Annotated in this window: 57 protein-coding genes (1 of these 57 running past the window's edge); 21 read left to right on the plus strand and 36 right to left on the minus strand. The window is 66.0% G+C overall.

All coding sequences use genetic code 11. The annotated features are described in order from the left end of the window. Positions 1-119 precede the first annotated feature (119 nt). Both ACLMAJ_RS13955 and ACLMAJ_RS13960 read right to left on the minus strand, forming a co-directional pair. Positions 120-794: a hypothetical protein gene (locus tag ACLMAJ_RS13955; RefSeq protein ID WP_412014085.1), complete on the minus strand. Its 675-nt coding sequence runs from the start codon at positions 792-794 to the stop codon at positions 120-122. 122 nt (positions 795-916) lie between these two features. Continuing rightward, complete coding sequence (locus ACLMAJ_RS13960; RefSeq protein ID WP_412014086.1) at positions 917-1540, minus strand: carbonic anhydrase; 624 nt, start codon at positions 1538-1540, stop codon at positions 917-919. Positions 1541-1690: 150 nt separating this feature from the next. Here ACLMAJ_RS13960 and ACLMAJ_RS13965 point away from each other — a divergent pair, with 150 nt between their 5' ends. Further along, positions 1691-2584, plus strand: coding sequence for an HhH-GPD family protein (locus ACLMAJ_RS13965; RefSeq protein ID WP_412014416.1), 894 nt, complete (start codon positions 1691-1693; stop codon positions 2582-2584). Between the two features lie 20 nt (positions 2585-2604). Here ACLMAJ_RS13965 and ACLMAJ_RS13970 read toward each other — a convergent pair whose 3' ends face one another. Further along, positions 2605-3345 carry an alpha/beta fold hydrolase gene (locus ACLMAJ_RS13970; RefSeq protein WP_412014087.1) on the minus strand — a complete coding sequence of 247 codons (741 nt, stop codon included), beginning with the start codon at positions 3343-3345 and terminating at the stop codon, positions 2605-2607. A 133-nt stretch (positions 3346-3478) separates the two neighbouring features. Here ACLMAJ_RS13970 and ACLMAJ_RS13975 point away from each other — a divergent pair, with 133 nt between their 5' ends. The 4 genes from ACLMAJ_RS13975 (at position 3479) to ACLMAJ_RS13990 (ending at position 5618) form a co-directional block, all read left to right on the plus strand. Beyond that, positions 3479-3793, plus strand: coding sequence for an antibiotic biosynthesis monooxygenase family protein (locus tag ACLMAJ_RS13975; RefSeq protein ID WP_412014088.1), 315 nt, complete (start codon positions 3479-3481; stop codon positions 3791-3793). A 275-nt stretch (positions 3794-4068) separates the two neighbouring features. Beyond that, complete coding sequence (locus ACLMAJ_RS13980) at positions 4069-4263, plus strand: CbtB domain-containing protein (protein ID WP_412014089.1); 195 nt, start codon at positions 4069-4071, stop codon at positions 4261-4263. Next, positions 4254-5075 carry a CbtA family protein gene (locus ACLMAJ_RS13985; protein ID WP_412014090.1) on the plus strand — a complete coding sequence of 274 codons (822 nt, stop codon included), beginning with the start codon at positions 4254-4256 and terminating at the stop codon, positions 5073-5075. The genes ACLMAJ_RS13980 and ACLMAJ_RS13985 overlap by 10 nt, the downstream gene beginning before the upstream one ends. A gap of 36 nt (positions 5076-5111) precedes the next feature. Next, complete coding sequence (locus tag ACLMAJ_RS13990; protein WP_412014091.1) at positions 5112-5618, plus strand: hypothetical protein; 507 nt, start codon at positions 5112-5114, stop codon at positions 5616-5618. An 84-nt stretch (positions 5619-5702) separates the two neighbouring features. On the opposite strand, the gene ACLMAJ_RS13995 is transcribed toward ACLMAJ_RS13990, so the two are convergent. From ACLMAJ_RS13995 to ACLMAJ_RS14005, 3 genes are all read right to left on the minus strand, one after another. Further along, complete coding sequence (locus ACLMAJ_RS13995; protein ID WP_412014093.1) at positions 5703-6143, minus strand: OsmC family peroxiredoxin; 441 nt, start codon at positions 6141-6143, stop codon at positions 5703-5705. A gap of 76 nt (positions 6144-6219) precedes the next feature. Continuing rightward, on the minus strand, positions 6220-6540 hold the full coding sequence (locus ACLMAJ_RS14000) for a DMT family transporter (RefSeq protein ID WP_412014094.1): 321 nt from the start codon (positions 6538-6540) through the stop codon (positions 6220-6222). A 1-nt stretch (position 6541) separates the two neighbouring features. Then, complete coding sequence (locus ACLMAJ_RS14005) at positions 6542-7189, minus strand: FMN-dependent NADH-azoreductase (RefSeq protein ID WP_412014095.1); 648 nt, start codon at positions 7187-7189, stop codon at positions 6542-6544. A 109-nt stretch (positions 7190-7298) separates the two neighbouring features. Between ACLMAJ_RS14005 and ACLMAJ_RS14010 the strand changes: the two genes are divergently transcribed. Then, the gene (locus ACLMAJ_RS14010; RefSeq protein WP_412014096.1) at positions 7299-7937 is read left to right on the plus strand and encodes a TetR/AcrR family transcriptional regulator; all 639 of its coding nucleotides are present in this window, start codon (positions 7299-7301) and stop codon (positions 7935-7937) included. A gap of 88 nt (positions 7938-8025) precedes the next feature. Here the strand turns inward: ACLMAJ_RS14010 and ACLMAJ_RS14015 are convergent, their stop codons facing one another. Continuing rightward, the gene (locus ACLMAJ_RS14015) at positions 8026-8889 is read right to left on the minus strand and encodes an ABC-2 transporter permease (protein WP_412014097.1); all 864 of its coding nucleotides are present in this window, start codon (positions 8887-8889) and stop codon (positions 8026-8028) included. Then, on the minus strand, positions 8886-9788 hold the full coding sequence (locus tag ACLMAJ_RS14020) for an ABC transporter ATP-binding protein (protein ID WP_412014098.1): 903 nt from the start codon (positions 9786-9788) through the stop codon (positions 8886-8888). Before ACLMAJ_RS14020 ends, ACLMAJ_RS14015 begins: the two co-directional genes overlap by 4 nt. A gap of 147 nt (positions 9789-9935) precedes the next feature. On the opposite strand from ACLMAJ_RS14020, the gene ACLMAJ_RS14025 reads away from it, so the two are divergent. The 4 genes from ACLMAJ_RS14025 (at position 9936) to ACLMAJ_RS14040 (ending at position 13189) form a co-directional block, all read left to right on the plus strand. Beyond that, a complete protein-coding gene (locus tag ACLMAJ_RS14025) occupies positions 9936-11312 on the plus strand; it encodes a histidine kinase (protein ID WP_412014099.1) in 1377 nt (458 codons plus the stop codon). Continuing rightward, positions 11312-11998 carry a response regulator gene (locus ACLMAJ_RS14030; RefSeq protein ID WP_412014100.1) on the plus strand — a complete coding sequence of 229 codons (687 nt, stop codon included), beginning with the start codon at positions 11312-11314 and terminating at the stop codon, positions 11996-11998. Before ACLMAJ_RS14025 ends, ACLMAJ_RS14030 begins: the two co-directional genes overlap by 1 nt. Positions 11999-12093: 95 nt before the next feature. After that, on the plus strand, positions 12094-12366 hold the full coding sequence (locus ACLMAJ_RS14035; RefSeq protein ID WP_412014101.1) for an SHOCT domain-containing protein: 273 nt from the start codon (positions 12094-12096) through the stop codon (positions 12364-12366). Positions 12367-12391: 25 nt separating this feature from the next. Continuing rightward, entirely contained in the window at positions 12392-13189 is a 798-nt protein-coding gene (locus ACLMAJ_RS14040) for an LLM class flavin-dependent oxidoreductase (RefSeq protein WP_412014102.1), read from the plus strand. Between the two features lie 69 nt (positions 13190-13258). On the opposite strand, the gene ACLMAJ_RS14045 is transcribed toward ACLMAJ_RS14040, so the two are convergent. The 18 genes from ACLMAJ_RS14045 to ftsH all read right to left on the minus strand — a co-directional run bounded on the left by ACLMAJ_RS14045 (position 13259) and on the right by ftsH (position 31225). Further along, positions 13259-15823: an ATP-dependent Clp protease ATP-binding subunit gene (locus ACLMAJ_RS14045; RefSeq protein ID WP_412014103.1), complete on the minus strand. Its 2565-nt coding sequence runs from the start codon at positions 15821-15823 to the stop codon at positions 13259-13261. A 450-nt stretch (positions 15824-16273) separates the two neighbouring features. Further along, the gene (locus tag ACLMAJ_RS14050; protein ID WP_412014104.1) at positions 16274-16945 is read right to left on the minus strand and encodes an anthrone oxygenase family protein; all 672 of its coding nucleotides are present in this window, start codon (positions 16943-16945) and stop codon (positions 16274-16276) included. Positions 16946-17099: 154 nt separating this feature from the next. Then, on the minus strand, positions 17100-17723 hold the full coding sequence (locus ACLMAJ_RS14055) for an FHA domain-containing protein (protein WP_412014105.1): 624 nt from the start codon (positions 17721-17723) through the stop codon (positions 17100-17102). A gap of 180 nt (positions 17724-17903) precedes the next feature. Next, positions 17904-18263 carry a histone-like nucleoid-structuring protein Lsr2 gene (locus ACLMAJ_RS14060; protein WP_412014106.1) on the minus strand — a complete coding sequence of 120 codons (360 nt, stop codon included), beginning with the start codon at positions 18261-18263 and terminating at the stop codon, positions 17904-17906. Between the two features lie 116 nt (positions 18264-18379). Then, the gene (gene lysS / locus ACLMAJ_RS14065; protein ID WP_412014417.1) at positions 18380-19846 is read right to left on the minus strand and encodes a lysine--tRNA ligase; all 1467 of its coding nucleotides are present in this window, start codon (positions 19844-19846) and stop codon (positions 18380-18382) included. Positions 19847-20143: 297 nt separating this feature from the next. Beyond that, a complete protein-coding gene (locus ACLMAJ_RS14070) occupies positions 20144-20566 on the minus strand; it encodes a rhodanese-like domain-containing protein (protein WP_412014418.1) in 423 nt (140 codons plus the stop codon). A gap of 8 nt (positions 20567-20574) precedes the next feature. Continuing rightward, positions 20575-21195, minus strand: coding sequence for a cysteine dioxygenase (locus ACLMAJ_RS14075; RefSeq protein ID WP_412014107.1), 621 nt, complete (start codon positions 21193-21195; stop codon positions 20575-20577). Positions 21196-21377: 182 nt separating this feature from the next. Further along, the gene (locus tag ACLMAJ_RS14080) at positions 21378-22178 is read right to left on the minus strand and encodes a type III pantothenate kinase (RefSeq protein ID WP_412014108.1); all 801 of its coding nucleotides are present in this window, start codon (positions 22176-22178) and stop codon (positions 21378-21380) included. A gap of 7 nt (positions 22179-22185) precedes the next feature. Beyond that, entirely contained in the window at positions 22186-22605 is a 420-nt protein-coding gene (gene panD, locus ACLMAJ_RS14085) for an aspartate 1-decarboxylase (RefSeq protein ID WP_412014109.1), read from the minus strand. Between the two features lie 14 nt (positions 22606-22619). Then, positions 22620-23558, minus strand: coding sequence for a pantoate--beta-alanine ligase (gene panC, locus ACLMAJ_RS14090; RefSeq protein ID WP_412014110.1), 939 nt, complete (start codon positions 23556-23558; stop codon positions 22620-22622). Then, positions 23559-24491, minus strand: a complete 933-nt coding sequence (locus ACLMAJ_RS14095; RefSeq protein WP_412014111.1) for a Rossmann-like and DUF2520 domain-containing protein — start codon at positions 24489-24491, stop codon at positions 23559-23561. Between the two features lie 205 nt (positions 24492-24696). Then, entirely contained in the window at positions 24697-25722 is a 1026-nt protein-coding gene (locus tag ACLMAJ_RS14100; RefSeq protein WP_412014112.1) for a DUF6779 domain-containing protein, read from the minus strand. Positions 25723-25792: 70 nt separating this feature from the next. Continuing rightward, the gene (locus tag ACLMAJ_RS14105) at positions 25793-26269 is read right to left on the minus strand and encodes a DUF3180 domain-containing protein (protein WP_412014113.1); all 477 of its coding nucleotides are present in this window, start codon (positions 26267-26269) and stop codon (positions 25793-25795) included. A gap of 5 nt (positions 26270-26274) precedes the next feature. After that, entirely contained in the window at positions 26275-26811 is a 537-nt protein-coding gene (gene folK, locus ACLMAJ_RS14110) for a 2-amino-4-hydroxy-6-hydroxymethyldihydropteridine diphosphokinase (RefSeq protein WP_412014114.1), read from the minus strand. Further along, the gene (gene folB, locus ACLMAJ_RS14115) at positions 26808-27179 is read right to left on the minus strand and encodes a dihydroneopterin aldolase (protein ID WP_412014115.1); all 372 of its coding nucleotides are present in this window, start codon (positions 27177-27179) and stop codon (positions 26808-26810) included. The genes folK and folB overlap by 4 nt, the downstream gene beginning before the upstream one ends. Further along, positions 27176-28003: a dihydropteroate synthase gene (folP, locus tag ACLMAJ_RS14120; RefSeq protein ID WP_412014419.1), complete on the minus strand. Its 828-nt coding sequence runs from the start codon at positions 28001-28003 to the stop codon at positions 27176-27178. The genes folB and folP overlap by 4 nt, the downstream gene beginning before the upstream one ends. A 62-nt stretch (positions 28004-28065) precedes the next feature. Continuing rightward, positions 28066-28689 carry a GTP cyclohydrolase I FolE gene (gene folE, locus ACLMAJ_RS14125; protein ID WP_412014420.1) on the minus strand — a complete coding sequence of 208 codons (624 nt, stop codon included), beginning with the start codon at positions 28687-28689 and terminating at the stop codon, positions 28066-28068. Between the two features lie 148 nt (positions 28690-28837). Next, positions 28838-31225 carry an ATP-dependent zinc metalloprotease FtsH gene (gene ftsH, locus ACLMAJ_RS14130; RefSeq protein WP_412014116.1) on the minus strand — a complete coding sequence of 796 codons (2388 nt, stop codon included), beginning with the start codon at positions 31223-31225 and terminating at the stop codon, positions 28838-28840. Positions 31226-31588: 363 nt separating this feature from the next. On the opposite strand from ftsH, the gene ACLMAJ_RS14135 reads away from it, so the two are divergent. After that, positions 31589-32479, plus strand: a complete 891-nt coding sequence (locus tag ACLMAJ_RS14135; RefSeq protein WP_412014117.1) for a hypothetical protein — start codon at positions 31589-31591, stop codon at positions 32477-32479. Positions 32480-32588: 109 nt separating this feature from the next. On the opposite strand, the gene ACLMAJ_RS14140 is transcribed toward ACLMAJ_RS14135, so the two are convergent. Beyond that, positions 32589-33422 (minus strand): DUF1266 domain-containing protein, encoded by an 834-nt coding sequence (locus ACLMAJ_RS14140; protein WP_412014118.1) that lies wholly within the window; start codon positions 33420-33422, stop codon positions 32589-32591. A 234-nt stretch (positions 33423-33656) separates the two neighbouring features. On the opposite strand from ACLMAJ_RS14140, the gene ACLMAJ_RS14145 reads away from it, so the two are divergent. Further along, a complete protein-coding gene (locus ACLMAJ_RS14145; protein WP_328408485.1) occupies positions 33657-33881 on the plus strand; it encodes a DUF2277 family protein in 225 nt (74 codons plus the stop codon). A 23-nt stretch (positions 33882-33904) separates the two neighbouring features. Here the strand turns inward: ACLMAJ_RS14145 and ACLMAJ_RS14150 are convergent, their stop codons facing one another. Beyond that, positions 33905-35197 carry a PucR family transcriptional regulator gene (locus ACLMAJ_RS14150; RefSeq protein WP_412014119.1) on the minus strand — a complete coding sequence of 431 codons (1293 nt, stop codon included), beginning with the start codon at positions 35195-35197 and terminating at the stop codon, positions 33905-33907. A 162-nt stretch (positions 35198-35359) separates the two neighbouring features. Here ACLMAJ_RS14150 and ACLMAJ_RS14155 point away from each other — a divergent pair, with 162 nt between their 5' ends. From ACLMAJ_RS14155 to ACLMAJ_RS14165, 3 genes are all read left to right on the plus strand, one after another. Beyond that, on the plus strand, positions 35360-36985 hold the full coding sequence (locus ACLMAJ_RS14155) for an aldehyde dehydrogenase family protein (RefSeq protein WP_412014120.1): 1626 nt from the start codon (positions 35360-35362) through the stop codon (positions 36983-36985). Further along, complete coding sequence (locus ACLMAJ_RS14160) at positions 36982-37815, plus strand: SDR family oxidoreductase (RefSeq protein ID WP_412014121.1); 834 nt, start codon at positions 36982-36984, stop codon at positions 37813-37815. Before ACLMAJ_RS14155 ends, ACLMAJ_RS14160 begins: the two co-directional genes overlap by 4 nt. A gap of 457 nt (positions 37816-38272) precedes the next feature. Next, entirely contained in the window at positions 38273-39169 is an 897-nt protein-coding gene (locus ACLMAJ_RS14165) for a LysR family transcriptional regulator (RefSeq protein ID WP_412014122.1), read from the plus strand. 27 nt (positions 39170-39196) lie between these two features. Here ACLMAJ_RS14165 and ACLMAJ_RS14170 read toward each other — a convergent pair whose 3' ends face one another. Next, a complete protein-coding gene (locus ACLMAJ_RS14170) occupies positions 39197-40726 on the minus strand; it encodes an amidase family protein (protein ID WP_479725035.1) in 1530 nt (509 codons plus the stop codon). Between the two features lie 120 nt (positions 40727-40846). Here ACLMAJ_RS14170 and ACLMAJ_RS14175 point away from each other — a divergent pair, with 120 nt between their 5' ends. The 3 genes from ACLMAJ_RS14175 to ACLMAJ_RS14185 are packed head-to-tail and all read left to right on the plus strand — an operon-like array spanning position 40847 to position 46289. Continuing rightward, positions 40847-43354, plus strand: coding sequence for a serine/threonine-protein kinase (locus ACLMAJ_RS14175; RefSeq protein WP_412014123.1), 2508 nt, complete (start codon positions 40847-40849; stop codon positions 43352-43354). Then, entirely contained in the window at positions 43351-45549 is a 2199-nt protein-coding gene (locus tag ACLMAJ_RS14180) for a protein kinase domain-containing protein (protein ID WP_412014124.1), read from the plus strand. The genes ACLMAJ_RS14175 and ACLMAJ_RS14180 overlap by 4 nt, the downstream gene beginning before the upstream one ends. Positions 45550-45569: 20 nt before the next feature. Beyond that, positions 45570-46289 (plus strand): cyclase family protein, encoded by a 720-nt coding sequence (locus ACLMAJ_RS14185; RefSeq protein WP_412014125.1) that lies wholly within the window; start codon positions 45570-45572, stop codon positions 46287-46289. Positions 46290-46303: 14 nt separating this feature from the next. Here the strand turns inward: ACLMAJ_RS14185 and hpt are convergent, their stop codons facing one another. From hpt to dacB, 4 genes are all read right to left on the minus strand, one after another. Further along, entirely contained in the window at positions 46304-46861 is a 558-nt protein-coding gene (gene hpt / locus ACLMAJ_RS14190) for a hypoxanthine phosphoribosyltransferase (RefSeq protein WP_412014126.1), read from the minus strand. A 77-nt stretch (positions 46862-46938) separates the two neighbouring features. Then, a complete protein-coding gene (tilS, locus tag ACLMAJ_RS14195) occupies positions 46939-48045 on the minus strand; it encodes a tRNA lysidine(34) synthetase TilS (protein ID WP_412014127.1) in 1107 nt (368 codons plus the stop codon). A gap of 55 nt (positions 48046-48100) precedes the next feature. Beyond that, the gene (locus tag ACLMAJ_RS14200; protein ID WP_412014128.1) at positions 48101-49213 is read right to left on the minus strand and encodes a zinc-dependent metalloprotease; all 1113 of its coding nucleotides are present in this window, start codon (positions 49211-49213) and stop codon (positions 48101-48103) included. 13 nt (positions 49214-49226) lie between these two features. Then, complete coding sequence (gene dacB, locus ACLMAJ_RS14205; RefSeq protein WP_412014422.1) at positions 49227-50666, minus strand: D-alanyl-D-alanine carboxypeptidase/D-alanyl-D-alanine endopeptidase; 1440 nt, start codon at positions 50664-50666, stop codon at positions 49227-49229. A 188-nt stretch (positions 50667-50854) separates the two neighbouring features. On the opposite strand from dacB, the gene ACLMAJ_RS14210 reads away from it, so the two are divergent. From ACLMAJ_RS14210 to ACLMAJ_RS14220, 3 genes are all read left to right on the plus strand, one after another. Then, positions 50855-51346 carry an inorganic diphosphatase gene (locus ACLMAJ_RS14210; protein ID WP_412014130.1) on the plus strand — a complete coding sequence of 164 codons (492 nt, stop codon included), beginning with the start codon at positions 50855-50857 and terminating at the stop codon, positions 51344-51346. A 171-nt stretch (positions 51347-51517) separates the two neighbouring features. Beyond that, complete coding sequence (locus tag ACLMAJ_RS14215; protein ID WP_412014132.1) at positions 51518-51916, plus strand: hypothetical protein; 399 nt, start codon at positions 51518-51520, stop codon at positions 51914-51916. Positions 51917-51975: 59 nt separating this feature from the next. Next, complete coding sequence (locus ACLMAJ_RS14220) at positions 51976-53484, plus strand: alpha/beta fold hydrolase (protein WP_412014133.1); 1509 nt, start codon at positions 51976-51978, stop codon at positions 53482-53484. Position 53485: 1 nt separating this feature from the next. Here the strand turns inward: ACLMAJ_RS14220 and ACLMAJ_RS14225 are convergent, their stop codons facing one another. The 3 genes in view from ACLMAJ_RS14225 to ACLMAJ_RS14235 are tightly spaced (at most 22 nt apart) and all read right to left on the minus strand, a layout consistent with a single transcriptional unit that may run on beyond the window. Then, complete coding sequence (locus ACLMAJ_RS14225; protein WP_412014134.1) at positions 53486-54130, minus strand: response regulator; 645 nt, start codon at positions 54128-54130, stop codon at positions 53486-53488. After that, the gene (locus ACLMAJ_RS14230) at positions 54118-55353 is read right to left on the minus strand and encodes a sensor histidine kinase (RefSeq protein ID WP_412014135.1); all 1236 of its coding nucleotides are present in this window, start codon (positions 55351-55353) and stop codon (positions 54118-54120) included. The genes ACLMAJ_RS14225 and ACLMAJ_RS14230 overlap by 13 nt, the downstream gene beginning before the upstream one ends. Before the next feature lie 22 nt (positions 55354-55375). Next, positions 55376-56726, minus strand: partial view of an MDR family MFS transporter gene (locus tag ACLMAJ_RS14235; protein ID WP_412014136.1) — the 3' portion only. It continues 374 nt past the right edge of the window; only the last 1351 of its 1725 coding nucleotides appear in the window; its start codon lies beyond the right edge, outside the window; it ends in the stop codon at positions 55376-55378.

The following is a 56726-nucleotide window of genomic DNA, read 5'->3' on the forward strand; positions in this document are numbered from 1 at the left end:
CGTCTCGCTTCCGAGCAGTCGAAGCGCATGCGCCGAAGGCGCGAGTCTCGACTGCTCGGAAGCGAGACCAAGGGGGCCGCGAACACGCGACGCCGCAGGCGTCGCCAAACAAACACAGCTCAAGCGATATTGAACGGCTCCACCGAACTGCGCACCGAACCGAGCTGCGCCACAACGGCATACGAGCCCGCTGGCACCGGCACCCGGTCGCCCGCGCAGCTGGGCTGTGAGGTCGAGCCCGACCAGGTGACGGTGAAGGCCGCCTGCTCACCGCGGTTGAGTGTGCGCACGTCCGGTTGGCCGTCCGGGTAGCAGTCGGTGCTCGACCACAGCTTGCGCTGGCCGTCGAGGGTGAGCACCGAAACCTGCTGTAGACCCGAGCCGACATCGCGGGAGCACGGCGCCGTCGAGATATTGGTGATCACGATGCCGAACACCGGGGTCTCACCGATTTTGTAGGTGGGTTGTTCCACCGTCACCCGCACCGCGAGCGACTGATCCGGGCACTGGCCCTGCGCCACCGAGCTAGCGCTCGGTGTCGCCGACGCGCTGCCGGATGCCTGCGGCGCACTCGATTGTGCGCTGGTCGACGGCTTGGACGAGGACCCGTCGGTGGAACTGGTCGCCGACGACGAGGTCGCCGCGGCCTGCGTGCTCCCAGGGGCATCGCCGCCACGCGCGAACATCACCACCAACCAGATCACCAGCGCGAGCGCCACGACCAGGATTCCGATAGCGAGAACGCGGCGACGCCAGTAGATCTCCGGAGGCAGCGGTCCATTCGGTTCCAGCACGCCTCAACGGTAAGGGCACGATCGGGCGCAGCGACTCAGGACCCCGGCGTGTCGGCGCGGAAAAGGCGAACGCGGCGATCAACTTTGGGCCCGCACGCTGGGGAAACGCCTGAGCTTTCTTTTCAGACGAGCTCGCCGATGTTGCCGACGACACGTTGCAGCTTCACCTGGCCGTCGACCAGTTTGTATGTGACACAAGCGATCGCACACTCCCCTGTCGCCACCCGCTGGGAAATGATCATCGACCGCTGCATCAGCAGCCTGCTCGTTTCCACCACATGCCTGGCCTCCATCTCGTCGACGGTGGACAGGCCCTCTCTGCGGCCGATCAGGATCGAGGGCATGATCCGCTCGACCACGCTGCGGATGAACCCGCCGGGCACCTCGCCGCCGTCGAGCGCCTCGAGCGTCGCCTTCACCGCGCCGCAGCTGTCGTGCCCGAGTACCACGATGAGCGGCACGTTCAGCACTTGCACGCCGTACTCGATCGAGCCGAGCACCGAGCTGTCGACGACGTGGCCCGCGGTGCGCACCACGAACATGTCGCCGAGGCCCTGGTCGAAGATGAGCTCGGCGGCGACGCGGGAGTCACCGCAACCGAACAGGATTGCGGACGGGTGCTGGCCACTGACGAGCTTGGCTCGGTCCACGGCACCTTGACTAGGATGCAGCAGGTTGCCGTGGACGAAACGCTCGTTGCCCTCGCGGAGGGATTTCCAGGCACTGATCGGGTTGGAATCAGGCATACCGACCATTGTGCACATTGGATTGGTTACCAGCGAGTCGGTTTCGTTACGGGTTGGCAAATATCGACTGGCCGAAACACACGAGGAACGGTGAGGGCGGTGCAGAACAGCGGCGCAGCGCACAACGGTGTAAGGCCACTGAGCAAGGGCTTGACCTCGCATCACGGCATCGACGCTGAAGTGTTGCTGGACTGGTATGAGCAGACCGCGCGTGATCTGCCGTGGCGTCGGACCGAGGTGACGGCCTGGCAGATTCTGATGAGCGAGATCATGCTGCAGCAGACGCCGGTGGTGCGGGTCGAGCCGATCTGGCGCGAATGGGTCGCCCGATGGCCGGTGCCGTCGGCGATGGCGGCTTCGTCGCAGGCCGAGGTGCTGCGCGCCTGGGGCAAGCTCGGGTATCCGCGCCGTGCTCTACGGCTACACGAATGCTCGCGAGTGCTCGCCGAGCAGTACGGCGACGAAGTGCCCGCCGATGTGGACCTGCTACTCGGGCTGCCTGGTATCGGCGCGTACACCGCGCGCGCGGTCGCCTGCTTCGCCTACGGTCAGCGAGTTCCTGTGGTGGACACCAATGTTCGCCGGGTCGTGGCTCGCGCGGTGCACGGCCGCGCGGAGGCCGGTAACCCGTCTTCGCGCGATCTGCCAGAGACCGAGGCCCTGCTGCCACGCCAGATCGACAGGGCAGCGATTTTCTCGGCCGCGCTGATGGAACTCGGCGCGACGGTATGCACCGCACGCACTCCCGGCTGCGACCGTTGTCCACTGCCGCAGTGCGCCTGGGTGGCCGCCGGCAGGCCGGTGTCCGAGGTGGTTCGGCGCACCCAGAAATACGAGGGCACCGACCGGCAGGCTCGCGGCAGACTGCTCGACGTGCTTCGCGACGCCACCGGACCGGTGGAACGTGTGCGCATGGACCTGGCGTGGACGCGCGATCCCGGACAGCGTGACCGCGCGTTGGATTCGCTGCTCGTCGACGGTCTGATCGAACAAACCGTGGATGGCCTGTTCGCCCTCGCCGGCGAGGGCGGGCACCCGGCCTGAGGGCTACTCGCCGAGGCCGACTACTTACCGAGGACCCTGCGCAGGAACTGCTCGACCTCCGCGCGATACCGCTCGGGTTGGTCGTCGTGCACAAGGTGGCCGGAATTCGGGATCTTCACGTAGGCGGCATCCGGGTGAGCGAGGGCCATCTGCCACATCTGCCCCTCCGGCGTGATGGTGAATTCGCCCTCGATCAGCAACGCGGGCACGGTGATCGCCTTCCACTGCGCCCAGAAGTCACGGGTGCCCCACTCCTCGGAGATCGCACGGAAGGTGGCGACCGAGCCGTGCAGCCGGTAGCCGTCGGCCGCCTGCTCGAACGAGTTCAGGAAGTACCGCCCCGCGACCGGGCCGAAGAAGTCGAGCACCGCGCGCTCGTCCGGAAACGGCGGCCACGCCTCGATCATCGCCGCCCAGTTCGCGGCGGTGCGCCCGGTGAAATCCGGCGCTATGTCCTCGACGACGAGCGCGCGCACCCGGCCCGGATACCGCGCGGCGAAGACCCAGCCGTGCAGTCCGCCCATCGAGTGCCCGATCACCACCATGGGTTCGGTGATCTGGGCGGTCGCCGCCGCCAAGTCGTCGATGAACGCCTCGGTGGTCAGTTCTGTCGGCGCCGGTCGGCCGTGCCCGGCGGCGTCGAAGGTATAGACATGCCCGTACCCCCGCAGCCACTCCAACTGATCGCGCCAGGTGCGGGCACTGCCCATCAATCCATGCAGCAGCAGGATCGGCACTCCCGTCCCGCCCTCGTCATGCATGTGTTGATTTTGCCGCGTCTGCGACGCTGGGTGTCCGCGGGGGGCTGGGTTTTCCGGCCAGGCCTCGGGCGCCGCTCGCGACCCCTCGGTCTCGCGTGGTGGTCGCTTCATCGGCGAACGTATTGTCGAACGCATGGCAGTCGTGAAGATCAACGCAATCGAAGTTCCCGAGGGCGCGGGCCCCGAGTTGGAGAAGCGGTTCGCCGCTCGCGCGCATGCGGTGGAGGGCTCGCCCGGGTTCCTGAGCTTCCAGTTGCTGCGGCCGGTCTCCGGTGACAACCGGTACTTCGTTGTCACCCAGTGGGATTCGGAGGAATCCTTCACGGCGTGGCGGGAAGGGCCCGCCCGCGAGGCGCACGCGGGCGAGCGGCAGAAGCCGGTCTCCACGGGTGCGTCGCTCTTGGAATTCGAGGTCGTGCTCGACGTCGCCGCGAAATCCGCCTCCTGAGCGGAGACCCGCACACCCGGCCGCCGACGCGGCCGGGTGACTCGCCGATCGTGGCATCGACAACCCGACATCGTATTGACGGCGAGTGCATTCAGGTGTCACAGTTCGAATGACAAATGCGATGGTGACGTGGTAATTCCGGTGTGAATCCGGAGCGGTCGCGCCACTGTGTTCCATGCATCGGGGGATCATTTCCAGCCCCGGTGCCGGGCAGCCAGACACCGGCGCCGTCGCACCGACCACTCGACGGGACGCGCATCCCTAGGAGGATTCGAATGGCAATCGCGCATTCACCGAGCCGGGCAACCGATTCATTGGCAACACTGCTCATCGCAGTAGGCGTCGTTCTTCTCGCACTTCTCACGCTGTACCTGGTCGGCTTCGACCAAGGTGCCATCTCGCGCAGCGGGATGTACATGCATGAGTTGATGCACGACGGACGTCACCTGCTCGGTGTTCCGTGTCACTGACTTCGCCAACTCCGTCGGCCGTCGTCCCACTGCTCGGTTCACTGAAGACCCTGTTGCTCCGCGGCTTGCTGGCCGGTCTCATCGCCGGTCTGCTTGCCGGAACAGTGGGCTACTTCGTCGGCGAACCCAAGGTGGACGCCGCCATTGCCATCGAAGAGGCCGATTCCGCCAAAGCAGAGGCGCACCAACCTGGTGAGGCGACTGCTGGGCATTCGCACGGCGACGAGGAAGAACCACTGGTGAGCCGGACCGGGCAGAAGGCGGGTCAGTTCCTCGCACTCGGCCTCGCCGGAATGGCGTTCGGCGCCATATTCGCCGCGGCCGCACACTTCGCCCGCCGGTACACCACGCTGTCGGGCCCGCGGCTCGCGATCGGTCTCGCGATCGGCGGTTGGGCGGCGATCGTTGCCGTGCCGTTCTTCAAGTACCCGGCCAATCCGCCCGCGGTGGGTGATCCGGACACGATCAACGAACGCACCTGGCTCTGGGTGGCGGCGGTACTGCTCGGCCTCGCCGCCGTCGGGCTCGGCGTGTTCGTGCACAAAGCCCTTGCGGCACAGCAGGAGACGTTCCGGCTGATCGGCGGTGTCGCGGCCTTCGTGCTGATCGTGGTGCTCGGATACATCCTGCTTCCCGGCATCAACGAGGTGAAAGCGGACTTCCCGGCCAGCCTGCTGTGGCAGTTCCGCGCAGCCTCGCTGGCCGAATCGGCCACCTTGTGGGCGAGCCTCGGGCTCGCCTTCGCGGCACTCACCGAATTCGCGACGCGCGCTAGCACTCCGGTACGAGAGCAGGTCGCTACCACGGGCTGATCCGGAGTTCGGGATATCGAAGGCAGTGTTGGTCTCATGACCGGCACTGCCTTCTCCGTTTGGCCAGCACCCCTGCGCGCCGAACTTCCCGTTCGTCCGCCACGCGCTGTTTCGGTGGCATTCACCGGCCTCGTCGTCGCGCTGCTGTGCGGCGTCGGTGAGGCCCTCACCTATGTCGCGACAAAGCTCGACGGCCCGAACGCTGATGTCGGTTCCCTCGCGGGCGGCCTCGCCGTGCGGGGCGTCATCTACCTGGCGGTTCTCGCCGTCGCCATCCGGATGACACACGGGGCCCGCTGGGCTCGCATCGTCCTGACCATCGGCATCGGCGTCGTCGGCCTTATCTCGCTGATCATCGAACCCGCGGCCGCGACGCTGTCGGCCAAGGAAATCGGCGACCTCTTCGACAACCTGTCCCTGTCCGCGGTGCTCACCGGGATCTTCCGAACGGGGCACGTCCTCGCCGTGCTGATCGCCATCCCCGCGATGTACCACCCCGCCGCTCGCCGCTACTTCCGCGCGGCGGCCAGGTCGTCGTCGTAAGACTTCGTAAAACCACTCGGTTCCTCGCACATCGGCAGTTGTGCGATCAGTGCGAGGAACCGGGAAGTCATGCGAAGACTTCGCTTACGCGAGCGCGGCGTCCAGGGTGATGTTGTCCACGCCGGCCAGCGCCTTACTGACCGGGCAGCCCGCCTTCGCTGCCGCGGCCGCGGCTGCGAAACCGTCGGCATCGAGGCCGGAGACCGCGCCGCGGACGGTCAGCTTGATGCCGCTGATGCGGAATCCGCCGTCCGGGTCCGGGCCGAGGGTGACATCGGCGGTGACATCCAGGCTCTCCGGGGTGCCGCCCGCGTTGGCGATCTGCGCCGAGAGGGCCATCGCGAAGCACGAGGAATGCGCCGCCGCGATCAGTTCCTCCGGGCTGGTCGTGCCGTCGGCATCGTCGGCGGCACGCTTCGGGAACGACACGTCGTACTTGCCGACTCCGGAGCTGGCCAGCTCGACCTGTCCCGACCCCTCCTGGAGAGTGCCGGTCCAAGCGGTGCGCGCGGTACGTGTGGGCATCACGGTCCTTTCGATGATGTTCGAAACTCGGTTTCCGCTCGAACCTATAGGGAGGGCCGGGCACACCGCTATCCCACTACTCCGGGTTGGTGACACGGGCCAGCACGATGCCGCCGAGGATCAGCGATAGCGAGAGCATTCTGCCCGCGCTGACGGGGTCCTTGTTGACGATGACGCCGAGGCCGATCGCACCGACCGCGCCGATGCCGGTGAAGATCGCGTAAGAGGTGCCGACGGGCAGGGTCTGCATGGCGCGGGAGAGCAGATATACCGCGACGGTGCCCAGGACGAAGCAGATGACGGTGGGGACGAGGCGGGTGAAGTTCTCGGTGGGTTTGATGCTCTGTGACCAGACGATCTCCACCAAACCGGCTAGGCCGAGGACGACCCAGTTCATGTCAGTACTCCTTGGCGAGGTTGCGTGCCGACTCGATGGCGGCGGCGTAGGACGCGTCGTGCTCGCCGCGCAGTTTCGCCATCAGCGGATCTTGGCGGGAGTTGGCCAGTTCGGCATTCACGAAAACGGTGTCGTGCACCGCGTAGTGGCCCGCGAAGAAATCGCGCAGGTAGCGCTCCTGGTAGTCGTATGCGGCCTTGGGCGCCCCGGGTGAGTAGGCGCCACCACGGGCTGTCATGACAATGAATCGCCTGTGTCCCAATGACATTCGAGGGAACGTCACCTGATCGAGCCAGGCCTTGAGCGAGGCGGGTATCGAGTAGTTGTACATCGGCGTTCCGATCAGGATTACGTCGGCGGCCAGCATTTCCCCGAGCAGCGGTGCCACGATCGCCCAGGCTTCGGCCTGTGCGGGGGTACGCACCAGCTCGGGAAGTCGATCCAGATCGGTGTTGCCGATGGCGAGCACCGCGTCGCACAGCTCGGTCCATGCCTCGTCGATGAACGGCACCGGATTCGCCGCGAGATCCCGATAGAGGTAGTCGCCTTCAAGATTCTCGGCGCGCCAGGACTCGGCGAAAGCGGCGCTCAGCTCTCGACTGATCGACGTGCGACGGGCGCTCGCATCGAGGTGCAGCAGTGTGCTCATTTCAGGCCTCCAACTAACTGGACAGTATGTCCGCTTCATTCCGAGGATGACGTTAGCCGATAAGTGGACGTTTCGTCCACTTGATTGGAAATCGACTACAGTCGCGGACATGGAACCCCGATCCGACCTGTTCACCGACGTTTCACTCGGTGCGACAACGCAACGCGAAGCAACCGCGTCCCCGCCAGTCGAGCGCACCGACGCGGCACGTAACCGAGCCAAGGTGCTCGCCGCGGCCGCCGAACTGTTCGCCACACGCGACCCGCGCACCGTGACGATGGACGACATCGCCAAAGCGGCCGGAGTCGGCCGCGGCACGCTCTATCGCCGTTATCCGGACAAGAATTCGATAGCGGTCGCGCTACTGGACGAGCACGAACACGCGTTGCAGGAGAAGTTGCTGCGCGGCGATCCACCGCTGGGCCCCGGCGCACCGCCGGACGAGCGTCTCGCGGCCTTCTACGGTGCAATGGTCGAATTACTCGAGGCACATGCGCATTTGGTGCTCGGCGCCGAGACAGGTGGGGCCCGATTCCGAACCGGCGCGTACGGGTTCTGGTACTTGCATGTACGGTCGCTGCTTACCGCAGCGGGCGTGAAAGATACTGACGCACTGGTCGATCCACTGCTCGCACCATTGGCCGCGGAAGTCTTTCAGCACCAACGCGCCCGCGGCCTGAGCGCCGCGCAGATTACCGCGGCATTGCAGAAACTCGCTCATTTCACCCTCGGTTCGGCAACGAGTTGATCCGCTTTCCGCTGAACCCGGCAGCACGACGAAACCGCTGACGACTGTTGTCCGCCAGCGGTTTCGAGGTATTCGCATTTCCTGATATTCAGGCCATATCGCGCCGGCGTACCAGCCACAATGTGCCCGCCGCGAAAACAGCGACGTACACCGTGAGCGCGATCAACGACTCGGTCCGCGACAGGATATCGAGCACACCCGGTGTAGCCGGGCCCTGCACCGTACGCATGGCACCGGCCATCGAACCCGCGGCCGTTCCCGGCAGATGATCGGTGATCATCCTGATCGGCTCGAATATAGCCGCGACACCGCGTAATAGATTCTCCACAACAAGCACCCAGACCAGTCCGAGTCCGACAGCGAGCGCGGGTCCGCGGGCGATTGCCCCGATCAGCGCGCCCGCCAGCGTCCACATTCCGAGAATCGCGGCGCCGGTGATGATTCCGTTCACGGCCTGCCCGAAATCGGGCAGCGCGAGCGACTGCGACTGCGACACCGCGATCATCGACGCGACCCCGATATCCGCCGCGAATGCGACGTATACCAATGCGATGACGACCAACGCCAGGCTTACCACCGCACCCGCGACCGCGGAAACCCGCGACGGCCCCTGGGTCAGGACTGTTTTCCAGGTGCCCCAGCCATATCCGCTGCCGATGGTCAGCGCGCCGAGGATGAGCATCAGCGCACCGCCGAACATCGCCATGCCCTGGGTGAAGACTCCCGGGACGGCGGCGGGCAGCATTTGCTGTAGCAGCGCATCCTTGGGCAGCCCGTTCGACATCCGCGAGGATTCACCCGAGCTGTAGGCGAGATAGTTGAACAGGTACGAGAACGTGAGATTCAACAGAATCCAGGTGCCGAGAATGATCCAGAACGCGGGCCATTTCCGCAGCCGAAGCAACTCCGCGCCGGTGCTCGCCAACAGATCTTTCATTGCCTGCCCGGTCATTTCGCCGCCTCCAGCTGGGTCATTTCGAAGAAGACCTCTTCGAGGGATTTCTCGTCGATCCGAAGCTCCAGCAGATCCGCACCGGCCGCGACCACCGCGCGGGCGATCGCCGGTGCGGCCTCGACAGCGGATTCGATCCGAATACCGCCCACCGTCAGCAGCGCGGCACGATCGCCGACCACCCGCCGCACCGCGGGTAAGGCCAGCTCGAGCGGCTCGGCGCGCAGCAGTAGCGAAGAGGCGCCGCGCAATTCGGCGACGGTGGATTCCACGATCAGCTTGCCGCCGGAGATCACCCCGACCCGGTCGCAGATCTCCTGCACCTCGCTGAGCATGTGACTCGACAGCAGCACCGTGTGCCCATCGGCGGCGAGAGTCGTGATCAGCTCTCGCATTTCGGCCATACCCTGCGGGTCGAGACCGTTGGTCGGCTCGTCGAGGATCAGCAGATCGGGGTGGCCGAGCAGCGCCGCGCCGACGCCGAGGCGCTGCTTCATGCCGAGTGAGTAGGTGCGGAACTTGTCGTCGGCTCGGCCCGCGAGTCCGACGCGGTCCAGCGCCTCCTCCACCTCGGCGCGGCCGAGTGCGCGATATTTCGCGAGCACCCGCAGGTTGTCGCGACCGGACAGGTAGGGATAGAAGCCGGGCCCCTCGATGAGCACACCGATTCGGCGGACCGCCGCGGGATCACCTGGCGGACGGCCGAGCACGGTCGCGGTGCCGCTGCTCGGGCGGATCAATCCGACCAGCATTCGCAACGTGGTCGTTTTGCCCGCCCCGTTCGGGCCGAGGAATCCGTAGATCTCGCCCGCCGCGACACTCATCTGCACTCCGTCGACGGCGGTGTTGGGGCCGTAGCGTTTGGTCAGCCCCGCGGTGACCACGATGGAATCTTTCATGCATCGAGAATCCGCCACCGACCGGTTCCGCCGCATCCGTCGCGCGGCGCTGTCCGACATACGTATCTGGGCCTACAGCCGCGACGTACACAGCAAATACGCAGCGCGGCGGACGCCGAGTCGAGCGCGGCCTAATAGGCTGCAAGGGTGACAGCGCCAGGGGAATCGAAACGTGGCCCAGTCGTTCGGGACTTGGTCCTCGCGTTCGTCGTCGGGGTGATCCAACTTGTCGGTGGCGCCAATGCCAACATGCGCCAGACCGGCGCACACTCGCTGGACGTGCTCGGCTATGCGCTGTTGCTCGTCGGACCCGTCGCGCTGATTATGCGGCGATCGCAGCCGCTGCCCGTGCTGCTCGTAACGATCACATCCTGCGCGGTGTATCTGCTGCGCGGCTACGGCTACGGCCCGATCTTCATTTCACTGGTGATCGCCTTCATCTCCGCGGCGGTCATCGGATCACGTTGGTGGACATACCCACTCGTACCGATCGGCTATCTCATGCTGGTCTGGCCACTGCCCGCGCTGATCGGGCACCCCGCCAACCCGTGGCTGGCATTCGGCATGATCGCCTGGCTCGGCGTGCTGATATCGATCGCGGAGGGCATCCGGCAGCGGCAGGCGGTGCTGCTGGCGCGCAGGCAGCGGGCCGAGGCGGCCCGACGCGACGAGGAGGCGCAACAGCAGCGCCGCGCTAGCGAGGAGCGGCTTGCTATCGCGCGCGAGCTGCACGATGTGCTGGCACACAGTCTTTCGCTGATCAACGTGCAGTCCTCGGTGGCCTTGGAACTGTTCGATAAGAAGCCGCAGCAGGCGGAGTCCGCGCTCGCCGCGATCAAGGCCGCGAGCAAGGACGCACTCGCAGAGGTGCACACACTGTTGCACGCGATCCGCACCGGCGCGACGGCCGCCGAGGTCGAGCAGACCACGGCCGAACAGCCGCGTGCGCCGATCAACGGCACCTCGCGCGAGTTGGACACAGACCGTGATTCGAAGCGGGCACACCGCGATTCGGTTCCCGCCGACCGCGGGCCGTCCGAACAACAGCCACCACCGCTTCGCTCCGTCCCCGCACCACGGACGCCAGCACCGAGCATCGAAGACCTGGACACCCTTTTGCAGCGGGCCCGCGCGGCAGGATTGGTCGTGAACACCCGCGTAATCGGCACCGCACACCGCCTGCCGAGCGTTATCGACGTGGCGGCGGCCAGGCTCATCCAGGAATCGCTCACCAACGTGGTGCGTCACGCGCCGGGTGCCGCGGCGACGGTGACGGTGCGCTACGCGGCGGACTCGGTCGACATCACCGTCGACAACACCCGCCCCACCGGCACACCATCGAGGTCGGGATCCAGCGGTGGCAACGGTGTCATCGGCATGCGTGAGCGAGCGCACGCGCTCGGCGGCGCACTCACCGCTGGTCCACGACCGAGCGGTGGGTTCAGGGTCGCCGCCCGGCTGCCGTCCAGGGTGCCGACACAGGACGCGGGCAGCCCGAGCGGTTCCACTACCCGGGAGGTGTGATGACAGCCCCTCGCGCGAGCGTGGCGAATATTCGCGTTCTGGTCGCCGACGATCAGGCCCTGGTGCGCGGCGGTTTCGTCGCGCTGCTCGAGGCCCAGGACGGCATCGAGGTGATCGGTGAGGCCGACAATGGCGAACAAGCCGTCCGGATGACCCGCGCGCTGGCACCCGATGTGGTGCTTATGGACATCAGAATGCCGATTCTGGACGGGCTCGCGGCCACCAGAATGATCGCGGAGGATCCGAAACTCACCGAGGTGAGGGTGGTCGTGCTGACTACCTTCGAACTCGACGAATACGTCTTCGAGGCCATGCGCGCCGGCGCGACGGGTTTCCTGGTCAAACACACCGAACCGGCCGACCTCGTGCGCGCCATCCGGGTGGTCGCCGCAGGTGACGCACTGCTGTCCCCCGGCGTCACCCGCCGCCTGATCGCCGAATTCTCCACACACGCCAAACAGCCACCGCCCGCGGCGTTCACCGAACTCACCGACCGTGAGCGCGAGGTGATGACCCTGGTGGCCGAGGGCCTCACCAATGCCGAAATCGCCGAGCGCCTCTTCATGAGCCCGGCCACCGCCCGTACCCACGTGAGCCGCATCCTGATGAAGCTCGGCGCACGCGACCGCACGCAACTCGTTGTGATGGCCTACGAATCCGGTTTGGTCCGACCCGGCTGGCAGTAATGCCGCCCACCGCGATCTCGTACGCGCCGAGACGTACGCCAGGCAGCGCCGCGCGGCCGATGCCCGGGTAGCGGTGTGCGGCGCAGGCTTTCGTTATGAACATTTTCACCCAACCCGAGACCGTGACCTTCCTTGCCGACCACTACGACAACGGCTGGCACCCGTGGCCGTTCTTCTGGATCTTCCCGCTGCTGTTCTGGGTCACCTTCATCGTCATCGTGTTCTTCGCCCGTCGTCGATTCATCGGCCACCAGAGCGGAATCGGCGCACTGCGCACCGCATTCGCTCGCGGCGAGATCACCGAAGACCAGTACCGCAGCAGGCTGGCCGTGCTGCGCGAATCGAAGCAACGACCCACCAAGAACTGACGGCGACCGAATCACGGAGAACCCCATGAGCATGAATTTCGGCGTTATCCTCACCCCGCGCTCGGGAACCGAGTGGGCCGCCGCCGTCCAGGGTGCCGAGCAACAGGGCTATCGGACGATCTTGATGCCGGACACCCTCGGCACCCCATCGCCGTTTCCTTCGCTCGCGGCCGCCGCTGCCGTAACCACTACCGTGCGCCTGCGTCCGAATGTGCTGGCGGCACCCTTGCGCACTGTCGCAGTCACCGTGCGGGAAGCCGCTGCCCTGCAACTGCTTTCCGATGGCAGGTTCGAGCTCGGCATCGGTTCCGGACGCCCGGACGCCCGTTCGGAAGCCGAGCGACTCGGCATGCCGTGGGGCTCGGTCGGCCAGCGGCGCGACCTGTTGGTCGCCACGGTGGCCGCGATACGCGAAAATCTCGACCCGGCACCGCTGGTTGTCGTTGCCGCCAACGGCCCGCGAATGCTCGCCTGCGCGGCGGAATTCGCCGACCGCATCCTGCTGGCAGCGCGCCCACAGGCCACCGAGGGGGAGCTGGCCGAGATGGTGCGTATTGTCCGCGACAACACCGATCGCGATATCCGCTTCACCCATCAGGTGGTAGGCATCGGCGACCAGCTCCCGTACTGGACCAGCGCCCGGCTCGGCCTCACCGCCGACGGACTGCGGGACGAAGGCGCGGCGGGCCTACTGGATTCCGACCCGGCCGCCGCCGTCGAGATACTCGAATCCCGAAGGGAGAAGTACGGAATCGACGAACTGATCATCCCTGGCGAGCTCGCGCCCGCCTTCGCTCCGCTGCTTGCCGGGTTCGCACGGTAGTCGAGACCCGAAAAAGGCCTTTCCCCACTGGATTCCAGTGGGGAAAGGCCTTTTCGTTGCGTACGGAGCTTATTCGCCCGAAGCAGCGGCCTCGGTCGAGCCTTCGCCTGCGGCGGTCAGCACGACTTCCGGCTTCTCCTCGGTTGCCGGCTCCTTGGTCAGCTTCGCCTTACCGGTGAAGGTGAACTTGGCGTCCTCGCCCGAGCCTTCGCCGTCCCAGCCCTCGACGTCGACCACGATGGTCTGGCCTGCGCCGATCTCGCCGAAGAGGATCTTCTCCGAGAGCTGATCCTCGATTTCGCGCTGGATGGTCCGACGCAGCGGCCTCGCACCGAGCACGGGATCGAAGCCACGCTTGGCCAGCAGTGCCTTGCCCTGCGGGGCCAGCTCGATCTCCATGTCCTTGTTCTTCAGCTGCTTGGCGACGCGGGCGATCATCAGGTCCACCATCATCACGATCTGCTCGGTCGTGAGCTGGTGGAAGACGATGACGTCGTCGATGCGGTTGAGGAACTCGGGGCGGAAGTGCTTCTTCAGCTCGTCGTTGACCTTGAGCTTCATCCGCTCGTAGTTCGAACCCTCGGCGTTGGACTGCGTGAACCCGAGACCGACCGCCTTCGAGATGTCCGAGGTACCGAGGTTCGAGGTGAAGATCAGCACCGTGTTCTTGAAGTCCACGGTCCGACCCTGGCCGTCGGTGAGACGACCGTCCTCCAGGACCTGCAACAGCGTGTTGTAGATCTCCTGGTGGGCCTTTTCGATCTCGTCGAACAGAACCACGGAGAACGGCTTGCGGCGCACCTTTTCGGTGAGCTGGCCGCCCTCTTCGTAGCCGACGTACCCGGGAGGGGCACCGAACAGCCGCGACGCGGTGAAGCGGTCGTGGAACTCGCCCATGTCGATCTGGATGAGCGCGTCGTCGTCACCGAACAGGAAGTTCGCCAGCGACTTGGCGAGCTCGGTCTTACCGACACCGGACGGACCGGCGAAGATGAACGAGCCCGACGGACGCTTCGGATCCTTCAGGCCTGCCCGAGTACGGCGGATCGCCTTGGAGACGGCCTTGACGGCATCCTCCTGGCCGATGATCCGCTTGTGGATCTCGTCCTCCATACGGAGCAGCCGGGTGGTCTCCTCCTCGGTCAGCTTGAAGACGGGGATGCCGGTCCAGTTGGCGAGCACCTCCGCGATCTGCTCGTCGTCGACCTCGGCGACCACGTCGAGATCACCGGAGCGCCACTGCTTCTCACGCTCGGCGCGCTTGGCGACAAGCTGCTTCTCCTTGTCACGCAGTCGCGCGGCCTTCTCGAAGTCCTGCGCATCGATCGCGCTTTCCTTCTCCCGGCGCGCATCGGCGATCTTGTCGTCGAATTCGCGCAGGTCCGGCGGAGCGGTCATGCGACGAATGCGCATCCGCGCACCGGCCTCGTCGATCAGGTCGATCGCCTTGTCCGGCAGGAACCGGTCGTTGATGTAGCGGTCGGCCAGGGTCGCCGCGGCAACCAGGGCACCGTCGGTGATGGAAACCCGGTGGTGTGCCTCGTAGCGGTCGCGCAGACCCTTGAGGATGTTGATGGTGTGCTCGACGGTCGGCTCGCCGACCTGCACCGGCTGGAACCGGCGCTCGAGTGCGGCGTCCTTCTCGATGTACTTGCGGTACTCGTCGAGGGTGGTCGCACCGATGGTCTGCAGCTCACCACGGGCCAGCTTCGGCTTCAGGATCGAGGCCGCGTCGATGGCGCCTTCGGCAGCACCCGCGCCGACGAGTGTGTGCAGCTCGTCGATGAACAGGATGATGTCGCCGCGGGTATTGATCTCCTTGAGCACCTTCTTCAGGCGCTCTTCGAAGTCACCGCGGTAGCGGCTGCCCGCGACGAGGGACCCCAGGTCGAGGGTGTAGAGCTGCTTGTCCTTGAGGGTCTCGGGGACCTCGCCGTTGACGATGGCCTGCGCGAGGCCCTCGACTACAGCGGTCTTACCGACACCGGGCTCGCCGATCAGCACGGGGTTGTTCTTGGTGCGGCGGCTCAGTACCTGCATCACGCGCTCGATTTCCTTCGAGCGGCCGATAACGGGGTCGAGCTTGCCTTCGAGCGCGGCCTGGGTCAGGTTGCGACCGAACTGGTCGAGTACCAGCGAGGTGGACGGCGTACCCGCCTCACCGCGTGCCCCGGAACCCTCGACGGGCTCCTTGCCCTGGTATCCAGACAGCAGCTGGATGACCTGCTGGCGCACGCGGTTGAGATCCGCGCCCAGCTTGACCAGTACCTGCGCCGCGACGCCCTCACCCTCGCGGATGAGACCGAGCAGGATGTGCTCGGTGCCGATGTAGTTGTGGCCGAGCTGCAGCGCCTCGCGCAAACTCAGCTCGAGCACCTTCTTGGCCCGTGGAGTGAACGGGATATGACCGGACGGAGCCTGCTGGCCCTGACCGATGATCTCCTCCACCTGGCTGCGCACACCCTCCAACGAAATACCAAGCGACTCCAGCGACTTCGCTGCGACGCCCTCGCCCTCGTGGATCAACCCAAGCAGGATGTGCTCGGTGCCGATGTAGTTGTGGTTGAGCATCCGGGCCTCTTCTTGGGCCAGGACAACGACACGCCTTGCGCGGTCGGTGAACCTCTCGAACATCGCTCCCTCACTCTCCTGCTCGACGTCAATGGCGTCCGACACTTCAGTGTTCGACTGTGGCGCCAGCCTGCCATGAAGCCCGGGGGTTGTGGCCCCCGCCTCTACTCTAGTTGGCAGGGGTTCCCGCCGCCTCCGGTCCACCCTATTGCGGACCAGCGACGGCACGGTCATTCACTCATAACGTGGACGATGCGGGATTCGTTTCCGCTGAGGTTTTGCCCTCAGCGAACAGCGACCGGTTTCGACCCGTCATCCCGCCGTATGGATGTTTCCGGCTGCCCGCGATCGTCAGATAGCAGGAGAAGGCGACACACACCCGTCCTGAACATCCATGTTAGTGGTATTCCAACCCTGGCCGAACCCGAGGTGTGCCGACGGCCTAGCCGCACGCGCGGAACTCGCCGCGCTGATCCTCAGCGCGGCGAGCACGGTTGCGGTCGATGCGGTGTCTCAGGCGCGGTAATGAGCCGGTGCGCCGAACTGGCCGGAGTACCGGCCGTGCGTCAGCGATGCGGTGAACTGTCCCGGCACCTGCTGCCGGGCGTGCTGCTGGGGCGTCTGCTCGGCGACGAACCGGCCCTGCGCCGAAACTGCCGACGAACCGGTCCCCGCCGCGGTATTGCGTGCGTGCTGCATGCCCGCGACGAACAGCGCGCCGATCAGCACGAGGAAGGCCAGGGTGTGGAGAACGGCGCGGACGATATTCCAACGGACCCAGGTGGATTCGAAGTCGGCGCGGACCTGGGCCAGATCGGTGATCGAGGCGGGGTCGCCTGCGGCGGCCAGCTGGTCGTTGAGCGGGACGTTCAGTCCGGAGGTCACCGCGAAGGCGATCACATTGATTACCAAGGCAACTGCGATCCAGATCAGCGTGCTGCGTTGGTCCTTGCCGAGATGCAGAGCCGCCGCGAGAACAGTAAAGGCGACGGTGCCCATGAAGCCGATCATGAAGACCGGGTTGATGATTACCACATTGATCTTCTGCATCACATCGATCATGGTGCGATCGTCGGCGCGGTCGAGCGCGGGCATCACAGAGTTGGCGTATCCGTAGAACAGTCCCGCGATCAGGCCGGTGGCCAGCGTGGCCGCCACCAGTGCTGCGATTCGAAAGGCGGTCATGGTTTTCTCCTACCGTGGAAGCTGCCGGAGCCCTCATCGCTCCGATTCATGATTCTCAGTCAACAGCTTCATGGCGCGACCATCCATGGCTGAGACGCTCGCCCGGCTACGCGATCGTCTAGACCAGACGAGGCGGCGTACGACAGAAGAACGCTTATAGATCCCGATCGGAAATCAGCCCGCTCTGCATGGCGAGACCGGCAAGGCGAACCCTCTTGAGGTTCTGCGGCAGGCTTTCCACGCCGAACTTGGCGAACAGCGCACGCAGATGCGTCTTGATCGCGTCCACGCTGAGGAACAGCTCGTCGGCGATCTGCTGATTGGAGGCGGGGGTGGCAAAACCCGCCCCGTTCTTGTACGGGCGGCACAGTGCGACCAGCACCGCGCGCTGCGTTTCGGTGAGCGAGCGCAATGTCGGTATCGAGCCGGTCGAGGTCCTGGTGGCCTCGTCGACAACACCCCCGAACTCATGGAAGGACACCAGTGAGGTACCGACCCGAATTCGATCGCCCGCGATCAGCCTGCGCCTGCCGACCAGCCGCTCGCCGTTGATGAAGGTGCCGTTGCGAGACAAGCCGTCGTCGACGATGGTCCAGTGCGCACCGAGGTACTCGACAGCGGCGTGCAGCCTGGAGACCTCGGCGTCCCACGGCAACGCCAAATCGGCCTGCGGGGAACGGCCGATCGTGATGCGCTGCTGGTCCGGGGTGAGCATCAACTCCTGCTGACGTCCCTCGTCATCGGTGAACCGCAACAATGATCCGACGAATGCTGTCACTGCGCCGATACCCCATCTCTCCACACCATCAGTGACATCGTCCGCACAGTTTCCATGGTGCCGCGTCCCGGTTCGGCGGGCAAGATCGGACGACCCGGTCGCGCAGAGTCAGGTCAAAATGAAGCTGCCGCCCAGGCGTCGCACGATTTGCCCGGGCAGCAGCCCTGAAAAAGAGAAAACTCAGGCCTTCGCGGCCTTGTTGTACGCGTCGGTGATGTCGGCGGAGATACGACCCCGCGCTGACACCTTGTGGCCATTACGGCGCGCCCACTCGCGAATTGCAGCACTTTGTTCACGATCGATGGAAACCCGACTCTTCGGGCTTGTCGCGACCCCCGCCGCGGCCTTGACCCTGCGCCGACCACTCACTCGCCGAGCACTCGAAACCCACTCTTCCAGCCCGTCGCGCAGCTTCGCCGCATTTGCCGTCGACAAGTCGATCTCGTACGAGACACCGTCGATCGCAAACTCGATGGTCTCGTCCGCGATGGACTCACCGTCGACATCATCGATCAGACTTACGGTGACCTTCTTTGCCATGAGATGAACGTCCTCTCGAAATCGTGCGACCCGCATAGTAGGCCGATTACCCGACGCAAGAATACCCCGAATTTCGAAAATTCCAAGACGGGGACCTTCGGTATCGAATCCGATGGTCAGCGAGTGACTGGACGCACAATTGGGAACAGTATCGTTTCGCGGATTCCCAATCCCGTCAGTGCCATCAACAACCGATCGATTCCCATACCTGTACCCGTTGTCGGAGGCATGCCGTGCTCCATCGCGGCAAGGAAGTCCTCGTCCAGGACCATCGCCTCGTCGTCACCCTGCGCGGCCAACCGCGCTTGGTCGACGAACCGCTCGCGCTGGATCACCGGATCGACCAACTCCGAATAGCCCGTTGCCAACTCGAAGCCGCGTACATAGAGGTCCCACTTCTCGGTAACTCCGGGCTTGCTCCGATGCTGTCTGGTGAGCGGTGAGGTCTCGACCGGGAAGTCGCGCACGAATGTGGGGGCGTACAACTTGTCTCCGTACTGGTGCTCCCATAGTTCTTCTACAAGTTTGCCGTGGCCATAGCCCTTGTCCTCCGGAATTTCCAGACCGACCCGATCGGCAAGTGCGCGCAATTCCGAAACCGACGTTTCCGGAGTGACCGAGACACCCAGTGCATCAGACAGCGAGGGGTACATCTCAACCGTCGCCCAGTCTCCGCGCAGATCATATTCTGTGCCGTCCGCGAGCGTCACCACCTGCGTGCCGAACACCTCCTGCGCGACTTCCTGCACCAATTCTCGAGTCATGCGCTGAGCATCATCGTAGGTACCGTATGCCTGGTATGTTTCCAGCATCGCGAACTCCGGCGAATGCGTAGAGTCCGAACCCTCGTTGCGGAAGTTCCTGTTGATCTCGAAGACCTGCTCGAGGCCGCCGACCACACATCTCTTGAGGAACAGTTCCGGCGCAATTCGCAGGTAGAGGTCCATATCGAGGGCATTCGAATGGGTGCGGAACGGCCTGGCCGCCGCACCGCCGTGCAGCGTCTGCAACATCGGGGTCTCTACCTCGAGGAATCCTCGGTGCTCGAGCGCATTGCGCATCGCACGAACGACCGCGACCCTGGTCCGCGCCATTTCCCTGGCTTCGGGGCGCACGATCAGATCGACATAACGCTGCCGAACCCGAGACTCCTCGTTCATCTCCTTGTGCGCGACAGGCAGTGGCCGCAGCGACTTGGCCGACATCGACCAGGAATCGGCCATGACGCTCAATTCGCCGGTCCGCGACGAGATGACCTCACCATGCACGAAAACGAAGTCACCGAGATCGACATCGGACTTCCAGGCCGCGAGCGCGTCGGCGCCGACACCGTTCAGGCTGATCATCGCCTGCAGCTTGGTGCCGTTGCCCTCCTGCAGTGTCGCGAAACATAGCTTGCCGGTATTACGCATGAATATGACACGGCCCGCGACACCGGCCTGCAGGCCCGTCTTCGTATCCGGCTCCAGATCCGGATAGGCCGCCCGAATTTCGACGAGGGTATGGGTGCGCGGCACAACTACCGGATATGCCTCACCGCCCTGGGCGAGCAGTCGCTCGCGCTTCTCCCTGCGAATCCGTATCTGCTCCGGCGCGTCATCTACTTCCGACCCGGGAGGGTTTGATTGCTCCGCAGGAACCGAACCCGCAGAGCGACCGGACGAGGGCGTGTTCGGGGTGCTCACATCCAGCAACACTAGCGGGCACCGGAAATCGTTTTGCGGGCCGCCCGGACACTACTGCGGAGTAACGAGCCGGTTTCGGTTGCCGCACCCGGTCTCGACCTGCTTTTCGCAGGCCGAGACCGCCCCACGATCAAGGGGTTCCACGAAACCTACTGTGCCACGGAGTATTTCGAGATAGAACTAAATCGAGGAAAATTACAGCGAGGCGAGCGAGTCCAGCTCGCGCGCGAAGTGCGGCGCCTGGATTCCGATGGTGAGCAGGCTCGCCGCCTTCATCGCCTGGTAGCCGCCGATCACATCGGTCGCCCTATGCAGTCCGAGTTGCTGCAACGCGGCAGCGGCGAGGCTCGAGGTATAGCCCTCCGAGCAGACCACGATCCATTCCACATCGTGGTCGACGGCCAGCGCCAACCGCGCGGAACTGGTGGGATCCAATCGCCATTCCAGGACATTTCGCTCGATCACCAGTGCGCCGGGCAGCGAGCCTTCACGCCCACGCTGCGCCTGCGGGCGGATGTCCACCAGAATCGCACCCTTTGCGAGCGCCTTCGGCAATTCGAACGCATAGATCCGGTTGAGCTGGGCCCGCGCGTTGTCGAGCATCTGATCGATGGTCAAACGGGTCATCACATATCACCTTCGGGCTGGTCGGTGAGGACGGTTCGGGTGCGCCGCAGAGTGCCGCGGCCGGTGACCTCGTAATAGGACATGGCGGTGAGCGGCGGCGAATAGGCGTGCACGCTGAGCGTTGGATCGAGCGGGCCGACGGATTCGGCGGTGTCGTCGGTAACCGGACGCGGACCGGCGGGAGCGCGCATCACGTCGTGCACCCAGCCCATCGGGAACGAGGCCTGGTCACCCGCCGTCAGCGTGCGCCGCCGCAATTCCGTTCCGTTCCAGCGATATTCGGAGAGGGCGCCGCTCAGCACCGTCAAGGCCCCGAGAGAACCGGCGTGGTCGTGCAACTCGGTGGATTTGCCCGGGGTCCAGCTGATCAGCCAGACATCGACCTCTTCATCGGTGAGCAGCCTTGTCGCCCAGCGTTCGTCGGTCGGCCATAACCCGTCGGACGGGAGCAGATGGTCGTAGCGGCCACTGAGCACGTCCTCGGCGCCCTCGTCGGTCAGCCGAAGCAGATCGGCGGGACGCAGGCGAGTCGGCAAGGCGGAGGCGATAGCACGGTCCAGCGGCGGGGTGGCCGAAAAGGCGTCCCGGGCGGACGAAAGGGAAAGAACGGAAGAACGCATGAGCGAATCTCCAGGAGATGTGTCGACGGTCGAGGGACTAAGTCAGCCTCGAACGGTCGAGGCCAGATCAGCCTCGACAACACTCCTGGGTACGCACGCGGAAATTCACGTTTGCGAGTGTAGCAGAGCGCAGGATGCCGAACCGACACCGTTTCCCAACGATGGCAGGCGAATGACGGACGTCAAACAGCAGCGCTTTTGCGGCGCTGATTGCGTTCGTACACCAGGCGCAGGCCGGTCAGGGTCAGGTGCGGCTGGTGGTGGTCGATTGTTTCCGACTCGGGGACGATCAGCGGCGCGCTCGCACCGGTTGCGACGATCGTCACCTCATCACCCGCGAAGGCGTCGAATTCGTCGCGTATCCGATCGATCAGGCCGTCGACCATGCCCGCGAAACCGAAAATCGCACCGGATTGGATTGCCTCCACCGTGTTCTTGCCGACCACCGAACGCGGGCGGGCCAACTCGACCCTGCGCAGCGCGGCGCGCTCGATCAACGCCTCGCTGGAAATCTCTACACCGGGCGCGAGCACGCCACCGAGGAATTCACCCTTCGCCGAAACAAGGTCGACGGTGGTCGCGGTGCCGAAATCGACGACGATCGCGGCGGTGCCGTAAAGATGGTGCGCGGCAAGCGTGTTCACGATCCGGTCGGCGCCGATTTCCTTGGGATTGTCGACCAGCAGCGGAATTCCGGTACGCACACCGGGTTCGACCACCACATGCGGCAGATTCTCCCAATAGCGATTGAGCATCGTCCGGATCTCGCGCAGCACCGGCGGAACGGTGGACAGTGCCGAAATCCCGACAATTTCCTCCACCTGCGCGCCGACGAGTCCGCGCACCTGCATCGCGAATTCGTCCGCGGTCAGCAGCGGATTCGTATGCATCCGCCAGTGCCGCGCCAGCTTCGCGTGGGTGCCGCTGCCGGAGAACAGGCCCAGCTCGATGCTGGTGTTACGGACATCGATGGCCAGCAGCATGTCCGCCTCAGACGATAGTCAATGAGCGCGGAGTGACCAGGCCGGAGCCCACCGGTGCGTGCGCCGGATCCGAGCCGAGGTCGGTAGGGCGATTGCGGTCATCCACGAATACCACCTTCGGGGCATAGGCACGGATCTCGGCCTCGTCCATCATCCCGTAGGCGATCAGGATGACCAGGTCACCTGGGTGGACCAGATGAGCTGCGGCACCGTTGATTCCGATCACGCCGGAACCGCGCTCGCCCGCGATCACGTAGGTCTCGAGCCGAGCGCCGTTGTCGATATCGACGATGCAGACCTGCTCACCCTCCAGCAGATCGGCGGCGTCGAGCAGATCCTGGTCGACGGTTACCGAGCCGACGTAGTGCAGGTCGGCATGGGTCACCGTGGCACGGTGGATCTTCGACTTCATCATGGTGCGCAACATCGTCGTCGCCTTTCCTAAACCTTGGCCTCGTCCGCGGCTTCGCGCGAATCGGGAAGAGTGGGGTGGCCGCCGTCTATCGGTGCGCCGAGTGCGACGGCCGTGTTGTCGATCAGCCGGGTAGCGCCGACCTTCGCCGCGACGAGCAGCCGGGCATTTCCATTGGCGGGTGCGGGATCGAGCGTCGAGGACCGCAGCTCGAGGTAGTCGAGCTCGACGCCTGCGGCGGCATCGAGAACCCCACGCGCCGCGGCGAGCACGGCGTCCGCGCCGAGACCACCCGCGTGCTTGCCTGCGGCCAGCGCCGCCGACAGCGCGAGCGCCGATTCACGTTGCGCGGCATCGAGAAACCGGTTGCGGGAGGACAGCGCGAGACCATCCGGCTCGCGAACAGTCGGCAGCGGCACGATCTTCACATCGAAGTTCAGATCGCGAACCAGCTGACGGATCAGCGTGAGCTGCTGGTAGTCCTTCTCACCGAAGAACGCCTCCGTCGGCTTCGCGATCTGCAACAGCTTCGCCACGACGGTCAGCACACCCGCGAAATGGGTAGGGCGGCTCGCGCCTTCGAGCTCCGCGCCGACCGGACCGGGATGCACGGTAGTCCGCATGCCGTCCGGGTACATGTCGGCCGCGCTCGGCGCGAATACCAACTCCACGCCCTCCTTGCGGAGCAACTCGACGTCGGAGTCCAGGGTGCGCGGGTATTTGTCCAGATCCTCGCCCGCGCCGAACTGCAGGGGATTCACGAAGATCGACACGATCACGACCTGGTTGGTGCGCTTGGCGCGGCGCACGATCTCGAGGTGCCCCTCGTGCAGCGCGCCCATCGTCGGGACCAGGCCGACGGTGCGGCCGACGCCGCGCAGCGCCTTCGAGACCGCCTGTATCACCGCGGGATCGTGGTGCACGGTCAGTTCGCCCGGCCGGAAGGTACCGCGCAATTTCGGGTCCATTTATCGGCGTCCTTCCAAGAGTTCGATCAGGGCGGGATTGGTCTCGGCGCGCTCGGCCGTGCGCAGCGACATCGCGCGATAGCCCGCGGCCAGCCGCGCGTCGACGGCTTCCAGCGCGGTCAGATGGGCACGGACGGCATCCACGTCACCACGGGCCACCGGCCCGGTGAGTGCGGATCGGCCACGGCGCAAAGCATTATCGAGCGCCGCCGACGCCAACGGGGCGAGCAGCCGCTCGGCCAATCCGTTCGGCTGATCGTCGATGACCTGCTGGCCGAGCAGGCCGGGACCGGACAGCGCCGTGCGCAGCGCGTCGACCGCGTCGATGATCACCGTGACGAGGTGATTGCTGCCGTGCGCGAGCGCCGCGTGGTAGAGCTGGCGGTTCTCTTCCTCGACGCGGACCGGTTCGCCACCCATTTCGATCACAAGGGCCTGCGCGATGGCGAAACCGACCTCGTCGGCTGCGGTGACGCCGAAGCAGGCATTGCCGAGTCTGGCCAGGTCTTCGTCGTGGCCGGTGAAGGTCATCGCGGGGTGGATGGCCAGCGGCAGCGCGCCCGCCTCGGCCAGCGGAGCGAGCACTGCGACACCGTTGGCGCCCGAGGTGTGCGCGACGATGGTGCCCGGCCGCACTACCCCGGCGGACGCGAGTCCGCGCACCAATCCGGCCAATTCGGCGTCGGGCACCGCGAGCAGCAGTAGCTCACTGCGGGCCGCCACCTGTTCGACCGGAAGGATCTCGGAATCGGGCAGCCGGGTTCGCGCGCGCTGCACGGAAGGATCGGAAATCGCGGCGACACCGAACACCACATGTCCCGCCCGCTCGAGTGCCGCGCCGAGTGCCGAGCCGACACGTCCCGCCGAGACAATTCCCACCGTCAGGCGTGCGGGCGCGGGGTCGAAGCCCACAGGGTGCTTTCCAGCACCCACAGGCTCGTTCCCAGGACCTACAGGCTCGTTGTCGGAACTCGAGGTCAACGTTGTCCTCTCGAAGTGCGATGGCCGGACACTCGTCCGTCCAAGCGCTTGATCCGTTCCAGTCCCGCCATGCGGGTACCGGACGTTACGTGATGAGGATATCGGCCACGAGTTCGCCGATGCCATGCGGCACCGCGTGATTTACACCGCAGTGGCGCTACCTGCGGCCATTTTCCTCGGATTGCAGGTTGGCCATGATCTCGGCGACCGAGAGACGGCGCGAGGAATTGCCGGAGTCTCCGTCGGCGTCGACGCGTCGGCGTCTGCGGGAGCTCGGTGTGCCGATGGGTGGCGCCGGGGTGGTCGGGCGTGGCTGCGGGTCGGGTCGGGTCGGCTCGGCAGGCGTCGGCTCCGGTTGGGTCGGCTCGACCGGTGTGGGCGGTTCTTCGTCGAAGATGTCTTCGTCGAAAGGCTCCTCGGTGAAGGCTTCGGCCCAGCCCTGCGGCGTGCGAATCGGCCCGGCCAGCCGGTATTCGCCGATGTCGATGTTGACGTCGGTGATCTCGGCGAGACTCGCGCCGTCGTCGGGCTCGCGCGGTACCACGGAGGTCTCGGCGGTGACCGGCTCATCGAAAGGGCTGGCAAACATCGGCGGCTCGGGATGGTCGGCGACGAACACCGGCGTGACGCTGCTGCGTGGTTGCTGAGGGCCCATCAAATTCGAGCCGTTGGCATCCCCATAGCTATCGTTCGCCGGATCCGTGAGCCCGCTGGGCAATTCCTGAATCCGGGTCGCGTCGGCCCGCAATGTGGGCCGGTCCATCAGCAGATCGCCGTCGAAGAGACGCTGCAGGCTTTGCCGGAGCACGGTGAGTTCGGCCCGTAGGGCGGCGAGTTCGGTGGCATCGGCACCCACTTCCGCGCGCACCCGCGATTCGATGCCGAGCTCGTATTCACGGCGAGCGGTGATCTCGCGCTCCAACTGGAGCTCGTACACCGTCTGCAGGTCGCGGACCTTCGACTTATCGATCGTGGCCTCTTTGCGGTACCGCGTCGCGGCCAAGGCGCCGATAACGGCCGCCCACAAAGCGGCAACAAGACCGATTCGGACAAATTGCAGACTATCGCTGAAAACTAGGAAAACGCTGGCAACCAGACCGAGCAGAATCAAGACACCAATGAACAATTTTCCCGCATCGTCCCGTCGACGACGGGAAGTGCTGCTACGGGAGGGTGAAACCATGGACGCCAGGGTAGCTTGGATGCCGAGCCGCGCCCAGAATGGGATGTAGTGATTCCGTCAGCGATGCTTGCTATGTGGTTGCCGGATCATCCGATGGGTCATCCGGAGCGCGGCAGCAATACTCGAGCCACAGGGCAGCGGCAACCAGCGCCACCCCCGCCATCATGCCGACGACGGCACTCGGACTGTCCGCGGCGGCCGCGCGCAACGTGTCGCGCTGCGGCAGCACCCAGCACAGGAATCCGAGCCAGACACCGGCGGCGAGCGACCCGACCTGCGCGGAAGCCTTGGCAAGCGCGACCGCACGGGCCGCGGTGATCGGATGCAACTGGTGGGTGCCGTTACCGATCTCGCGGTCGTTGACACGGCTGCGGATCACGAAGGCGAGCGCGACCTCGATCGCGGCCACCGGGTACAGCGACGCACTCGCATACACCGAGATCGGCGGAAAATTGCTGTAGGTCAACCGGGTGGCGACCCATGCGATGACCGCGGCGATGACGACATTCGCCAGCAGATCCCAGATTCGGGTCGGCTTGAGCTTCACGACGACTACCCCTCCGCCGGCCGGGCCGATATCAGTGAAAACTCGGTCGGTCGCACACCGGCACGCTCGGCGACGTCGAGTCCATCGAGCAGTTCGCGCACCCGCAGTGCGGTGCCGTCGACCTCGAGCATCGCGTCCGGCTCGACGTCCAACCATGGGATGAGGACGAAGGCGCGCTTGTGCGCTTGCGGATGCGGCAGCGTCAGTTCTGGATCCGCACTGCTACAGACGGTTCCGTCGGCTTCGGCGCATTGGATCACATCGATGTCGAGAGTTCTTGCGCCCCAGCGCACTTCACGTACCCGGTCGGCAGCCCGTTCCAGCCGTTGACCGCCGTGCAGCCAGTCTCGACAGCCGAGTTCCGGATCATCCACCAGCACAACGGCATTCAGATAGTCGCTCTGCTCGACCCCGCCCCACGGCGCGGTCGAATATACCGGCGACACCGCGACGACCCGCGGCCCGAAGCCGTCGATCACGCTGCGCAGATGGGCGAGCCGGTCCCCCAGATTCGACCCGATCGACAGCACGGCACTGCTCACGCCACGTTCTCCCGGTGCCGCGAGGTGACAACGCGAACATCCGCGAACGCATGCGGGATCGGCGCGCCGGGTTTGTGCACAACCACCTCGACCGACTCGATGCGCGGATCGGTCATCACGTCGTCGGCGATCTCGGAGACCACCGTCTCGATGAGGTTGCGCGGCGGGCCCTTGATGATCCGCACGGCACGTTCGGCGAGCTGGCCGTAATCGACGGTGGCCGCGAGATCGTCCGACGCCGCGGCGACGGCGAAATCGAGCGACACCGTGAGGTCGACGATGAACTCCTGCCCGTCACGGCGTTCGTGCTCGAACACTCCGTGATGGCCGAAGGCTCGCAGGCCACGTAGCTCGATTCGGTCGCTCATCGGGCGGCTCCTGGCGAATTCTGCCCGGCGGCGCGTTGCCAGGCGTCGGTTACGGCAATGGCGTCCAGCGAGGCGCGGACGTCGTGCACCCGCACGCCCCAGGCACCGTGCTGAGCGGCAAGTGCTGAAATGGTCGCGGTGGCGGTCTCGCGACCATCCGGTGGGCGCGGACCCGCGGCGTCGGCGAGCAACGCGCCGAGGAAACGTTTGCGCGACGCTCCGATGAGAATCGGAAGTCCGTTGCCGACCAATTCGGGCAACGCACCGAGCAGCGCCCAGTTGTGTTCGGCATTCTTGGCGAAGCCGAGGCCGGGATCCAGAATCAGCCGTTCCGGATCGACGCCCGCCGCGACGGCCATATCCACCTGCGCGGACAGTTCCGCCAGCACCTCGGCCACGACATCGTCGTAGTGATCGGCCGGCCCCGTGTGCCGATAGTCGGCTCCGGCCCGCCAGTGCATGAGGATCCACGGAACATCCGCCGCCGAAACGACTTTCACCATATCGGGGTCGGAACGGCCGCCCGAGACGTCGTTCACCGCGCACACCCCTGCCGCGAGCGCCGCATCGGCCACACTCGCCCGCATGGTGTCGACACTGGTCGGCACGCCGGCGGCGACCAGGCCACGAATAACAGGGACCACCCGTGCGGCCTCCGCCTGCGGGTCGATCCGGATGGCGCCGGGACGGGTCGATTCGCCGCCGATATCGATGATGTCGGCACCGGCCTCGAAAAGTTCGACGCCGTGCGCGACGGCAAGGTCGGCGTCGAGATACCTGCCACCGTCGGAGAAGGAGTCACTTGTGACGTTCACGACCCCCATCACCACGCAGGAGCGCCCCCCACGCGCAGTGACGCTCCCGAGACCTGACACCGCGAACTCACTCACTTCCGCAGAATGAGATCGAGGGCCTCCGAGCGCGAGGCGGCACTGGATTGCAGCAGACCGCGCACCGCGGAGGTCGTGGTACTCGCACCGGGCTTGCGAATGCCACGCATCGCCATGCACAGGTGCTCGGCCTCCACCACCACGATCGCGCCGCGTGGTTCCAGCTTGCGCATGACGGCATCGGCGATCTGGCTGGTCAGCCGCTCTTGAACCTGCGGGCGCTTGGCGTAGAGATCGACCACCCTCGCCAGCTTCGACAGCCCTGTCACCCGGCCGTGGTCGCCGGGGATGTACCCGACGTGCGCGACGCCGTGGAAGGACACCAGGTGGTGTTCGCACGTCGAGTACAACGGGATATCGCGCACCAGCACGAGTTCCTGATGGCCCTCGTCGAACGTGGTGTTCAGCACCGCGTCCGGCTCGACATAGAGCCCGGCGAACATCTCCCGGTAGGCGCGGGCAACGCGCGAGGGAGTGTCGACCAGGCCGGGACGGTCGGGGTTCTCACCGACCGCGAGCAGCAACTCCCTTATCGCGGCTTCTGCACGGGCCTGGTCGAACGGTCGACCTGTCTCCAGCGCGATCAGTTCCGGCGTGGCCGCGGCCGATTCAGCGCCGATTTGCGCACGGTTGTCCGACTGGCCGTTGTCCGACCGCGCGAGCGCGTGGCCGCCGACGTGATTCTTGGCCGACAATCGAGGACACCTCCAAAATTTCGGGTGCAGGCAATTACTCGGCACCCCGACGGTCGAGCCTAATCGTCATTGGTCAATGCCGACCGTTCGGTCCATCCCAATCACGATTTTCGCCCTCGTCGTTCGGGTCGGCCCGACCCGGCTCGTTGTAGCCGCCCTGGTCGCCACGGCCGGCACCCGGCTGGCCGCCGACGGGCTGGTTCCACGGCTGCTGGTGGCCGTGGCGCGGTTGCGGCTCGCCCTGCCCCTGCCGACCGCCACCGTAGCCCGGTTGCCCCGGCTGCTGCTGCTCGTCGCGAGGCGGCCAGCCCGGTGCCGACCAACCGGCAGGAGCGCCGTAGTCCGGACGCGAGCCGTGCGTGCCACCGCCCTGGCGCGGGTAGCCCGCGTTCGGGGCCGGTGGCGCCGGGTAACCGGTCGCGGGCGGCGCGGGATAGCCGTATTGCGGGTTCTGGTAGCTGGGCTCCGGGTGACCGTTGGCGGCCGCTGCCACCGGCGGCACCACCGACTCCTGGGGCGGCCACGGCTCGCCGCGTTCGACGGCAAGCTCGCCCGGTGTCTTCACCGGCGGCTTGTCCGAGGGCAGCCGATCGCCGAAGTCGTTGAACGCGGTGATGCGTGGCCGCTTGTCCACCGCGGCGAGGAGCTCCTCGAGATCCTTGCGGTGCAACGTCTCTCGCTCCAGCAGCGCGGTGGCAAGGATGTCGAGCACGTCGCGGTATTCGTTGAGAATCGCCCACGCCTCGGTGTGCGCGGCCTCGATCAGGTTGCGCACCTCCTCGTCGATGGCGCCCGCGACCTCATGCGAGTACTCCGAAGCCATACCCATCGAGCGGCCGAGGAACGGGTCGCCCTGCTCCTGGCCGTAGCGCACCGCGCCGAGGCGCGCGCTCATGCCGTACTCGGTGACCATGGCGCGCGCGATCTTGGTGGCCTGGTCGATATCCGAGGATGCGCCGGTGGTCGGCTCGTGGAACACCAGCTCCTCTGCCGCACGGCCACCCATCGCCATCACGAGACGGGCGATCATCTCCGAGCGGGTCATCAGACCCTTGTCGTCCTCCGGCACCGTCATGGCGTGGCCGCCGGTGCGCCCTCGGGCCAGGATGGTGACCTTGTAGACCGGCTCGATATCCGGCATCGCCCACGCGGCCAGCGTGTGGCCACCCTCGTGGTAGGCGGTGATCTTCTTCTCGTGCTCGCTGATGATCCTGCTCTTGCGGCGCGGGCCGCCGACAACGCGGTCCACCGACTCTTCGAGCTGCTCACTGGTGATGACCGCGCCGTTCTCACGGGCGGTGAGCAGGGCGGCCTCGTTGATCACGTTCGCGAGGTCCGCGCCGGACATGCCGACGGTGCGCTTGGCGAGACCGTCGAGATCCGCCTCGGGCGCGATCGGCTTGCCCTGCGAGTGCACCCGAAGGATGGCGCGACGACCAGCGAGGTCGGGGTTGCCGACCGGGATCTGCCGGTCGAAACGGCCGGGACGCAGCAGCGCGGGGTCGAGGATGTCGGGGCGGTTGGTCGCCGCGATCAGGATCACGCCGGTGCGGTCACCGAAACCGTCCATCTCGACGAGCAACTGGTTGAGGGTCTGCTCACGCTCGTCGTGACCACCGCCGAGGCCGGCACCACGCTGGCGACCGACCGCGTCGATCTCGTCGACGAAAATGATGCACGGGCTGTTCTGCTTGGCCTGCTCGAACAGGTCGCGCACCCGGGAGGCGCCGACGCCGACGAACATCTCGACGAAGTCCGAACCGGAGATGGTGAAGAACGGCACGTTGGCCTCGCCAGCGACGGCGCGGGCCAGCAGCGTCTTACCGGTGCCCGGCGGACCGTAGAGCAGCACGCCCCTCGGAATCTTCGCGCCGAGAGCCTGGTAGCGAACCGGGTTCTGCAGGAAGTCCTTGATTTCATAGAGCTCTTCGACAGCCTCGTCGGCACCTGCCACATCCGCGAACGTGGTCTTGGGCATGTCCTTGGACAGCTGTTTGGCCTTCGATTTACCGAAGCCCATCATGCCGCCGCGACCACCACCCTGCATGCGGGACATCACGAAGATGAACAGCCCGAGCAGGATCACCATCGGCAGTACGAACAGCAGGATCTGGGTGAACCAGCTCTCCTGCTTGACCACCGTGTTGAAGGGTGCGCCGGACTTCTGCACAGCGTCGAATACCTGCGCGGACGACTCGCCACCGCCCGGATACTTGGCGATGATCTTGCTGGAGCCGCTGGTCGCGTCGTTGCCGTTGTTCAGCTCGATGCGCAGCTGTTGCTCGCGGTCGTCGATCTGGACGTTCTTGACGTTGCTCTTGTCGTTCAGCTGAGTTAACGCCACCGAGGTGTCGACGCTCTTCCAGCCGCGCGTGTCATTGCCGAAATAGCTGAACGCATATATGACGAGCAAAATGCCCGAAACTATGGCCAGGGTGCGAAACACAGTCTTGCGGTTCATAGAGCGTAGGCCGGGTGGCCAGTCCTTTCCGGTTCTCCGGTGCATGCCTGCGAAGCGTCGGGTTCGGCGGTGCCAGTCTCACCCTTTGCCCGGCCGGGGCTCGGCGGGTTCGGATGCGGACAAGCCACGTTACCGCGTACGGTTTACTCGATACATCGCGCAGTTCGGCAGTTGGTGCGGTTCGACAGGTAAACGGCCGAGGAACGTCGGTGGTTCCCGAGGACTCCGGTCGGGTTACTCCAAGTGGTCACAATCATGGCATGTTCGGCCTATCGTGAGCGACGACACAACAAGAGCGCAGGGGGTATGGACATAGTCGAGCTACGGACACCCACAGCGATAGTGCGGCACGGGCGCGGACGATTGATCGTTCTGCGACCGGGCACCGATGGTGAGCGCGTATTGGATGTACCGGTCACGGACCTGCTGAAGGTCCGGCTGAACCGGCGCGCCGATGACGCGGTCGTAATCGAGATCTACCTTCGTTACCCGACTCCGGTACTCACGGGCGTGCCAGCAGACCGTACCCCGTTGCCGGTATTGATAGCCGAACACGATGTCCCCGCAGCGACCGAGATCGTCGATCGGATCAACGATCAGATCCTCGCCTCGCAGCGCATCGATGTCGCCGCCCCCGATCTCGACCCACCAACCCCCACGTGGGGCAAGACCGGACCGACTCGCGCGGACGTCGATCGGGCCGTACGCCGGATGGCGCCCAAACGCGAAGCGAAGTCGGCGGTAGCCGCTCTGCATCGTTATGTCACGGCGGACGAATACGTGCTGGAGACCGCGATCGCGGTGGCGCACCCGCCCGCCGGCACCGGACCAGGGCTGCTTGCCGCTACCACAGGGCGGCTGCTGTTCATCGGCATCGGCACCGGCTCCCGATACGCCCACGAGCTACCCATCCCCGCCGTGCTCTGGGCACGCACCACCGAAGGCGCCACATCCGCGCCTGGTGAGGTCGGCGCGGTCCGCGGCGAGACGGGCATCGACGTGCACGACGGCAATGTCACGCTGCATTTCACCGGCGTCGATCGGGCCGACACCGAGCGGGTCACCTGTGCGGTGAATTTCGCCGTCCGGCGCGATTCCGCGGACGGCGCCGCAGGCCCTGCCGATCCCGGCGTCTCCCAGCTGTATTCCGAGTGGGAGCTGCTGGTCGAGCGCCATTCGCTCGGCATGGTCGACGACGCACAATTCCAGCGCTACGGGCGCGGGATCCTACGGTCACTCCCCGACGGAAACTGAAGGCGTTCGATTTGCGGCGCCTGCGGCGCTGAGTGTTCGCGGCCCCGAAGGCTCGCCCGCCGCGAACATCGCTCGTAAGACTCGCTCCGTGGTGGTTACCGGGGTGGCGTTATTTGGCGGGAGTGGATTCTGCCAAGGTAATTCGCCGCCACGGGCTCGTCGGGCGCGTCCACAGGCGCAGCAGTTCCATGCGCCGGTCGACGCCGCCGTTCTTGAGTTCGGCCAGGTCCTCGCATGCCTGCCAGTAGGTCCAGCCGGTCATGTAGGCATCGCCGAATTGGCGCCAGTTCTTGTACTTGCGCTGGGCGAGCGGCAATGCGCGCGCCAAGTAGCCCCATGCAACATCGGCGTCGAGATAACCTGCGGTGAAAGCCATTCGGGCCACCGCGACCACCCTGGCCAGATCCCATGCGTGGATATCACTCGGCAACGGCCGTGCGAGGTGATCGGTGAAACCGATCTTGATCGCCTGTGACCAGATGTCGTAGTCACGCACGAGCGCCTCGGGATTGTCCATGCCGCGGAACGAGCCGACCTGACGCAAGAAAGCGCGGTGCCGATCGGCCCGCTCGCCGAACCGATCCCGCTCACTCGCGTTGACCGAGGCCATCACCAGCGGGTGCACCATCGCGTACAGCGGCGCGTGCATGCCTTCGAGCAGCTGTTCCATCGAGGCCTGCGCCTCGGTGGCGTCGGTGATACCCCATGCGCCGGTCAACGTGTCGATGGCGAGTTCGCGGCGGTCGCCGAGCGGATGGTCGCGTTCCGGGCCGAGTAGCAGCGCGTCGTGGAAGGCGTCCCATCGAGCCGAATAGAAAGCACCGAGCGCCAAGGACCGCAGTTCGTCATCGGATACCGTGGCCCCGGACCAATGGTCCTCCTCCCGCTTGTCCAGCTCTTCGTAGGGGAAGGTGGTCAGGGTGGGAATACCGCGGGCAGGCATGCAACCGATTGTTCCCCATCGATCTTGAAACAACCTGTGTAATCGCGAAGGAATCCAGGGTGTCGGGTAACCGGCCGAAAACGCGCGCAGGCGACGGGAGCTCGCGCCACTCGGATACGAGCCTTCGGGGCAGCGAACACGCAGCGCCACGGCGCGCGGCAAATTAAACCACTATTTTCCTGCCTTGGGTTTCTTGGCCTGCGGCGCATGGTTACAGAGGGCTACTGTGCACCCATGAGTGGAAATATCACCCTCCTGCGTGGCCTGGACCCTGCCCCTACCGAGCAGGAAATCTATGCTGCCGCACTGCAGTACGTGCGCACAGTCGGTGGCGTTTCCGGCCTGAGCACGACCACCAAAGCCGCGGTGGACAAGGCCGTCGCGGCCATCGCGGCGGCAACGACTCAGCTGCTCGCGGATCTACCCGATGGCAGAGTCGAGCCACCACGCGAGGAGTAGTCGGCCGCCACACGGTGCCCGGTTCATTGCAGAGCGTCGACACCATAGGTGGCGACACAGGTCAGTGCCAGTTCCAACGGCAGGCTACGCTCCTCGACCGGATGACCGAGCAGTTCCTCGATCCGCTGGATTCGGTAGCGAATCGTGTTCTTGTGTACCCCAAGCAGTTTCGCCGCGGCCTCCGGGCTGCGATGACTTTTCAGATAAGCGTGCAGCGTCTCGCGCAGCCGTACGGCATTGGTGTCACGCCCGGCAAGCACGCGCAACTCCCTGCCGACAAGGGCACGCATCGCCGCGTCATCGGCACCGACCAGGTAAGCGATCTCCACCTCGCGATAACCGGTGACCCGATCGGCGTCCGGTAGCCCGCGCTCGGCGACGTGCCTTGCCGCGACCGCCTCGCGGTGGCTTTGCCGGAATCCGGCGACCTGCACTGCGGGAACCCCGAAGGCGACCCGCACCGGCGCTTCCACCAGTCCCGATGTGATGCGCTCCAGCTGGCGAGGCGCGGCAAGTTCGGCGGCGCGCTGTTCATCGTCGAGGCCGACCCACGCCCACATTCCGCTCGCGCCCGACGGCATGCTGAGCACCCGGCCGCTGCCGAGCGCGGCCGCGAGCCGCGCCGCGACCCGGTCGAGCAGCCCACTCAGCTCGCCGTCACCACCGCCGGGCTCATCGGTCCACAGCACGAAGGCCAGGTGCTGCTGGGCGAGCCGGTAGCCCAGGCGCAGCGAGGCCTGCTCGATATCCGGCTCATCGCCTGCGAGCAGGGCGCGTACGGTCTCGGTGCGCCGATTGAGGGCGGCGCGCATGACCCGCTCCCGCTCCTCCATGTAGGTGTCGGTGAGCATTTCCACCGAGGTGCTCACCCATCTCGTCGACCGCTCGAACAGGCGAAGCAGCACCGCGCGTTCGATCTCCGGTGGCGCCGTCCGCTCGTCGATGGCCTCGGTCATGTACTCGAGCACCGCTTCCTGGCCAACGTGGTAGGTCCGCAGCAGCAGTCGCAGGTCATAGCCACGACGGGCGAGGGTGCGGGCGAACGCGTGCGCCTCCTCCGGCAGCGTGAATTCGAATGTGTCGCTGGTGAGTCCGCTCAGCACCACCCTGGCGTGCGCGCGGGTGCTCGCGGCGAGATCGCGTCGTATATCGCGATCGGCCAACTCCGGAATCCGCGCGACGATCGCGCCGTCGAGGCGGTCGACAACTTGTTCGAGTGCCTCGGTCCGCATCGTTTCGTACACGTAGTCGGCGAGCCAGTCGCGCACCACTTCGCTATTGGGGCCGATGGCCCCGACTCGCGAACTTCGCGTCATGCTTCCTCCGATTTGTATTCTCGGAACAAATTTCCCGGCGTTTGTTGACAAATCGGTCCAAGAAAGTCGCGCGCACTTGTGCCACCATCATAGGTTAGTGAAGTGATTCACAGTAGTCATTCACCCAGCGGTTCACAGCACAACGGCAGTGGGAGAACAGCAGTGACCAACACCGAGTCCGCGGCAGGCGCGGCCAAGAAGGCTCCGGCACCCAAGGCGCCCGCGAAGAAGGTCGCGCCTGCGGTCGCGGTCGATCCGGCCGTCATCGAAGTGCGTAATCCCGGCACCGGCGAGGTAGTCGGCTCCGTGCCAACCGAGACCGCTGACGCGGTCGCGGCCAAGGTCCGCGAACTTCGGCTCTACCAGCCGGAGTGGGAGGCCATCGGCCCGGACGGCCGCAAAGAGTGGCTGCTGAAGCTGCAGGACTGGTTGGTCGACAACACCGAGCACCTCGCCGATGTGCTGCAGTCGGAAACGAGCAAGCCGCGCGTCGATGCCCTCATCGATCCCGCGTTCTCGGTGGATCTGACCGGCTACTACGCGCGCCGCGCCGCGAAGTTCCTCGCCGACGAGCACCCGTCGCCGCACAGCCCGCTCGCCAGGGTCAAGAAGCTCACGACGGTCTACAAGCCGTACCCGGTCGTCGGTGTCATCACGCCGTGGAACTTCCCGCTCGCGATGCCGGTGATCGACGTGATTCCGGCGCTGGCCGCCGGTGCCGCCGTGCTACTCAAGCCCTCCGAAGTGACCCCGCTTTCCGCGCTCGAACTGGCCCGCGGCTGGGCCGAGATCGGTGCGCCGCCGGTATTCGCCGTGGTCACCGGCGCGGGCGCGACCGGCGCCGCGGTGGTCGAGAACGCCGACTACATCCAGTTCACCGGCTCGACGGCCACCGGCCGCAAGATCGCCGCGGCCTGCGTCGAGCGGCTGATTCCCTACAGTCTGGAATTGGGCGGTAAGGATCCGGCCATCGTGCTCGCCGACGCCGATCTGGACCGTGCCGCGCACGGCATCGCCTTCGGCGGCATGTTCAACGCGGGCCAGGTGTGTATCTCGGTCGAGCGGGTGTACGTCGAAGCGCCGGTCTACGACGCATTCGTCGCCAAGCTGACCGCCGCGGTCAAGGACCTGCGCCAGGGCATCGACGGCCGTGAGTCCAAGCACGATGTCGGCGCGCTCGCCAACGAGAACCAGGTGCTGATCGTGCAGCGACACGTCGACGAGGCCGTCGCGGCGGGCGCGAAGGTGCTGACCGGCGGCAAGCGGACCGGTGTCGGAACATTCTTCGAGCCAACCGTTCTCGTCGATGTCGACCACACCATGTCGTGCATCGGCGAGGAGACCTTCGGCCCGACGCTGCCGGTGGTGAAGGTCGCCGACGAGGCCGAGGCGGTCCGCCTTGCCAATGATTCGGTCTACGGCCTGTCCGCTTCGGTCTGGACCGGTGACAAGGATCGCGGTGAACGCATTGCACGCCAACTGAACGCGGGCGCGGTCAATATCAACGACGTCTTCTCCAACCTGTTCAATTTCGCGCTGCCGATGGGCGGCTGGGGTCAGTCCGGTGTCGGCGCCCGCTGGGGCGGTGCGAGCGGCGTGCGCAAGTACTGCCGACAGAAGGCGATCACCAGGCCGATCCTGCCGACCCAGCAGAAGGAGCTGATCTGGTTCCCGTACCAGATGCCGAAGCTGCTGGTCGCCCTCGGCGCGATGCGCGCAGCGGGCGCACGCGGCCTGCGCCGTGTCGATATTCCGGCACTGCTGAAGCTCAAGGGGGACACCAAATGACAGACGTCGCGAAGATTCGCGGCAAGGTCGTCGTGATCACCGGTGGCGCCCGCGGTATCGGTCTTGCGACCGCGACCGCGTTGCAGGCGCTCGGCGCCGAGATAGCGATCGGCGATATCGATGAGACGACAGTCAAGGAGTCCGGCGTCGCGCGCGACTTCGCGTACTACGGCAAGCTCGATGTCACCGATCCACGCTCGTTCGAGAGCTTCCTCGACGAGGTGGAACGCACCGTCGGTCCGATCGACGTGTTGATCAACAATGCGGGCATCATGCCGACCGGCAAGCTTGTCGACGAGCCGGATCAGATCACCCGCCGAATTCTGGACATCAACGTCTACGGCGTAATTCTGGGCTCCAAGCTGGGCATCGCGCGAATGCTGCCGCGCAAGCGCGGGCACGTCATCAATATCGCGTCGCTGGCCGGCGAGACCCACATCCCCGGTCTTGCCACCTACAACGCGAGTAAGCACGCGGTGCTCGGATTCACCGACACGCTGCGCGAGGAGTACCGGCGTTCGGGCGTCGAGTTCTCGTCGGTGCTGCCGACGTTGACCAACACCGAACTCGGTTCCGGCGTGAGCGGCCCGAAGCTGCTGCGCTCGGCCGAGCCGGAGGAGATCGCCGACGCCATCGTCGCGCTGATCGCCACGCCGAAGTCGAAGGTCAGGGTGACGGCGATGGCCGGGTTCCTCTCGCAGGTGGTGAACCTGCTTCCCGAATCCGTCGCCGATGGTTTGGCGCGCGCGCTCGGTTCGGGCGATGCGTTCCTCGGTGCCGTCGACGCCGAGAAGCGCAAGGCTTACGAGGATCGGGCGCGCAGCGCCTGAGGGGTTCGATTCGCCCTGTGAGTCGAGGCGCCGCGGTCGTGATTTCACGACCGCGGCGCCTTTCGGCTATCCGGCGACGGTGTTCACGACCGCGGCCTGGCGGGTAGCCGCAGCCACATAACAAACCAATTTGTGATGAATATCACTATCTCACAACGTATCAACGCCCGTGGGCGGCCCCACCGGTTTTCCGGCATCGGCCGGGCTACCTCCGAGCGGCCCATGTCGAGCCGCCCCGCGACATTCGGTCGCCCATTACCGCTGGTCAACCGTCCATCAATGCCGGAATGGCTCGCACCACGGCGGATGCGGGGTATTCGCGGGCTCAATGGTGCAAATGACCCGGACAGGCAATATGCTGTGCCTAACAAACCCACCGACTGTTTCGGTGCCAGTATCCGAACTTTCCGGCCTAATTTAGCTGGAAATTCAGGACCGATTCTGATAGCAAGGGGCTATGGACCCGCATTTGCGCGACCTGCGGTATTTCGTCGCTGTCGCTGAGGAACTACATTTCACCAACGCCGCACAGCGGCTGCACATCGCTCAACCCACCCTGTCGCGTCAGATTCGTCAGCTGGAACGCCAGCTCGACGTGGTCCTGTTCGACCGCAACCAGCGCAGTGTCGCGTTGACCGTCGCGGGCAAGGAGTTGCTCGAAGGTGCACGCAAGATCCTGGAGCTCTGGGAGGTCACCAACGTCTCGCTCCAGGAGGCGGGCGAGGTACTTCGCGTCGGCATCCAATCCGCGCTCGGCCGCGGTTTGCTCAGTGACCTGGAAAGCGCGAGCGGTCATCGACTAGCACTGCACGCCGCGTCCTGGAACGACCCGTCCAGCGGCCTGGCCGGACGCCAGGCGGACCTGTCGCTTGTCTGGCTGCCCCTGCCCGACCAGAACCGTTTTCGGTGGCAGGTGCTGCGCACAGAGCCGCGCTGGGTACTGCTTCCGGAGAACCATCCGCTCGCCGATCAGGAGAGCATCGAGTTCGCCGATTTGCTCGACGAACCGTTCATCGCACTGCCGACCGAAGCCGGTGCGGTGCGCGACTTCTGGCTCGGTAACGATGCCAGGGGCGGTCGTCAGCCGAAGATCGGCGCGGAAGCGGCGACACCGGAGGACAAGCTGGAGGCCGTGAGCCTCGGCCTCGGCGTCTGCCTGCTCGCCGAGAACAATGTCCCGATGTACCGCTGGCCGGGTCTGACCGCGCGCCCGGTGGCCGGGCTCGCGCCGTGCGAACTGGCCGTGGCGTGGCGGGCCGATGACATTCGCCCAACCATCCTGGAGTTCGCGGGGCGCGCCGCCAACGGCGGCTTCTCCGCACAGGCGCAACAGGCGTCCGCCGTCACCGGCTGACGACTCACGGCGCGGGGGCGCCCGACATCACGGCGCGGTGCGCTCCCAGGGGTGCATGGCTTCCAGTTGCGCGGACAGGCGCAGCAGGGTCGATTCACTGCCGGGCGGTCCCGCGAGCTGAGCGGCCACCGGCGTACCCGAACGGGGATGCATCCCCATCGGCACCGATGCGGCGGGCCAGCCGACCATGTTCCACAGTGGGGTGAACGGTGAAAAGCGGGAGCTGGTAATCGCATTGGCGAGCCAGCCCCTTGCGTGCCAAGCCCGGGCTTTCGGCGGCGGTGTCGCGAGCGTTGGTGTGATCACCACGTCGTAGCGATCGAAGAATTCCAGTAGTCGTGCCTCGACCCGGTCGACCTGGTCGGGGCCGACCAGGCGCAGGCGCTGCACCAACCTGCCGAGCGCGAGGTGACGGCGGGTGCGCGGTTGCAGCCGGTCGGGATGGGCGAGGGTCGCGGCGTCACGGGTGCCGACGGCGAGCCAGCGCAAAAAGACCGAGATGATCGAATCGCCATAGGGCAGTGTTGTCGGTTCCACGAGGTGTCCGGCCGCGGCGGCGGCGGATCCCGCGGCGCGCGCGGCCGCGGTCCAGTGTCGATCGACCAGGAAGAAACGGGATGGCGGGGCAACGGCCAACCCGATGCGTAGTCGACCAGGTGGTTCCAGCTCGGCTAGGTCGGGCCGGGCCGCCAGCACCGATAGCGCGAGCGCAGCATCATCGACAGTCGTTGCGAGCACCCCGTTCTCGACCATGCCCGCCCACGAGTCGACGCCCATCTCCGCGGGCACGGTGTGCCGTCCCGGCTTGATCCCGAAGACCCCGCAGCAGGCCGCGCAGACGCGTATCGAACCGAGCCCGTCGTTGCCGTGCGCCACCGGAACCAACCCGCCCGCGACCGCGGCGGCCGAGCCGCCGGCCGAGCCACCCGCGCTGCGTGCGGTGTTCCATGGATTGCGAGTGACCCGGCCTTCGCCGTCGGTCATCGGCCACAGACCCAGCTCCGAAACCGCGGTCAGTCCGACGATCACCGCACCCGCGGCGCGCAGCCTGCGCAGCACCGGATGGTCGGCGGTCGCCGCAGCGGTGTCGGTGGCCGCCGAACCGCACAGGTTCGTCTCACCCGCGACCGCGACATTATGTTCGATCGCGATCGGAACCCCGGCCAGTGGGAGCAGATCCAGGTCGGCGCGCTGCTCGAGGGCAAGAGCCTCGGCCTTCGCCTTGGCGGAGCGAACAACGGTGAACGCGTTCAATTTCCGGGTATCGGCGGCGATGCGCTCGAGCACCGAGTCGAGCACCTCGGTCGGAATGGTGGAGCCGTCCCGCACTCCGGTCGCGATCGCTACGGCGGGTCCGCGCGGCGCGCCGGGGTCAATCGGAGAATTCGGACCCGCTGCATCGTTGGCGCCCTTGGCGACTTCCTGGGCGGCTACTGTCTGCGGAGCCGCGTGCGTTACGGCCGTAACGTCCGCCACTGCTGTGGCCTCATTGTGCATGTGCTGGTTCTCCCCCGTCGCGTCGTTGTCGAAATCGGGTGATCCGCTGTTGAGGCGCAAGTTATCATTCCGGATAGTGTGCGGGGGACGATGTCGTCGGGTGTGGCGGAATTTATCCGCTGCGTCAACAGACCGACCAGTGCGGATTCTTCGGCATCCGCGTAACCACTAGGTCCGAGAATGAGTGCGAATTCCGATAGAAGTTCCGAATCCACTTCGGGGTCTGCGACCGGAGTCGGTCACGCCAGCGCTGTCGAGGCCTTCGCTTCGGCGTGGTTATCTGCTGCCCGAGAATCGATACAGCAGCCGCCCCGGATAGCCGACTACCTGCCCGATGCGCACACCCTCCGGCAGCAGGCGCTGATCGAATTGATCCGCGTCGACCTGCGCCACCGTTGGGTGCAACATGCCGAAAGCACTGCACCACGCAAGCGCTTGGCCGATTATCGTGCCGATTTTCCCGAACTCGAACCCGAAGATATTCCGGCCGGCCTCGTCTACGAAGAGTTCGTCATCCGCAGGCACAGCGGCGAGCGCGTCGATCCACGGGACTGTCTGCGCGAATACCCGGAGCATGCGGCGGAGCTGCGGGCGATGCTCAATGCCGACGAGTTGGACCAGAGCACCAGGCGGGCGGCGCTGGAAGATCCGACCCTGACCGCATTGGCCGAGACCAGGACCGCGCGGGCAACGCAGCCGAACCAAACCACCCAGTCCTCTCGTAATACGGACATGACCCGCGTATCCGCCGACCTGACCGGAACGGCGACCGCCGTCCCGACCACGGTCGGGACCGGTCCCGGGCACCACGACGCGCTCGACCGCATCGAAATCGGCCAGCAGATCGATGATTTCGACCTGCTGACCGGCCTCGGCAGCGGCGCGTTCGCACGGGTGTTCCTGGCTCGGCAGCGCTCATTGCAGCGGCTGGTCGCGGTGAAGATCTCCGCCGACCACGGCACCGAGCCGCAGACACTCGCCCAGCTCGACCACGACTACATCGTGCGCGTCTTCGATCAGCGACTGCTCGAATCCCAGGAACTGCGCGACAAAGCGGGCAGACGGCTGCGGTTGCTCTACATGCAGTTCCTGCCCGGCGGCACGTTGCTCAGCGTGCTGCGCTGGATACGAGCCACACCGCCCGCCGAACGCAGCGGACAACTGCTGCTCGACGCGGTCGACGCCGCGATGGAGGAGAAGGGCGAGATCCGGCCGACCGATTCCAGTGTGCGCGCCGAGATCGCCTCGCTCAGTTGGCCGGAGACCGTGGCATGGCTTGGTCGACGACTGGCCGATGCACTCGAATACGCCTCGACCCACGGCGTGCTGCACCGCGACGTGAAGCCCGCCAATGTGCTGCTCACCGCCGAGGCGGTGCCGAAGCTGGCCGACTTCAACATCAGCTTCAGCCGCAACGTTGCCGACACCAGCCCGGTCGCCTACTTCGGTGGCTCGCTGGCCTACATGTCACCCGAGCAGTTGGAAGCCTGCCACCCTGGCCGCGAACGCACGGCAGCCGATCTGGACACCCGCTCCGATATCTATTCGCTGGGCGTGGTGATGTGGGAATTGCTGACCGGCGCAAAACCTTTCGACGACACCACCGCGGGAGCGGACGGCTACGGCGACGACACCACGCTCGAGGCGATGCTGGAACGGCGCACTTCGGGTGTGGATGCGGTCGCACTGGACCGGCTGCCCGCCAACTGTCCGGCAGCACTTCGCCGGGTGCTGCTGACCTGTCTGGAACCCGACCGCACCCGACGCTGGTCGGGCGGCGCGGTGCTGGCCAAGCAGCTGGACCTGTGCATGGACGCACGCGCACGTGACCTGGTCGACCCACCGCCCGGCAGCTGGCGGCTGAAGCTGCGCGCGTGGCGATTGCTGATCGTCTCGCTGGCCATCGGGGTGCCGAATGTGCTCGCCTCGATCTACAACATCCAGCACAACCAACACATGATCGTCAGCAGAATGAGCGAGGATGCCCAGCACACCTTCCTGATCATCACCAGCGTGGTGAACGGGGTGCTGTTCCCGCTCGGCGCGGCATTGATACTTTACAAGTCACGCTTGGTGCTTACGGTGCCGCACGGGCTGCGAAGAGGCCGACGATATGACCCGGACACACTCCGGCGAGCGAGAGCCGACGCATTGCTGTTCGCCAACCGAGCAGTGGTCATCGTGTTCTCGCTGTGGGTGTTCGCGAGCATCACCTTCCCGATCGCATTGAAATTGGCCACCGGTGAGATCGCGCTGAGCGCGGTCGTACATTTCCTCACTTCGATCGTGGTGTGCGGCGCGATCGCGGTGGCCTATCCGTTTTTCCTGGTGACCTTCTACATGGTCCGCTGCATATATCCGGTGTTTCTGCGGCACGGCGAAATCAGCCCCGACGACGCGGTATGGCTGCGCGGCCTCGACCGCCGCGCCAATGGCTATCTCGCGGTCGCGGCGTCGGTGCCGCTGCTCGCGGTGGCGGGGGTGACGTTCCTGCCGCCCGCCGATATTCCTTTGGTGATCTTCGCGGTCCGGGTGCTGTGCGCGGGCGGCATAGTCGCGTTCATCGGCTCCTATCTGCTCTTCCGCGCCTTGGAAGCCGATTTGAAGGCACTGGAAAGAGTGGTCGCGCCGAGTGACTCGATGGGACGGGAGCGGGCCGCACCCGCCGCGAAGGAGACGCGCACGTGATCGAATCGGGCCTCGATCACGTGGCAAGGTTCGTCGCCGCTTGGCAGCGTTACCTGCACGAGAACCGGCTCGACCCGCCCCTGCTCGCCGACTATGTGCCCGATGGTGCACAGGCGCGTCTTGCGGTACTCACCGACCTGGTGCGCATCGATCTGCGCCAACGCTGGATCCGGCCCGGCGGCGGTAAGCGGATCATGGAGTACCGCAAGGAATTTCCCGAGATCGAGCAGAGCCCGATATTGGCCGACCTCGTATACGAGGAGTTCCTGGCTCGGCGCAGGCACGCACCGGTCGACGCGACCGCTTTCCTTGCCGAGTACCCGGACCTGGCCGCCGAAGTACGCGAGCGCCTGTCCACGGTCGGCGCGGACGACGAAACTCAGGCCGAGCCCGCCGAACTCGATAGCGAACAGGCCGCCGCGCTCGTCGCCGACCTGACACCAGGACGGCGCATCGACGACTTCGATCTGCGCACAGATCTAGGGACCGGCGCGCTCGGCCGCGTTTTTCTCGCCACCCAGCGTTCCATGCAACGCCTTGTCGCCGTGCGGTTCTCCGCCGGTATCAGTGCCGCGCCGCGGACCATGGCACAGCTGGACCATCCACATATCGTCCGGGTCTTCGACCAGCGCATGCCCGCGGAATCGGCGGCATTGCGACTGGTGTACATGCAGTATCTGCCCGGCGGCACCGCCGAGGACGTGCTCGCCGAGCGACGCCGAGGCCCGGAATCGGCGGGCGGCGACCTGCTGTTGCGTGCCGTCGACGCGGCCATGGAGGTGCGAGGGGAGATCCGGCAGACAGATTCGAGCGTGCGTGCCGAGATCGCCGAGCTCAGCTGGCCGGAGACGGTCGCATGGCTTGGCAGGCGACTGGCCGACGCGCTCGATTACGCCGCTCGACAGGGAGTGTTGCACCGTGCGATCAAACCGTCGAACGTGCTGTTCACGGCCGAGGGCAGCCCGAAGCTGGCCGATTTCACGCTGCACGATTCGACCCGGACACGGGCACAACATGATTCATCCGCCTACCGCTCACCCGAGGAGCTGGCGCTGGAACTCGATCCCGCCGCCCCCGAGCCCGATACCCGCAGCGACATCTTTTCTCTCGGCACCCTGCTGTGGGAAATGCTGACGGGCAGTGCTGCTTTCGATGACGAAGCCGACACCGAGGCCGCCCGGCTCGACCATCGCAGACGCGGCGTGCGCAGCACTGCGCTGGAGCGTATTCCGGCGGACTGCCCGGCCGCATTGCGCCGGGTTTTGCTTACCTGCCTCGAGCCGGATCCCGAGCGCCGCTGGCCGAACGGCGCGACGCTGGCACAGCAGCTCGATCTGTGCCTCGACGATCGCGCGCGAAATCTCGTCGACCCTCCGGAGCGCAGTTGGCGACGGGCCCTGCGGCGGTGGCGGATCCTGCTCGTCACGCTCGCGGTCGCGGTGCCGAATGCCCTCGCGTCGGTCTACAACGTAGAGCACAACGCCAAATTGATCCACTACCGTCAGACCCAGGCGGCCCAGCACCAGTTCGAGATCTTCACCGCGGTGTCGAACGGGGTGGCCTTCTCGCTAGGTACCGTCGTCCTCGTATACCTGAGCAGATATCTGATCTTCGTGCCGCACGGGCTGCGCACCGGGGTCCGCTACAGCCCGGAGGTATTGCACAGGACTCGCACGGACGCGGTACTGCTCGGCGACCGCGCGGTACTCGTCATCTTCTCGATGTGGCTGCTGTCGGGGATATCGTTCCCGGTCGTGCTGTATGCGACCTCCGACGCTGTCACCGCGGCCGACTACGCACACTTCGTGGGTCTGCATGTGGTGAGCGGTGCCATCGCCCTGACCTATCCGTTCTTCCTGGTGAACTTCTACATCATCCGCTGCGTTTACCCGATGTTCCTGAGCCACGGCGAGATCCATGAAAAGGACGTGGCGCGGTTGCACGGGCTGCGCCGTCGGTCCGCGTTCTATTTGAGCCTCGCGGCGTCGATTCCGTTGCTCGCCGTCGCGGGCGCGACGCTGCTCGCGCCGCCGGATCTCGCCAAGATCATCGTCAATGTGCGGGTGTTGTGCATCGGAAGCATCATCGCCTTTGTCGCGGTCTATATCCTGTTCCGAGCGATGGAGAACGATCTGCGCGCACTGGAGCGAATGACCGCGCCACACCAGCGCGCGGAAGCCATGCCCGCGCAGTGAACGATGGAGAATCAGCAGCGATGAAGGCTCCGTTCGGCCGTCTGGTCAGTCTCTCGCATGTGCACGATCCCGCGACAACGCCGCTGTTCCCCGGCGATCCGGAATTTCGAACGGATATCGCGGCGACGGTCGCGAACGACGGCTACTACCTGCGCTACATCCAGCAGGGCGAGCACACCGGAACCCATTGGGGCGCACCGATTCACTTTCACGCCGACGGTCTTGCCGCCGACGAACTCGACATCGAGGATTTGCTGCTACCCGCGGTGAAGATCGATGTCCGAGATCGGTGCGAACGCGACCGCGGTTACGCGATCACCGTCGCGGATATCGAGGAATGGGAGACGAAACACGGCCGCATCGCCGACGGATCCGCGGTTATCGCCTGGACAGGCTGGGATATCAAGTGGGGCACACCTGAATTCATCGGCACCACCGAAACCGGTGCGAAGCAGCCGGGTTTCGCCGTGGCGACCATGGAATGGCTATTGCGCACCGGGCGACTCGGACGCCGCGGCGCTCTCGGTATCGATACCTTCGGCCCGGATCTAGGCAGCGACGACACATACGCGGTATCGAAATTGCTGTATCGGGAGCACCGCATCAGCTTGGAATGCCTCGCCAACCTCGCCGCCCTACCCGTCACCGGGGCCTGGGTACTCGTCGGCGGCGCACTTTATCGGGGCGGGTCGGGTTCGCCCGCAACAATATTCGCGTTGATCAACGACACACCCGGGTAGGACAGCTGGCGGAATTACTTCCCGCCGTAGACCTTCGGGTCCAGTGTGCCGATGTAGGGCAGGTCGCGGTAGCGCTCGGCGTAGTCGAGGCCGTAACCGACGACGAATTCGTTCGGGATATCGAAGCCGACGTGCGCGACGTCCACGTGGGTGCGCAGCGCATCGGGCTTACGCAGGAGCGTGACGACCTCGAGCGAGGCCGGGTTGCGGGTCGATAGGTTGCGCTTGAGCCAGGACAGCGTGAGACCGGAGTCGATGATGTCCTCGACGATCAGTACATTGCGGCCCGCGATGTCCTTGTCCAGGTCCTTCATGATGCGCACTACGCCGGAGGAGGAGGTGGAGGACCCGTAGGAGGAGACCGCCATGAATTCCAGCTGGGTCGGAATCGTCAGCGCCTTGGCCAGGTCGGTCATGAAGAAGATCGCGCCCTTGAGGACGCCGACCAGCAGCAGATCGCCTTCGGGAGCGTCGGCGGGATAGCGCTTGGCGATCAGCTCGGCCAGTTCGTGAGTCTTGGTGGCGATCTGTTCCTCGGTGATCAGCACCGACGCGATGTCATCCCCGTACACGTCAGTTGTGTCCTTCCGTGGTGCGATCCCGAGCGACCGATCCATTATGTGTCATCGGCCTGCGCTTGGAGGTGGCATCAGCGCAGACGCATGATCAGCCTGCCATGTTCGCGCGCAGCGACCAACCTGCTGCCCGGCCGTCCACCACCGACGGCGACGCCACCCTGGCCATGCCAATCGGTTATCAATGCGTCGACCGCGTGTAAATGCTTGCCGGTCAGCACTTTCGCACCGCCCGCGAGCAGCCAGGCCCGGATCGCACGGCGCCGCAGCGCTGCGGGGGCAGTGGCGAGGGTCTCGATCGACAGGCTCATCCCATCACTGTCGGAGCGGTCGGGGTCCGAGTCGGCGCTCGCGGCACCCAACAGCTCGTCCGCCATCGCATCGAGGAGCTCGCCATCCTCGCGCAACTGCTCGGCCGTGCGCGCCAGCGCCGACGCCACCGCGCCGCCGAGAACCTCCTCGAGCAACGGCAGCACCTCGGTGCGCAGCCGCACCCTGGTGAACTCCGGCGACGAGTTGTGCGGGTCCTCGTGCGGGGTCAACCCGAGATCCGCGCACAGCTGCCGTGTCGCGGCGCGGCGAACCCCGAGCAGCGGCCTGCCCCACGGATCGGCGAAGGCCGCCATCCCATGAATCGAACGCCCGCCGGACCCGCGCGCGAGGCCGAGCAAAACCGTCTCGGCCTGATCGTCGAGTGTGTGTCCGACCAGGACGGGCAAGCCCGCCCGCGCCGCGTCCAATGCCGCATAGCGCGCCTGCCGCGCCGCCGCCTCCAGCCCACCCGCGCTTCCGACATCCACCGCGAGCACCCTCGCCGACCGGCAGCCCAGTGCCAGCGCGGCCGCCGCGGCGTCGGCCGCGACCACATCCGAACCCGCCTGCAACCGATGATCGACAATCAGCGCGTCGACGCCGCCCGCCTCCACGACGGCCGCCGCGCAGAGCGCGAGCGAATCCGCCCCTCCGGAGAGCGCGACCGCGATGCCACGCGATCGGGCCTCCGGCGCGTACTCGGCCAGCCAGCCACGGACGGCACGACGGATCTCGAGTGCGGCACTGGTCTCGGGCAGGCGATGCACAACCGCTTCGCCGACCGCATCGGTCGGCGCTGATCGCGGCCCCGGTTTCGCTCCAGCCGCTGGCCGCGAACCTCGGGGCGTCGCTCCTGCCGCACGGCTCATACCCGGAGACTACCGAGGCCGGTCGCTCCGCCCCATCCTCGTCGTTCCGAAGCAGCTAACCGAGTACGCGGCTGATCCAGCGCTGTGGTTCGTCGACCTCGTCGGTGCGCGGCAGGGTCTGCGCATCGGTCCATACAGCGTTGAACTCCACCATGCCGACCCGGTCGACCACATGGTCGACGAATGCCTTGCCGCGGACGTACTGCGCAACCTTCGCATCGACGCCGAGCAGTGCGCGCAGCACGCGCTGCACCGGATTGGTCGGGCGCTTGCGGCGTTTGTCGAAGGCGGCGCGAATCTGTTCGACTGATGGGACAACGGCCGGTCCGACCGCATCCATCACGTGGTCGGCATGGCCCTCGAGCAAGGTGCCGAGCATCAGCAGCCGATCGAGCGCCGCTCGCTGCGGCGGCGCCTGGGTGGCGCGCAGCAGGCCGACGACGCCGCGCGCGTTCGGATCGTCGGCGGCACCGCTTCGACGGTCTCGGACCTCGGTGAGCAGCCGCGCGAGCATGTCCGCGATCGGTTCGTCGCCGACCGCGCCGAGGGTGTCGACATTGGCGCGCATGTATTCCGCGAGCCATGGCGCGGAGGAGAACTGCACCCGGTGGGTCACCTCGTGCAGGCAGACCCAGAAGCGGAAGTCGGTGGGCGAGACACCGAGTGCGCGTTCCACCGCCATGATGTTGGGCGCGACCAGCAGCAGCGTCCCGTCGGGACCGGTGAACGGGTCGTATTGGCCGAGGATCGCGGTGGACAGGAAGGCGAGCATCGCGCCCGCCTGCACGCCCGCGGGCTTGCCCGTCAGCAGACCGCGCTCAGCGTCGGTGTCGAGACCGGTTCCGGTGAGCTCGGCCATCGAGTCGGCGGCAGCGTCGATCCAGCCGGGCCGGTCGACGATGCGGGCGGCCGGCACCGGCTGGTCATCGAGCAGGCCGCTCACCTCGCGGACCGGCCCTTCGGCCCGCACCGACGCGTCGGCCAATTCGGCGACGACCTGCTCGGCGGAATACCGCGAAGCCCGCGGACCCGAGGGCACAATGGCCGCACCGGTGCGCGCGGCCAGCCGCCAATCGACAGCGCCGGACAATCCGGAACGACGTCGCTCGGTGGAGCCGCTGTCCGCGCCGGAGCGGGCCTCGGCTGGTTTGTCAGCGCCTTCGAACATCGTCAAGCACCCCTCACGAACATCCACAATCACGCAGCGTGCCTGCGATCGCGTCCAACGCGGGCCTGCTGAGCTCCGGTGGCCGATCGTTGGACATCAAAGCGAACGTCAGTACCCGCCCATCGCGGTCCAATACATAACCCACCAACGTGCTGGCCACCGAGAGAGTTCCGGTCTTGGCCCGCACCCATCCCGCGGCCGCCCGATCCCGGTTGACGTAGCGGTTACTCAACGAGCCGGTCGCGCCGGCAACCGGCAGGTCGTCGAGCAGCGGCGCCAGAGTGACCGCGATACGGTCGGTCTCGGGTCTGGCCATGGTGTTGGTCGGCTGCACCGCGCCCGCTCCGCTCGGCTCGGCGGCGGTCGCGAGAATCTTGTCGAGCAACCGCGCGGGCACCCGATCCTCGGTCGACAGTCCGCTGTTGTCCTGCATGGACATCCCGGTGAGATCGAATCCGGCCCTGCTCAGCGTCGCGGTCACGGTGGCGACCGCACCCGTGAACGACGGCTCGGCGCCAACCGAGGCCGCCAGCTCGCGGCCGATCGCCTCGGCGAGCACGTTGTCGGAGTGCACCATCATGTCGCGGAGGCGATCGCGCAGCGGCGCGGAGTGCACGCTCGCGATCTCCTGCGCGCCAGGTACTGCCGTGCCGATGCGCACCCGGTCCATGTCGAGACCGAGTTCGATGGCAAGTCGCCGTCCGGCATCCAAGGCGGGGGTCGCGGTGCGTGGTGAGTATTCGACGAGGGGGTCGAGCCTGCCGCCGTCGATCATCACCGGTTCGATCGGCGCGATCGAACCCTCGGGAATGTCGCGCGGCTCCCAGCCCGGTGCGAGGGTCGGTCCGGCAAAGGCCGAGACGTCCACCACAATGGTGTCCACCGCGCTGCCCGAGGCCCGGATCTGGGCCACCAGGTCCGAAAGGCGCGGTCCGTTGGGGTAGTAGCCGTTGCCATCGGGCTGCGCGGTCAGCGTCGGATCGCCACCGCCGACCAGCACCAGCTCGTTCGGCGCAGCACCCGCCACCACTCGAGTGCTCACCCGATGGTCCTGCGGCAGCGCGAGCAGCGCGGTGGCCGTGGTCAGAATCTTCGCGGTGGACGACGGGATCATCGGCTTGTCCGAGTCACCGCTCCACAACACCGTCGAGCTGTCGGCATCGCTGACCGATCCGCTGAACGCGCCGAGGTCGGGATTGCCGACGACACGCGCGAGCGCGCCCGCGATACCGCTTGGAGTCGGCGAGGGCGCATTCGACGGCGCGGGCACGACCTGTGGGAACGGCCGGACCGGTGCGGGTGGCGCGGCGATCGTCAGACCACCGTGGCGGAATTCGTCCGTCCACGGCTTGAGCGCGAGCAGCACCCCACCGCCAGCCACCAGCAGCACGACAAGAGTGATCGAGAAGACGATCCACAGATTCCGCCGCCGCCTGGCAGCCAAACCACCGATGTTCCTTTTGCTCCGACCAGCCACGTCCCGCCGTCTCTCCTCAACGCGGCCGCCTGCCGCACCTATGTGCTCGCGGACCACACTATCCTCGTTGCGCAAACGTTCCCCCGAACAACCTGACGAGTCGGCAGTGTGGTTTCGAGCTCGTGCCTGCTCGGCTCATGGCTGCACCGAAAGAAGGAGATGGCGTGGAGTTCGACGTCACCATCGAGATCCCCAAGGGTTCCCGTAACAAGTACGAGGTCGACCACGAGACCGGCAGGGTCCGGCTCGACCGGTACCTATACACGTCCATGGTCTACCCGGCCGACTACGGCTACATCGAGAACACCCTCGGTGAGGACGGCGACCCGCTGGACGCGCTCGTCCTACTGCCCGAATCGGTTTTCCCCGGCTGCCTCATCGAGGTGCGCCCGGTAGCGATGTACAAGATGGTCGACGAGGCCGGCGGCGACGACAAGGTGCTGTGCGTGCCCGCGGGCGACCAGCGCTGGAACCACATTCAGGACCTTGCCGACGTGCCGGAGTTCGAGCTGGCCGCGATCAAGCACTTCTTCGAGCGCTACAAGGACCTGGAGCCCGGCAAGTACGTCAAGGGCTCGGAGTGGGTCGGCCGCGCCGAGGCGGAGGCCGAGGTGGAGGCCTCCATCAAGCGGCTGAAGGATAACGGCGGTCACTGACCTACAGGTGTTCGCATGAACAAAGCGGGAAGTCCGGCAGGTACGGGCTTCCCGCTTTTGTAGTGCAGGCACTACCAACCCACCCCCGCAGTCCGTACCCCGAATCCGGGTGCGAGCGGCATGGGCGGCGCGGGCCCGGATTCCTAGGCTCGAACCCGACAGGGAGCAACGATGACTCCTGGGCTCGAACTGGAGGAATCACTGCTGATGAACATATTTCGGCGATACTCCACCGCGGTCGCGCTGTCGGGCATCGCGGCGGTCGAGGGCGGCATGGCGAGTACCGGCACCCAGCTCGACCCAACCTCCGAGGCGATCAGGTGGCAGCGCTTCGAGTCATCGGACCTGGTCCGCCGGGCGATGGCGATGCCGCCCGATTACGAACCGGGCGCGCGAGCGGAGTACACCAACACCTGGGGACACGGCGGTAGCATCCCCGGCTTCGAAGTCCGCACCGGCGTCGCCGCCGATGGGACCGCGGTCGTTGTGAGCTCGAACCAACTGCCGACCAACCGCGAAGCCGTCGATGCCGTCGAGAGGGTATTCGACACCGCCATCTGCGGCGCCTGATCAACGAGCACGAGCCGCTCCCCCATCGACCGAGTCGATCGAAAACCGGAGGACCCCTGATGAGTCACAAGCAGGTGACGCTGGCCATACAGTCCACCTGCGCCGCCATGATCGCCGCGACCGCGCTCGGCTGCACCGCGCAGGCGGAGGCGAACGATCCGAACCTGGACCGCTTCTACGGCCAACAGCTGCAATGGAAGTCGTGCGACGACCCGAAACTGGATCCGGCCGGAGCCAAGTGCACCGACGTCACGGTGCCGCTGAATTACGCTGAGCCGCAAGGTGAAACGATCACCGTCGCCATCTCACGGATTGCCGCCACCGATCCGGCGCAGCGTCACGGCGTGATCCTGTCCAACTCCGGTGGGCCCGGCGGCCCTGGACTCGATTTCATGGTCGACGTCGGCGCGGCGATGACACCCGATGTACGAGCACGCTATGACCTGATCGGCATAGACCCGCGCGGAGTCGGGCGTTCGACACCGGTCGACTGCCATTGGCCACGCGGCTTCGGACTGCAATCCACGGGAACAGATGGCGCTGGCTTCGCGGAAACTGTTGCAGCACAGTCCAATTTGGCCGCTCGCTGCGCGGCCACCGAGGGCGCGCGCCTACGATATTTCACCACTCGCAATACCGCGCGGGATATGGATGTGATCCGCGGTGCGCTCGGCGAGGAGAAGATCAGCTACTACGGCACCTCGTACGGCACCTATCTGGGATCTGTTTTCACCCAGATGTTTCCGGAACGCAGCGACCGAATCGTGTTGGACAGCAGCGCCGATCCAGACCGCTATGGCCCGGTCGGCATGATGCAGGATATGGGCGCGCCCAACGAGGTGGCCCTGGATATGTGGGCGGACTTCATGGCCGCGCACGATGGCGACTACCACTTCGGCACCGCTCGTGAACAAGTCCGTGGCAAGCTCGTCGACCTGATCGACCGTGCGGCAGCGGATCCGATCCGGCTCGGCGACTTCGCCATCGACGACCACACCCTGCCGATGATGCTGTTCACCGGGCTGGACGACCCGCGCAAGTATCCGAAGCTGGCCGCTCAGATCCGCCAGGTCGCCGACGCCGCCGAAGGTAAGCCCGTCGAGATCCTGCCCGAACTGAACGCGGACTTATCGTTCATGCTCAACGCACAGCCACGCGATGGTTCGGCACAGATGGCCATCATGTGCGGCGACATCGAAGCACCGCGGGACCCGAGCTGGTACCGGCGCAATGTCGAGGCCGCCCGCACCACGCAACCGATCTTCGGCGCCTTCACCAACCAGATCACCCCGTGCGCCTTTTGGGCACCGCCCGCCGAACCGCCCACTCGGGTACGGAATTCGGTCCCCTCGCTGATCGTGCAGTCCACCGGAGACACACGCACGACTTATCAGGGTGCGCAGGCGTTGCATCGTGCCCTGTCCGCGTCTCGCCTTGTCACGTTGCGGGATGTCCCGATCCACTGGATCTTCGGCAACTACCCGAACAAATGCACCGACGACATGGTGAACACCTACTTCCGCGACGGCACCCTGCCGGCCGCCGACGTAACCTGCCCGGCCGACTGATTCACGCGTTCAGATACGCGAGCACAGCAAGCACCCGCCGGTGCCCCACATCATCGGCAGCGAGCCCGAGCTTCGCGAAAATACTGCGAATGTGCTTGTGCACGGCTCCTTCACTGACCACCAACCGCTGGGCGATCGTGGTGTTGTTGTGCCCCTCCGCCATCAACGCGAGCACCTCACGCTCCCGCGCAGTGAGCGCACTGAGCGGATCGTCCGCTTTGCGCCGAACCAGCAGTTGCGAGATCACCTCGGGGTCCATCGCGGTGCCACCGTCGGCGACGCGCCGCAGCGAATCGAGGAAGCGGTCGACCTTGCCGACGCGCTCCTTGAGCAGGTAACCGACGCCGCCCGCACCGTCGCCGAGCAACTCGGCAGCGTAACTGTCCTCCACATAGGACGACAGCACGAGCACCGGAAGGCCGGGGTGCAGCTCGCGGGCGCGGACCGCCGCCCGCAGTCCGTCATCGGTGTAGGTGGGCGGCAGCCGGATATCGACGACGACGGCATCCGGCCGGTCGACGGCGACCGCGGCGAGGAAATCGTCCGCATTGTCGGCCGCCGCGACGACCTCGATGCCCGCGGTATTCAACAGCAGCACCAAGCCCTCCCGCAGGAGGGCGTCGTCTTCGGCGATCATGACCCGCACGGTAGCTCCACCCGCAACACAGTAGGCCCACCGTCCGGACTGGCCAGCGCCATCCGCCCGTCGAGCGCCTCGGCCCTGCGCCGGATACCGGCGAGCCCACCGCCGTAGGACTCTTCGGCCCCGCCGATACCGTCGTCGCGGATCTCGATCGTCAACAGTGCGGGCGCACCCCCGAGCACGATCGAAATGAATTCGGCACGAGAATGTTTGGTGGCATTGGTGATTGCCTCGGCGATGACGAAATACGCCGCGGCCTCGACGGCGGCGGGCCGCCTGCCAACGTGGCTCAGCTCGAGCGCGACCGGAATGGGACTACGGGCGGCGAGCGCCGAAATGGCGCTCACGAGACCGCGATCCGACAGCACCGGCGGATATACGCTGCGCACCACATCGCGCAGCTCGGCCAGCGCGGCGGTCGCGGTGTCCTGTGCCTTGCGCACCAGCCCCTGCGCCGCTTCCGGATCCTGTTCGCGCAGTTGGTCGGCCAGACCGAGCTGCATGATCACCGCGGCGATCCGAGCCTGCGCGCCGTCGTGCAGATCACGTTCGATCCGCCGTAGCTCCGCACCGTGTGCGTCGAGCGCGGCCGCCCTGGTGGCGGTCAGCGCGGCCACCCGATCGGCCAGCAGAACATCCTCCGAGGGCGAGAGCAGTATGCGGGCGGCCGTTGCCTGCCAACCCGCGATCACGGGCAGTTGCAAGACCACGACTCCCACGGGCACCGCGATCAGCATGCCGAGCAATGCCGACGACCACGAGTCGACCGTGATGCCGAAGTCGGCGATCGTTCCCTCGGGAACCAACCGCCAATACGCCGGGATCAAGAGCTGATTGACCGCGCTCAGCGGCAATGCGACGGCCAGCACCCCGACATAGATTCCGGTCACCGCGTGCAGCAGCAACCACCCGATATCGCGCCGATTGGCCGGATCGGTGAATACCGTCGCGAGCTGCTGCGGCAGGCGACCTTCCATCGGCCGATATACCGCCGCGATGGGTTCGCCGAGTCGCCTTGCCGCCCTTCGACGCTCGACGCCGACCAAGGGCCGGATCACCCGAATCGCCTCGGGTATCGCCGGAATCCCAACGCCGATCAGACTCAGCGCGACCACGACGAACAGCCCGATCAGCGCGAACATGGACAGCACCGAGGTGACGCCACCCAGCACCAGGTAACCGATCGCCGACGGCAGCCGCCGCAGCCGGTCCCGGAGGTATCGCATGGTCAGCGGGCAAACGACATAGTCACGACGCGACCGGGTCCTCAGGTCGATAACGTTCCACGACATCCGGCCCCGCGCCGTTCGCCGCGGCCGCCGCATCGCCCTTGGCCGCCTCGATACCGCTCATCATGCGCAGTGGCACTTCTTTCCAGAACAGCACCAGGATCAGCGCGAGCAGCGCGACGGCGGTCGCCGTAAGGAACACCGTCGACATCGAGTCGGCGAACCCGACCTTGAACGGCCGCGCCAGATCCGGGCTCAGTTGCTGGATGACCGAGCTGTCCTTCAGCACGTCACCGGCCGCCGACGTGTCCTGCGCGAGCAGACCCTTCGCGAGTGCGGCATCGGCGGGGTTGCTGCTCCGCGCGCCCTCGACGACCGCGTGCTGGAAGGTCGGATCGGTGGCCGCGGACTTCATCTCCGTCGAGATGTTCGGGGTCAGCTGCGCGAACAGAATCGAAAGGAACACCGCGACACCCAACGTGCCGCCGATCTGCCGGAAGAAGGTCGCCGAAGCGGTGGACACGCCCATGTCCTTGGGCGGCAACGCATTCTGCACCGCAAGGGTCAGCGGCTGCATCAGGTTTCCGAGGCCGAACCCGGTGCACGCCATGAAGACCATCACCAGCCACAGCGGGCTGTCGGCGTCCAGGAAGTGCAGCAGGAACAGGCCGAGTGTCAGCATGGACGCGCCGATCAGCGGGAACGCCCGGTAGCGGCCGGTACGCGAGATCAGCTGTCCGGACACGATCGAACCGGTCATCAGCCCGAGCACCATCGGCAGCATCTGTAGACCCGCCATGGTCGGGCTCGCGCCGCGAACCACCTGTAGGTACTGCGGCAGCAGCGAAATGCCACCGAACATCGCGGAGCCGACAACGAACGAGATGACAACGCCGAGTGCGAAGGTGCGGTTGGAGAACATCCGAAGCGGAATCAGCGCCTTGTCCTTCAACGCCTTCTCGACCAGCACGAACCCGAGAATGCCGAGCACGCCGATCACGTAACAGAGCACCGATCGCCCACTGCCCCAGCCCCATTCGCGGCCCTGTTCGGCGACGATGAGCAACGGGACGAGCCCGACCGCGAGCACGAAGGCACCCCACCAGTCGACCTTGTCGGTGGAGTGCGGACGCTTTGGCAGCTTCAGCACCTTGTAGACGACGCCGAGCGCGATCAGGCCGACCGGCACGTTGACCAGGAAGACCCAGCGCCAGCCGCTGACACCGAGGATGGTGTCCTGGCCGGCGAGCACGCCGCCGAGCACCGGCCCGACCACACTCGAGGTGCCGAACACTGCGAGGAAATAGCCCTGGTACTTGGCACGCTCACGCGGACCGACGATATCGCCGAGGATGGTCAGCGCCAACGAC

This window comes from Nocardia arseniciresistens (assembly GCF_046764875.1).
Classification (GTDB): Bacteria; Actinomycetota; Actinomycetes; order Mycobacteriales; family Mycobacteriaceae; genus Nocardia; species Nocardia arseniciresistens.

Coding starts and splice junctions, on each gene's coding strand:
- panD (WP_412014109.1), bottom strand. CDS start 22,605: ATGTTGCGCACCATGATGAAGTCGAAGATCCACCGTGCCACGGTGACC.
- ACLMAJ_RS14075 (WP_412014107.1), bottom strand. CDS start 21,195: ATGCGTTCTTCCGTTCTTTCCCTTTCGTCCGCCCGGGACGCCTTTTCG.
- ACLMAJ_RS14200 (WP_412014128.1), bottom strand. CDS start 49,213: ATGTTCGAAGGCGCTGACAAACCAGCCGAGGCCCGCTCCGGCGCGGAC.
- ACLMAJ_RS14220 (WP_412014133.1), top strand. CDS start 51,976: ATGAGTCACAAGCAGGTGACGCTGGCCATACAGTCCACCTGCGCCGCC.
- ACLMAJ_RS13970 (WP_412014087.1), bottom strand. CDS start 3,345: ATGCATGACGAGGGCGGGACGGGAGTGCCGATCCTGCTGCTGCATGGA.
- ACLMAJ_RS14035 (WP_412014101.1), top strand. CDS start 12,094: ATGAACATTTTCACCCAACCCGAGACCGTGACCTTCCTTGCCGACCAC.
- ACLMAJ_RS14215 (WP_412014132.1), top strand. CDS start 51,518: ATGACTCCTGGGCTCGAACTGGAGGAATCACTGCTGATGAACATATTT.
- ACLMAJ_RS13980 (WP_412014089.1), top strand. CDS start 4,069: ATGGCAATCGCGCATTCACCGAGCCGGGCAACCGATTCATTGGCAACA.
- folP (WP_412014419.1), bottom strand. CDS start 28,003: ATGGGGGTCGTGAACGTCACAAGTGACTCCTTCTCCGACGGTGGCAGG.
- ACLMAJ_RS14100 (WP_412014112.1), bottom strand. CDS start 25,722: ATGGTTTCACCCTCCCGTAGCAGCACTTCCCGTCGTCGACGGGACGAT.
- ACLMAJ_RS14230 (WP_412014135.1), bottom strand. CDS start 55,353: ATGCGATACCTCCGGGACCGGCTGCGGCGGCTGCCGTCGGCGATCGGT.
- ACLMAJ_RS14185 (WP_412014125.1), top strand. CDS start 45,570: ATGAAGGCTCCGTTCGGCCGTCTGGTCAGTCTCTCGCATGTGCACGAT.
- ACLMAJ_RS14080 (WP_412014108.1), bottom strand. CDS start 22,178: ATGCTGCTGGCCATCGATGTCCGTAACACCAGCATCGAGCTGGGCCTG.
- ACLMAJ_RS14165 (WP_412014122.1), top strand. CDS start 38,273: ATGGACCCGCATTTGCGCGACCTGCGGTATTTCGTCGCTGTCGCTGAG.
- ACLMAJ_RS14010 (WP_412014096.1), top strand. CDS start 7,299: ATGGAACCCCGATCCGACCTGTTCACCGACGTTTCACTCGGTGCGACA.
- ACLMAJ_RS14145 (WP_328408485.1), top strand. CDS start 33,657: ATGAGTGGAAATATCACCCTCCTGCGTGGCCTGGACCCTGCCCCTACC.
- panC (WP_412014110.1), bottom strand. CDS start 23,558: ATGGACCCGAAATTGCGCGGTACCTTCCGGCCGGGCGAACTGACCGTG.
- ACLMAJ_RS14045 (WP_412014103.1), bottom strand. CDS start 15,823: ATGTTCGAGAGGTTCACCGACCGCGCAAGGCGTGTCGTTGTCCTGGCC.
- ACLMAJ_RS14030 (WP_412014100.1), top strand. CDS start 11,312: ATGACAGCCCCTCGCGCGAGCGTGGCGAATATTCGCGTTCTGGTCGCC.
- ACLMAJ_RS14160 (WP_412014121.1), top strand. CDS start 36,982: ATGACAGACGTCGCGAAGATTCGCGGCAAGGTCGTCGTGATCACCGGT.
- ACLMAJ_RS14000 (WP_412014094.1), bottom strand. CDS start 6,540: ATGAACTGGGTCGTCCTCGGCCTAGCCGGTTTGGTGGAGATCGTCTGG.
- ACLMAJ_RS14150 (WP_412014119.1), bottom strand. CDS start 35,197: ATGACGCGAAGTTCGCGAGTCGGGGCCATCGGCCCCAATAGCGAAGTG.
- ACLMAJ_RS14140 (WP_412014118.1), bottom strand. CDS start 33,422: ATGCCTGCCCGCGGTATTCCCACCCTGACCACCTTCCCCTACGAAGAG.
- ACLMAJ_RS14050 (WP_412014104.1), bottom strand. CDS start 16,945: ATGACCGCCTTTCGAATCGCAGCACTGGTGGCGGCCACGCTGGCCACC.
- ACLMAJ_RS13990 (WP_412014091.1), top strand. CDS start 5,112: ATGACCGGCACTGCCTTCTCCGTTTGGCCAGCACCCCTGCGCGCCGAA.
- ACLMAJ_RS14060 (WP_412014106.1), bottom strand. CDS start 18,263: ATGGCAAAGAAGGTCACCGTAAGTCTGATCGATGATGTCGACGGTGAG.
- ACLMAJ_RS13960 (WP_412014086.1), bottom strand. CDS start 1,540: ATGCCTGATTCCAACCCGATCAGTGCCTGGAAATCCCTCCGCGAGGGC.
- folB (WP_412014115.1), bottom strand. CDS start 27,179: ATGAGCGACCGAATCGAGCTACGTGGCCTGCGAGCCTTCGGCCATCAC.
- ACLMAJ_RS14175 (WP_412014123.1), top strand. CDS start 40,847: ATGAGTGCGAATTCCGATAGAAGTTCCGAATCCACTTCGGGGTCTGCG.
- ACLMAJ_RS13995 (WP_412014093.1), bottom strand. CDS start 6,143: ATGCCCACACGTACCGCGCGCACCGCTTGGACCGGCACTCTCCAGGAG.
- ACLMAJ_RS14015 (WP_412014097.1), bottom strand. CDS start 8,889: ATGACCGGGCAGGCAATGAAAGATCTGTTGGCGAGCACCGGCGCGGAG.
- ACLMAJ_RS14040 (WP_412014102.1), top strand. CDS start 12,392: ATGAGCATGAATTTCGGCGTTATCCTCACCCCGCGCTCGGGAACCGAG.
- ACLMAJ_RS14020 (WP_412014098.1), bottom strand. CDS start 9,788: ATGAAAGATTCCATCGTGGTCACCGCGGGGCTGACCAAACGCTACGGC.
- ACLMAJ_RS14005 (WP_412014095.1), bottom strand. CDS start 7,189: ATGAGCACACTGCTGCACCTCGATGCGAGCGCCCGTCGCACGTCGATC.
- ACLMAJ_RS13975 (WP_412014088.1), top strand. CDS start 3,479: ATGGCAGTCGTGAAGATCAACGCAATCGAAGTTCCCGAGGGCGCGGGC.
- ftsH (WP_412014116.1), bottom strand. CDS start 31,225: ATGAACCGCAAGACTGTGTTTCGCACCCTGGCCATAGTTTCGGGCATT.
- tilS (WP_412014127.1), bottom strand. CDS start 48,045: ATGAGCCGTGCGGCAGGAGCGACGCCCCGAGGTTCGCGGCCAGCGGCT.